The organism is Pseudomonas sp. MF6755 (genome assembly GCF_016405635.1).
Classification (GTDB): Bacteria; Pseudomonadota; Gammaproteobacteria; order Pseudomonadales; family Pseudomonadaceae; genus Aquipseudomonas; species Aquipseudomonas haemolytica.
Window position 1 is genome coordinate 57437 of the sequence record NZ_JAEKDA010000021.1, and the last position, 54868, is coordinate 112304.

The following is a 54868-nucleotide window of genomic DNA, read 5'->3' on the forward strand; positions in this document are numbered from 1 at the left end:
GGAATCACCCCGTACTGCAACTCGGCCATGCGGTTAAGGTCGCCTTTACGACGCGCGGCTTCCAGCTCCTGGCGGGACTGCTCGATCTTTTGCTGGATCTGCGCCGACCCCTGTACTTCGGCTTTTTCCGAGGTCCAGATTTCTTCGAGGTCCGAATACTCACGCTCCAGGCGCACGATTTCTTCCTGGAGTTTTTCCAGGCGTTTCTTCGCCGCCTCGTCCTCTTCTTTCTTCAACGCCTGGGATTCGACTTTCAGTTGAATCAGGCGCCGATCCAGACGGTCGAGCACTTCCGGCTTGGAGTCGATTTCCATGCGGATACGGCTGGCCGCTTCGTCGATCAGGTCGATGGCCTTGTCCGGCAACTGGCGATCAGTGATATAGCGATGGCTCAACTTGGCCGCCGCAATGATCGCGCCGTCAGTGATCGCCACCTTATGGTGGACCTCATAGCGTTCTTTCAGGCCACGCAGGATCGCGATGGTGTCTTCTTCACTCGGCTCTTCCACCAGCACTTTCTGGAAACGCCGCTCAAGGGCCGCATCCTTTTCGATGTACTGACGGTATTCGTTGAGCGTGGTCGCACCGACGCAGTGCAATTCGCCCCGCGCCAAGGCTGGCTTGAGCATGTTGCCGGCATCCATGGAGCCTTCGCCTTTACCGGCGCCGACCATGGTGTGCAGTTCGTCGATAAACAGAATGATCTGCCCTTCCTGCTTCGACAATTCGTTAAGCAAGGATTTCAGGCGCTCTTCGAACTCGCCACGGAACTTGGCACCGGCGATCAGCGAGCCCATGTCCAGGGACAACAGGCGCTTGCCTTTCAGCCCGTCCGGCACTTCACCATTAATGATGCGCTGGGCCAGGCCCTCGGCTATCGCAGTTTTACCCACGCCTGGCTCACCGATCAGCACCGGGTTGTTCTTGGTGCGACGTTGCAGGACCTGAATAGTGCGACGGATTTCATCGTCACGACCGATTACCGGGTCCAGCTTGCCTTCTTCGGCGCGTTTGGTCAGGTCGACCGTGTATTTGTCCAGGGCCTGGCGCGACTCCTCGTGGTTGGGGTCGTTCACCGCCTCGCCGCCACGCAGGTTGTTGATGGCATTCTCCAGGGCTTTCTTGCTCACGCCCTGGCCCAGCAACAATTTGCCGAGCTTGCTGTTGTCGTCCATGGCGGCGAGCAGCACCAGTTCGCTGGAGATGAACTGGTCACCTTTCTGCTGGGCCAGGCGGTCGGCCTGGTTGAGCAGGCGCGCCAGGTCCTGGGACATATTCACGTCGCCAGTAGGGTTTTGGATTTTCGGCAGTTGGTCGAGCTCTTTGCTCAACTCCTTGCGCAGGCTGTTGACGTCAAAGCCCACCTGCATCAACAAGGGCTTGATAGAACCACCTTGCTGCTCCAGGAGCGCCTGCATCAAGTGCGCAGGCTCAATCGCCGGGTGGTCGAGGCCGACCGCCAGGGATTGGGAGTCCGATAAGGCCAACTGCAATTTGCTGGTTAAACGATCAATACGCATTAGTCACCTTCCTTTTGAGCAGGCCGGAGCTAGAAACACACATCCTGAATGAAGAAACCTGCCAGATACCCCTATAGATGGGGTGGATTCTGGAAGATTCAAGCGACGGAGGGTTGATGTGGGTGAGTGTTGACCCAGGTCAGCTGAGTCTAGCGCTCAAGCCAGATAAGGGAGGCAAAACGTCCGGTGCGAGGGCTGCGCCGGTAAGAAAAGAAGCGCGGGTCGGTCACCGTGCAGAAACCGCCGCCATAAACTGCAGTAACGCCATGCGCCGCAAGGCGCAGGCGAGCGAGCTTATAGATGTCAGCCATAAACTTGCCCGGGTTGCGACTCGGTACAAAGGCTTCAGCGGTGATCGGCAGTTGCTGTACGAAAGCTTCACGCACTTCCGGGCCGACTTCAAAGGCTTGTGGGCCGATGGCAGGGCCCAGCCAGACCAACACTTCGCCAGGCTCGGACCCCAGGCTTTCGAAAGCGGCCTCGAGTACACCGGCGGCCAGACCGCGCCAGCCGGCATGGGCTGCCGCCACACGCGTGCCGACGCGGTTGCAGAACAGCGCGGGCAGGCAATCGGCAGTCATTGATGTGCAGGCGATGCCTGGCGTGCTGGTCCAACTGCCATCGGCTTCAGCGATGCGCGATGGGTCAGCCTCGACCACAGTCACCCCATGGACTTGGCGTAGCCAGGCAGGCTGAATATTGAAAGAGTCGGTAAGACGCCGCCGATTTTCAAGCACCGCCTCAAGGCTGTCCTCAATATGATCGCCCAGATTGAGGCTGTCGAACGGCGCCAGGCTGACGCCGCCCGCTCGGGTGGTGACGCAGGCTTTGACCTGAGCCGGCGCGGGCCAGTCAGGAATCAGCCAGTCACTCATCCGATAAACGCCTCGCGATCCTGCTTGAGCAACGACAACAACCAGACCAGATCGTCTGGCAGAGGCGATTCCCAGCTCATCCGCTTACCGCTCGTCGGATGATCCAGCTCCAGGAAGCGAGCATGCAGTGCCTGACGTGGGAAGGATTTCAGCGACTCAACCATGGTTTGGCTCGCCGCCGGCGGAATACGGAAGCGGCCGCCATAGGCCGGATCTCCGACCAACGGGAAGTTGATGTGCGCCATGTGCACACGAATCTGGTGGGTTCGCCCGGTTTCCAGCTTGACCCGCACATGGGTGTGGGAACGGAAACGCTCCAGAACACGGTAGTGGCTGACGGCCTGCTTGCCACCTTCCATCACCGCCATACGCTGGCGCTGCTGGCCGTGGCGGCCGATGGGGGCGTTGATCTTGCCACCCGCCACCACCACGCCGATCACGATGCATTCGTAGATGCGGCTGACGCTGCGGCTCTGCAACTGAGTAACAAGCTGTGTCTGTGCCTGGATGGTCTTGGCCACTACCATCAAGCCGGTAGTGTCCTTGTCCAGGCGGTGCACGATGCCGCAGCGCGGAACATTGATGATGTCCGGCACGTGGTGCAACAGGGCATTGAGCAAGGTGCCATCAGCGTGCCCGGCGGCCGGGTGAACCACCAGGCCCGCGGGTTTGTTGATGACCAGGATGTCGTCGTCTTCATAGACGATATCCAGCTCGATGTCCTGGGCGACCCATTCTCCCTGGGCTTCCTGCTCGGCAGTCAGCTCAAGAATCGCACCGCCATGGACTATGTCTCGCGGGCGGATAACCGCTCCATCCACAGTCAGGCGGCCGTCTTTGATCCAGGCGGAAAGGCGCGAGCGCGAGTGCTCAGCGAATAATTGTGCGGCGACTTGATCGAGGCGTTGGCCGCCCAATTCGGACGGCACCTCTGCGCTAAGTTCAATTTTATCGGACATGCTCAGACTAGGCGTGGCACAGCCTTTGGTTTCGGCTGCGCGCTTGTGGTTAAATACGGCGTCTTTTGCCCCGAGGCTTTCAACGGGGCGCTCATCATAACAGGACGGCCCCGCCCAAGACAGCGGCCGTCATAGGGACGCAAGCCGCCATGCAAGTGAAACACCTGCTGCTGATCGCCATCCTCGCCATGACTGCTGCTTGCTCGTCAACAAAGGACGTCGTCGACGAAAACCTGAGCGAAGTCGAGCTGTACCAGCAAGCTCAGACAGACCTGGACAATAATAGCTACACCAGCGCCACAGCGAAGCTGAAGGCATTGGAGTCGCGTTACCCGTTCGGGCGCTATGCCGACCAGGCCCAGCTCGAGCTGATCTACGCCAACTACAAGAACGCCGAACCGGAAGCGGCCAAGTCCGCTGCGGAGCGTTTTATCCGCCTGCACCCTCAGCACCCGAACGTGGACTACGCCTACTACATGAAGGGCCTGACCTCGTTCGACCAGGACGTTGGCCTGCTGGCGCGCTTCCTGCCGCTGGACATGACCAAGCGTGACCCGGGTGCTGCCCGCGACTCCTACAACGAGTTCGCCCAACTGACAAGCCGCTACCCGAACAGCCGCTACGCGCCGGACGCCAAGCAGCGCATGATCTACCTGCGTAACCTGCTGGCGTCCTACGAGATCCACGTGGCCCACTACTACCTGACCCGTCAGGCGTACGTGGCCGCCGCCAACCGTGGCCGCTATGTAGTGGAGAACTTCCAGGAAACCCCCTCCGTGGGTGATGGCCTGGCAGTGATGACCGAGGCTTACCAGCGCCTGCACCTGGATACCCTGGCGACCACCAGCCTGGAAACCCTGAAGCTCAACTACCCTGACCACCCGAGCCTGAAAGACGGCCAGTTCGTGCCTCAGGTTGCCGAAGCGGACAACCGTTCGTGGCTGAGCAAGTACACCCTGGGCCTGATCGAGTCCCGTCCACCGCTGCCGCCGGGCGAAACCCGCGCCAACCAGGACGTGATCAAACAGTACCAGGATGCCAAGGATGCCATTCCTTCGGACCTCAAGCCCCACGACGAGAACGGCGACGTCATCGAAGAGCAGGAGCCTCAGGCCCTTGGCAACAACGAAGACCGTTCGTGGTTCAGCTACATGACCTTCGGTGTGTTTGACTGATTGTTCGACGCAACGCAAAAGGGAGCTCTCAGGAGCTCCCTTTTTTATGAACGCGTATTTATTGCGCTGTGCGCCCGTGGCCACCTTGGCTAAACTGGCGCATTCCTTGTCGAGAAACTGCCCATCATGCTTCGTCTACTGTTCTGGATTGCCGTCATTGCTGCCGCGGTATGGTTCTGGCGCAAATTCAAAAACCCTGCCGCCCGCCAGCCACGGCCTGCTGAGCCGGATGCGACGCCGATGGTGCGTTGTGCCCACTGCGGCGTGCATCTGCCGCAGGATCGCGCGCTGAGTTCAAGTAAGGCGTGGTATTGCACCCAGGCCCACCTGGAACAAGGGCCAAAGTCTATCCAGCGTTGAGGCGACCGGCAGGTGCGTAAGGCGCGGGATCAATGATCGGAGCCTGCGCCAACAGCAGGTTCGCAAACAACTGGCAGGATGCCGGTGCGAGTACCAGGCCATTGCGGTAATGGCCACAATTGAGCCACAGCCCCTTGAAGCCGGGAACTTCGCCGATATACGGGATGCCTTCCGGCGAGCCAGGCCGTAGACCTGCCCAATGCCCGACCACCTCGGCGTCCGCCAGGGCGGGGATCAACTCCACCGCAGACGCCTTGAGGCTGTCCAATACGGTTTCGGTCGGGGTCTTGTCGAACCCTTCGTGCTCCAGCGTGCTTCCAATCAGAATGTGCCCATCACGCCGCGGGATTGCATAACGCCCCTTGGCCAAGACCATGCTCGACAAGAAATCCGAAGCGCATTTGTACAAAATCATTTGGCCCTTGACCGGCTCCACGGGCAGCGACAACCCCAATGTGCCCAGCAACTGCCCGCTCCAGGCACCGGCCGCAAGCACAACCTGATCACCAAAAACCTGGCCCGTAGCGGTATTCACACCCACCACGCTGCCGCCCTCAAGCACGAACCCTTCTACTTCACACTGCTCGTGAATCGTCACGCCAGGCAGCGCCATCAACGCCGCCTTCAAGGATTTGACCAGGCGAGGGTTGCGGACATTGGCCACGTCAGCCATGTAGATCGCCCGGGAATACCCGCCCCCGAGTACCGGCACTGCATCATGGGCCGCCGACACATCCACCTTGCTCAATGGCCGCCCCTCACGCGCAGCCCAGGCCAATGCTTCGGCTTCGTCATCCAGGTCCAGCCAATACAGGCCCGTGGTATGCACCTCGGGATCGAGGCCGGTAGCAGCAAACAAGCGCTGCGCCAGTTGCGGGTAAAAATCCTGCGACCAATGGGCCAAAGCGGTGACTGCCGGGCTGTAGCGCCAAGGGTACAACGGCGAAACAATTCCGCCACCCGCCCAGGAAGACTCCTGCCCAAGCCCCGCCCGCTCCAGCAGTATGACCGCCTGCCCTGCGCTGGCGAGGTTGTACGCCGTCAACAGCCCGATTACTCCGCCACCGACAATCACCACTTGCTGTTGCTTAGCCATCATTTGATCCAGCCGATAAACAGGGAAAGACGCGCCCGGCGCCCGCTCTTCAAGCACTCTCATCATTGCCCCCAGCAGAGCTTGCGCGACATATCAGGCATCGCACCCGGGTTACTTCGCATACCGGTACTGGCCAAGTTGAAGGCTGCGCACGCGTCACCCGCCATGACCGTGTCCTGCACAGGCGTGGCGAGCAGATTGAAATCCTGGGGGTTTAAAACCACGCTGATTCTATAGTGATCATTGCCCGTACTGACGCCGCCTGCATCAATAAAAGTGCCGTGCCTCGTATAAAAACGCTCCAACTGCTGGGCTTGCTCGCTCAACAACGCGACAATTTGCGCCCGATACACTTTTTTTACCTGGCCGATGTACCCGGGATACGCGATCCCCGCCAGCAACGCGATGAGCGCCACGGCGATCAGTAACTCCATCAGGGTAAAGCCCTGGCTATCCGTGCCCATCCACTTGCTCCTTATTGAAGTTGCCGCCATAAGACCCGTCGAAACCTGACGCCGCCTCCCTCCTCCACCCGTGCATAGACCGTCTCCAGTACCGTGCGCGACTGGCTTGCGAGCCCAACGGCGGTTACCCGAAAAAGCGCGGCCGAGGTATGGGGCGGTAAATGGGCCAACCCTGCACCAGCCCCCAATGCTTGAACGCCATAAAACCCATCCTTAAACGCAACCCAAGTGACCGCCGAAACAGGGTTCGTCCCGGCGCCAACCACCGCGAAGGATTCGTCGGGTGGCGCACAGGTGATGACCGAGTGACACACCGGAAGTGCGGCGCCGCCCCTCTCTACAACCGACTCTCCCAATCTCAGTCCGCTTTCGGCACCTTGAAACGATTGATTGCGATGCCACAGGCTGCTCGCGACTTTTTGCTGGGAGACCGCCCCCTGTATTGATGACAACCCCACCAGCGATAGCAACAGCAGGAATATCAGACTGATCACCAGCACCATCCCGGCCTGCCGCCCTTGAATACCACCCTGCATGGTCATTGCCTCTAACCCAGGCGATTGCGCAGTGCCGCCACGACACTGTAGGTCTGGTCCTTTACTCGGCCTGACGGGTCTTGCAGCGTCATGACGATACGTACGCTGCGTATCAAGGATTGGTTGATCGGATGGCTGTCGTAACGCACCACAACCGTTGATGCAGGTGTGGCCGCCACGCCAAAACTGATGTCGAATGCCCGCACGTTATCCATCAATACCGCCTTGGCCGGTGCAGCTGGGGTACTGATCTTCAACTGGCCCGCTTCGTGGGTGTAGGTGAGCTGGCGTATGCCAAAACGGATCTGGCCAGGCACAGCCGCAGGTGCTGCCCCGACATAAGCCTGAGCGGTGTGCTTGCAGTCGGACAACACCGTCCAGTCGGGCTTGCCAGCACCGTCGCCGATGTTCGCGGTGACCAGCGTCACTGACTTTGCATTTCCCGATGCTTCCCAGCTTATCGCTCGGTCAAAGGCGGCCGGGGCGTTGTCGATGACCGCCGTGGCCAAACATCCCAGCATGCCTGCCTGGCGAATATCCTGGGTCATCTTGCTCAGGGCAAACCGCGCATCATCCTGCAGCACGATGGCGGCCTGCTGACTGGCGTGCGTCAATCGCGAGCTGATCAGCACCTGGCTCACCCCAAGTACCAGCACTAGTCCGATGGCGAGCGCCAGCAGCAGCTCAACCAGGCTGAAACCTTGTGCCAGACGATTCATTACAGCGACCCCGCATTAGTGGTGACGCGGCTGCTCAGGGTGAAGGTCTCCCGCGCCCCCGGATTGCTTGCTGCCCGGGCATCCTCCCAACTGATACTGATCGTGACCTCATGCCCGCTAATCGCCACTGAACCTTTGGCATTATCGCCAGCAAAACCAATGATATTGGTCTCGAAATCGTGCAGGTCCAGGTCACGCACGCCGGCAATTGAAGTGTTGGGCGGCGCCAGGCTGGCCCTGTCCCACGTGTAATCAGCGCTGGCGTTGGCGCGAACGCGATCGAGCATGTCATAGGCGATAAAACTGGCTTGGCTGGTCATCCTTGCGCTGTCGGTGTACTTGAGCGCGTTGAGCTGCAGCTGCGCAGCTCCCATCAGGCCGATAGCCAGGATCAGCAGCGCTACCAACACCTCGATCAGCGTCATGCCGGATTGGTACCGCTGCGCAGTGCGCAAGAGAAGTCGGTTCGGGCAGGCAGGCATTACCGTCGTCATCCATGTCGAAGGTCGGAGAATAAGCAGGTAGACCCCTGCTGTGTGATCCAAGACTAGCGTCGGTTTTCGACCAGTGCCGCTCCAGGAACAAAGGGAAATACTTTGGACATAAACGCCATCATCCAGCGCCAAGGAGCAAGCGCTATACCTATGCCTGCAAGTTGAAGATCCACTCGCGTCCACGGAGGGAACGCACATGACACAACGAGGGTTCACCCTGATCGAAATGCTGCTTGGGCTGATCGTGACCAGCTTCCTTGCGCAACTGGCCGTCCCCGGCTTCAAAGGGTTGCTAGAGTCGCAACAACGACAAAGCGTGGCCCAATCACTCGCCGCTGGGCTGCGCTACGCACGCACCGAGGCCATCGCACGCAATCGGGCGGTAGTCATTCATGCAAACGGCGAGGATTGGAGCCTGGGTTGGCGCGTGATACTGGACGTCAGTGGGCGTGGTCATCTGGACGAAGATAACCCGGTGTTGCTGGAACGACAGCACAGCGGGAGCGTACCGGTCGCAGGCAATGGGCCAGTCACCAACCAGGTGCGTTTCAGCGGTTTGGGGGAGCCGGTCTTCACCGGCGGGGGGTTTCGTGCAGGCACCGTGCATGTGTGCGATACGAGCCATGCACAGAGCCTCTATCAGATCGTGCTGGCCCCTAGCGGGCGCATCAGCCTGCGCAGTGACAAGACCGAACAGGCATTATGCCAAGGCTATTCCAGCACCCTGAGTGTCAGAGCAGCGAGCGAACCCGCAGTTCCTTGGGCATGGAGAACGTGATGTTTTCTTCACGGCCCGCCAGTTCATCGGCACCCGTGGCGCCCCAGGCCTGCAATTGCTGGATCACGCCGCGCACCAGGACTTCCGGAGCGGAGGCGCCCGCCGTGATGCCGATACGCTCGACACCGTCGAACCAGCTGCGCTGCATGTCTTCGGCGCCGTCGATCAGGTATGCGGGTGTAGCCATGCGCTCGGCCAGCTCGCGCAAGCGGTTGGAGTTGGAGCTGTTAGGGCTGCCTACCACCAGCACCACATCACACTCATCCGCCAATTGCTTGACCGCATCCTGGCGGTTTTGCGTGGCGTAGCAGATGTCATCCTTACGTGGGCCGCCAATGGAAGGGAACCGCGTGCGCAATGCATCGATTACGCGGCTGGTATCGTCCATGGACAAGGTGGTCTGGGTCACGAACGCCAGGCGATCCGGGTTATGCACCTGCAGGTTGGCGACGTCTTTTTCGTCTTCCACCAAGTAGATGGCACCGCCGTTGCTAGCGTCGTACTGGCCCATGGTGCCTTCAACTTCCGGGTGGCCGGCGTGACCGATCAGGATGCATTCACGACCATCACGGCTGTAGCGCGCCACTTCGATGTGCACCTTGGTCACCAGTGGGCACGTGGCATCGAACACTTTCAGGCCACGGCCTGCCGCTTCGGTACGTACGGCCTGGGACACGCCGTGGGCACTGAAGATGACGATAACGTCATCGGGCACCTGGTCGAGCTCTTCGACAAAGATCGCGCCGCGTGCGCGCAGATCTTCGACCACGAACTTGTTATGGACGACTTCATGGCGCACATAAATCGGCGGCCCGAAGACTTCCAGGGCGCGGTTGACGATTTCGATTGCCCGGTCCACGCCGGCGCAGAAGCCACGGGGGTTGGCGAGTTTGATTTGCATGCTGTGCCTCGTGTCTTGCAGCCACATTGAGTCGAATTTAACGTTGACTCAACCGACAATGGAGATCAAAGGTGGGAGGGGGCTTGCTCCCGATAACGGTATATCAATCTGCACATACTTAACTGATAAGCCGCTATCGGGAGCAAGCCCCCTCCCACATTTTAGACCGCGTACGGTCAGTTACAGCGCTTTGACGTTGATGATCTCGACGTCAAAGTTCAGTGTCTTGCCGGCCAACGGGTGGTTGAAGTCGATGGTCACTTGCGCGTCATCGAAAGCTTTAACCACACCAGGCAGCTCGGTATTCGCCGCATCATTGAAGATCACCAGCAAGCCTTCCGACAGGTCCATGCCTTCGAACTGCGAACGCGGGATGATCTGTACGTTTTGCGGGTTGGGCTGGCCGAAGGCGTTTTCCGGCGGGATCTGCAGGTTGCGCTTGTCGCCGGCCTTGAACCCGAACAGGGCTGCTTCAAAACCCGGCAGCAGGTTACCGTCGCCGACCTTGAAGGTCGCCGGGGCTTTGTCGAAGGTACTGTCGACCGTGTCGCCATTCTCCAGGCGCAATGCGAAATGCAAAGTGACTTCCGTGTTCTGGCCGATGCGTTGCTCAGCCAATACCTGATCAGTCATTGACGGTCTCTCCGGTTTTCTTACTTTTGAACATATCCAGCGCCAGCATGATTGCACCGACGCAGATAGCGCTGTCGGCAAAGTTGAACGCCGGGAAGTAATGGCGGTTCTGCCAATGCACCAGAATGAAGTCGATCACATGGCCCAAGGCGATGCGGTCATACAGGTTGCCCAGCGCGCCGCCCAGCACCAGGGCCAGCGCGATAGCCAGCCAGGTGTCGTCGCGGCCCAGGCGCTTGAGCCAGACCACCAGCACCGTACTGACCACCACGGCAATCAAGGCAAACAGCCAGCGCTGCCAGCCACCGCCATCAGCGAGGAAGCTGAAGGCGGCGCCGGTGTTGTAGGCCAGGGTCCAGCTGAAGTAATCCGGGATCACTACGATTTGCTGGAACATTTCCAGGCTGCCCTCGAAGTGAGCCTTGCTGACCTGGTCAATGACCAGGACCAACAGGCTCAGTACGAGCCAGCCCAGACGCCCGAAACGACTGGCGTTAGGCATGCTTGCATTAGGCATAGTGACGCACCTCGCCAGCACCGCTGATGTTGTCGACGCAACGACCACAGATTTCCGGATGCTCAGGGTTCACCCCGACATCTTCACGGCAGTGCCAGCAACGGGCGCACTTAGGGAAGGCCGACCTGACCACTTTGAGCTTGAGGCCCGGCACTTCGGTAGCCACAGCGTCCGCCGGGGCCTGGGCGAAAGGTGCCAGGCTCGCAGTGGAGGTGATCAGCACAAAGCGCAGTTCGTTGCTCAGCTTGGCCAGGTCGGCGGTCAGGCCTTCCTCGGCAAACAGGGTGACTTCGGCTTGCAGGTTGCCACCCACGGCCTTGGCCGCACGCTGGACTTCCAGCTCCTTGTTTACCGCAACCTTGACGGCCATGACGCCTTCCCAGTACTCGCGGCCCAGTTCGAAGTCGGCCGGCAGTTCGGTCAGGCCTTCGTACCAGGTATTGAGCATGACGGACTCGTTACGCTCGCCCGGCAGGTATTCCCACAGTTCGTCGGCGGTGAACGCCAGGATCGGCGCGATCCAGCGCACCAGCGCTTCACTGATGTGGTACAGCGCAGTCTGCGCCGAACGGCGCGCCTTGCTGTTGGCGCCGGTGGTGTACTGGCGGTCCTTGATGATGTCGAGGTAGAAACCGCCCAGCTCCTGCACGCAGAAGTTGTGGATCTTCGAATAGACGTTCCAGAAGCGGTATTCGCCGTAGTGTTCTTGCAACTCACGCTGCAGCAACAGGGTACGGTCCACGGCCCAACGGTCCAGGGCGAGCATGTCCTCGGCTGGCAGGATGTCGGTGGCCGGGTTGAACCCGGTCAGGTTCGACAGCATGAAGCGTGCGGTATTGCGGATACGACGGTAGGCATCGGCGCTGCGCTGCAGGATCTGCTCCGATACGGCCATCTCGCCCGAATAATCGGTAGAGGCTACCCACAGGCGCATGATGTCGGCACCCAGGGTGTCATTGACCTTTTGTGGCGCGATCACGTTGCCCAGGGACTTGGACATTTTGCGACCGTTTTCATCAACGGTGAAACCGTGGGTCAGCAGCTCGCGATACGGTGCGTGGTTATCAATGGCGCAACCGGTCAGCAGCGAGGAGTGGAACCAGCCACGGTGTTGATCAGAACCTTCCAGGTACAGGTCGGCGCGCGGGCCGGTTTCGTGGCCCATCGGGTGCGAGCCGCGCAACACGTGCCAGTGGGTAGTACCCGAATCGAACCACACGTCGAGGGTGTCGCTGATCTTGTCATACAGCGGCGCTTCATCGCCCAGCAGCTCGGCGGCATCCAGCTTGAACCAGGCTTCGATGCCTTCCTGCTCGACACGCTGGGCCACTTCTTCCATCAGCTCGACGGTACGGGGGTGCAGCTCACCACTTTCCTTGTTCAGGAAGAACGGGATCGGCACGCCCCAGTTGCGCTGGCGGGAGATGCACCAGTCCGGGCGATTGGCGATCATCGAGTGCAGGCGCGCCTGGCCCCAGGCCGGGACGAACTGGGTGTCTTCGATGGCTTTGAGCGAGCGTACACGCAGGGTGTCGCCGCTGGTTGGCTCTTTGTCCATGCCGATGAACCACTGCGCGGTGGCGCGGTAGATCAGCGGGGTCTTGTGGCGCCAGCAGTGCATATAGCTGTGCTTGATGGTTTCGGTGTGCAGCAGCGCACCGACTTCCGACAACTTGTCGATGATCGGCTGGTTGGCCTTGAAGATGAACTGGCCGCCGAAGAACTCGAGCGAAGGCACGTAAACGCCGTTGCTTTGCACCGGGTTCAAGATGTCGTCGTTGACCATGCCATAGGCTTTGCAGGTCACGAAGTCGTCCACGCCGTAGGCTGGCGCGGAGTGAACGATACCGGTGCCGGCACCCAGCTCCACGTAGTCAGCCAGGTACACCGGCGACAGACGGTCATAGAACGGATGACGGAAGTTGATCAGTTCCAGCGCGGAACCGGTGGTGGTGGCAATCACCGAGCCTTGCAGCTCGTAACGCGCCAGGCACGACTCGACCATTTCCTCGGCCAGCACCAGCAGGCGATCACCAACGTCCACCAGGGCGTAGGTGAATTCCGGGTGCACGTTCAGCGCCTGGTTGGCCGGGATGGTCCACGGGGTAGTGGTCCAGATCACGATGGCCGCTGGCTTGCTCAGGCTTGCCAGGCCAAAGGCCTCGGCCAGCTTGGCGTCGTCGGCGATCGGGAAGGCCACGTCGATGGTCGACGACTTCTTGTCTTCGTACTCGACTTCCGCCTCGGCCAGGGCCGAACCGCAGTCGAAGCACCAGTTCACAGGCTTGAGGCCCTTGAACACGAAACCGCCCTTGACGATTTCGGCCAAGGCGCGGATTTCACCGGCCTCGTTCTTGAAGTTCATCGTCTTGTACGGGTTGTCCCAGTCGCCCAATACACCCAGGCGGATGAATTCGGACTTCTGCCCTTCGATCTGCTCGGTGGCGTAGGCACGGCACAATTCGCGGGTTTTATCCGCGCCCAGGTTCTTGCCGTAGGTCACTTCGACTTTGTGTTCGATTGGCAGGCCGTGGCAGTCCCAGCCCGGGACATAAGGCGCATCGAAGCCCGAAAGGGTTTTCGAGCGGATGATCATGTCCTTGAGAATCTTGTTCAGTGCATGACCGATGTGAATCGTGCCGTTGGCATAAGGAGGGCCGTCGTGCAGGACGAACTTCGGACGATCCTTGCCAATTTCGCGCAACTTTCCGTACAGGCCAATACTGTCCCAGCGCTGCAGGATCTGCGGTTCGCGCTGTGGCAGGCCGGCCTTCATTGGGAAGGCGGTGTCCGGAAGGTTTAGCGTGGCTTTATAGTCGGTCATTTAAGGCTCTTCGGTTAGCGATGGGCGCTAGGTGCGGCTAGTGCACGGGCGGCGGCGACATCCGCATTGATCGCCGTTTTCAACGCCTCCAGGGAGGCGAAACGCTGCTCTTCACGCAGCTTCTGGTGGAAAACCACCGTCAAACGCCGGTCGTATAAATCACCGGCAAAATCCAAAAGGTGAACTTCCAGGTGGGCCTTGCCATCACCTGCAACCGTTGGCCTGACACCTATATTGGCGACTCCCGGCCACGATTGGCCGTCTATATCGACGCTCACCAGGTAAACCCCGGTCAACGGTACACGACGGCGCTTGAGTTGCACGTTGGCAGTTGGCGTGCCCAATTGGCGCGCCAGCTTCTGGCCGTGCAGTACCCGCCCGGCAATGCGGAACGGGCGACCGAGCAAACGCTCGGCCAAGTCGAAGTCGGCGCAGGCCAGGGCGTTACGCACCTGGGTGCTGCTCACGCGCAGGCCGTCAAGTTCGACGGTTTGCGCGGCTTCGACGGTAAAACCCTGGTTGACGCCAGCATGCTGCAGGAAATCGAAATCCCCGACCCGGTCACAACCGAAATGGAAGTCGTCACCGACTTCCAGGTGCTGTACACCCAGGCCATCGACCAGGATGCGGTCGACGAACTCGGTGGCACTGAGGCTGCGCAAACGCTGGTTGAACGCCAGGCAGAGGACACGGTCCACGCCTTCTTCAGCCAGCAGTTGCAGCTTATCCCGCAACCGCGCCAGACGGGCCGGCGCCGTTTCCGGGGTAAAGAACTCCCGCGGCTGTGGCTCGAAAATCACCACGCAGCTGGGCACGCCCAACTCGACCGCACGCTCGCGTAGCCGGGCCAGGATAGCCTGGTGGCCACGGTGAACACCGTCAAAGTTGCCAATAGTGGCGACGCAGCCCCGATGCTCGGGGCGCAGGTTGTGGAGACCTCGAACCAGCTGCATAACGCGCTTCTTGCTCATAAAGTGGTCGATTATAACCACACCCAGCCCCGGACGACAGGCAACAGCGCAGGCCAAATGGATCGAATCGATAAAACAACCGTTTTATCGCGGCAAAGTCTCTAACCTAACGACTTGCGATTGAAATCCCGCAGGCGAAAGCCCTGCAACAGCAACATACCGAAGTACACCCCTGCCCCTGCGACCACCAGCACACCCAGACGCATGAAACGCTCGAGCATATTGCCTTCGTCCCAGGCGGGCATAACCTGCATAAGGCCCAACAACACAGCCGACATCACCGCCACCGCCACCAGCAGCTTGAGGGCAAACATCCCCCAGCCAGGCTGTGGCTGGAACATCTGCTGCTTGCGCAATTGATAAAACAGCAGGCCAGCGTTGATACAAGCGCCGACGCTGATCGCCAAGGCCAGGCCGGCGTGGGCCAGCGGGCCGATAAAGACCAGGTTGAGCAATTGCGTGACGATCAACGTGAAAATCGCGATTTTCACCGGGGTACGGATGTTTTGCTGGGCATAGAAGCCAGGCGCCAACACCTTGATCACGATGATGCCCAGTAGGCCGACCGAATAGGCGATCAGCGCGCGCTGCGTCATCAAGGCGTCATGCGCATCAAATTGGCCGTACTGGAACAACGACACCGTCAAGGGCTCGGCAAGGATCCCCAGCGCCAGGGAACACGGCAGCACCAGCACAAAGCACAGGCGCAGGCCCCAGTCGAGGATGCGCGAGTATTCCTGGCGGTCCTTGCTGGCGTAGGTGCGCGCCAGGGTCGGCAGCAGAATCGTGCCCAATGCCACGCCAAGCACGCCGGACGGTAACTCCATGAGGCGGTCGGCGTAGTACATCCACGACACTGAGCCCGATACCAGCAGCGAGGCAAACGCCGTGTTGATGATCAGGGAAATCTGGCTGACCGACACGCCGAGGATCGCCGGCAGCATATTGCGCATCACACGCCAGACGCCGGCGTCCTTGAGGTTAAGGCGCGGTAGCACGAGCATGCCGATTTTCTTCAGGTGCGGCAGCTGGTAGAGCAACTGCGCCAGGCCACCGGCCAGTACCGCCCAACCCAGGGCCATGACCGGCGGATCGAAATACGGCGTGAGGAACAGCGCGAAAATAATCATGCTGACGTTAAGCAGTGTCGGCACGAAGGCCGGCACCGAGAAACGGTTCCACGTATTCAGGATCGCCCCGGCCAGGGACGACAGGGAAATCAGCAATATATAAGGAAAGGTCACTCGCAACAGGTCAGTGGTCAGTGCGAATTTTTCCGGGGTATTGGCAAATCCCGGGGCGGTGGCCCAGATTACCCAGGGCGCGGCGAGCATGCCGATTAGCGTTACCAACATCAACACCAGGGTCAGCAGACCGGAAACATAGGCAATAAAGGTGCGGGTCGCCTCCTCGCCCTGCTGGGTCTTGTACTCGGCCAGGATCGGCACGAACGCCTGGGAAAACGCGCCCTCGGCGAAGATCCGCCGCAGCAGGTTGGGGAGCTTGAAGGCAATAAAGAAGGCATCCGTGGCCATGCTGGCGCCAAAGATGCGTGCCAGCAGGGTGTCACGCACAAACCCCAAAACCCGGGAGATCATCGTGATAGAGCTGACGGCAGCCAACGATTTGAGCAGATTCATTGAAAGAGTTTGCGCCTATAGATAAAGAGCAGGCGAACAAAGCGCCCACTTATGCGATACTGCGCGCCTGCAACAGCACAGAGCCAAAGCTCGCGAGTTTACAGGTCAAGCGCCGGAAATAAATCACCCGCCTCTCAGATCGACCACTCAGCAGTTCGCATCAGCCGCTCTTGACAACCCATCAAGTCATCGGCATGATTCGCGGCCTATTTTGTTTGCTATTTCCTAAAAAGTCTTTCGAGGAGCTCGACGGTGGCCAACACACCTTCCGCCAAAAAACGTGCAAAACAGGCTGAGAAGCGTCGCAGCCACAACGCCAGCCTGCGTTCCATGGTTCGTACCTACATCAAGAATGTAGTTAAAGCCATCGACACCAAAGACGCTGAAAAAGCCCAAGCTGCTTACGTTCTGGCCGTGCCAGTTATCGACCGTATGGCCGATAAAGGCATCATCCACAAGAACAAGGCCGCTCGTCATAAGAGCCGCCTGAATGGCCACATCAAGGCTCTGAGCGTTCCTGCTGCAGCCTAAGTGGTAACAACTGCCACGCAACCCAGGTTGCGTAACAGTTAAGAAATGCCCCGTACCGAAAGGTCCGGGGCATTTTTGTTTGTGCCCTGAAAAACACCACTGCTCCATTGTGGGAGGGAGCTTGTTCCCTCCCACATTTTTCAGGCCCAAAAAAACGCCCCGAACCAGTCGGGGCGTTTTTGCTACCACTTGATCAAAACATCAATCAATGGTGATGACCGCCTTCACCGTGAACGTGGCCGTGGGCCACTTCTTCCTGGGAAGCGTCGCGGATGGCAACGATCTTCACTTGGAAGTTCAGGCGCTGGCCAGCCAGAGGGTGGTTACCGTCGACAGTCACATCATCGCCGTCCAGGTCGCGGATGGTGACGATCTGCATTTGGCCGTCCGGCGCGGAAGCGTGGAACTGCATACCCACTTCCAGCTCGTCAACGCCTTCGAACATGCTGCGGCTCAGGGTGCTGACCAGCTCGGCGGAGTATTCACCGTAGGCATCTTCAGGTTCTACGGCGACAGTCAGTTCGTCACCGACGCTCTTGCCTTCCAGAGCCTTTTCCAGGCCCGGGATGATGTTACCTGCGCCTTGCAGGTAGACCAGCGGCGCGCCGCCGGCTGAGCTGTCGATGACCTCACCAGCGTCGTTGGTCAGGGTATAGTCGATGGAGACAGCCTTGTTAGCGGCGATCGTCATGGGGCGAGACCTTTTGCATAAGAATGAAGAACGGACAAGTCTAAACAAGGATTTGCCCGAAAGCGAACAGAACCCGGACGGACGGGGCCGATCAACGGCATCCTTCATCACCGGGTTCCACCAGGATGACGACCAGCATTGGGTGGCCGAACTGTCCTGCGGCCACACCCAGCACCTGCGCCACCAGCCGCCATGGCAGTCGCGCGCCTGGGTACTCGACCCCGCGCAACGCCTTGAAAAAATAGGCCAACCCTTTGCGTGCGGCTGGTGTGCGCACGAGCGCGAATAACGATAACCTTGGCACCTGATTCGCGGTAGACGCTCAAACATAGAGCGCCACCCAAGCCATGCACCTCCAGAGAATTCGCATGCAGACTTTTTTCATCGCGCCCACCGATTTTGGTGTGGGTCTGACCTCCATCAGCCTTGGGCTGGTGCGCACCCTGGAACGGGCCGGCCTTAAAGTCGGCTTCTTCAAACCGATTGCCCAGCCCCACCCCGGCGACACTGGCCCGGAACGCTCCACTGAGCTGGTGGCCCGCACTCACGGCCTGAAACCGCCACAGCCCTTAGGCCTGGCCCACGTAGAGCGCATGCTCGGTGACGGCCAGCTCGATGAGCTGCTCGAAGAAATCATCACCCTCTACCAGCAGGCCGCCGTGGGGAAGGACGTGCTGATTGTCGAAGGCATGGTACCGACCCGCAGCGCCAGCTACGCAGCACGGGTCAACCTGCACCTGGCCAAGAGCCTGGATGCGGAAGTGATCCTGGTCTCGGCCCCGGAAAACGAGGTGCTCACCGAACTCTCCGGCCGCGTGGAATTGCAGGCGCAATTGTTCGGTGGCCCGAAAGACCCGAAAGTGCTGGGCGTGATCCTCAACAAGGTGCGCACCGACGAAAGTATGGAAGCCTTCTCGGCCCGCCTTAAAGAGCACTCGCCTTTGTTGCGCAGCGGTGATTTCCGCCTGCTCGGCTGCATCCCCTATCAACCCGAACTCAATGCCCCGCGCACCCGCGACGTGGCCGACCTGATGGGCGCGCAGATCCTCAACGCCGGCGACTACGAAAGCCGGCGCATGACCAAGATCATCATCTGCGCGCGCACCATGCGTAACACCGTAGAGCTGCTCAAGCCCGGGGTATTGGTGGTAACACCCGGGGATCGCGACGACATCATCCTCGCCGTGAGCCTGGCCGCGATCAATGGCGTGCCACTGGCCGGCCTGTTGCTGACCAGCGATACCCTGCCGGACCCGCGCATCATGGATCTATGCCGCGGCGCCTTCCAGGCCGGGCTGCCGGTGCTGTCGGTGAGCACCGGCTCCTATGACACCGCCAACCAACTCAATAGCCTCAACAAGGAAATCCCCATCGATGACCGCGAGCGCGCGGAGATCATCACTGACTTCGTCGCCAGCCACCTCGATGCGCGCTGGCTGCACCAGCGTTGTGGCACGCCACGGGAAATGCGCCTGTCGCCAGCCGTTTTCCGCTATCAGTTGATCCAGCGCGCCCAGGCCGCCAACAAGCGCATCGTGTTGCCCGAAGGCAGCGAGCCGCTGACCGTACAAGCCGCCGCCATCTGCCAGGCCCGGGGCATTGCCCGTTGCGTGCTGCTGGCCAAGCCGGAGGATGTGGAGGCAGTCGCCCGCGCCCAAGGCATCGAGCTGCCCGAGGGCCTGGAGATTCTCGACCCGGACCTGATTCGCCAACGCTACGTCGAGCCGATGGTCGCCTTGCGCAAGAGCAAGAGCCTGAATGCGCCAATGGCCGAGCAGCAGCTGGAAGACACCGTGGTGATCGCTACCATGATGCTCGCCCTGGACGAAGTGGACGGCCTGGTCTCCGGCGTTATTCATTCCACCGCGAACACCATCCGCCCTGCCCTGCAATTGATCAAGACCGCGCCGGGCTGCACCTTGGTGTCGTCGGTATTCTTCATGCTGTTCCCCGAGCAGGTGCTGGTGTACGGCGACTGTGTGATGAACCCGCACCCAAGCGCTGCGGAACTGGCGGAAATCGCCCTGCAAAGCGCCGATTCGGCGGCCGCGTTCGGCATCACGCCGCGGGTGGCGATGATCAGCTATTCCAGCGGTGATTCGGCCAGCGGCGAGGAAGTGGAAAAAGTCCGCGAGGCCACCCTGCTCGCCCACGAGCAGCAAAGTTCGCTGCTGATCGACGGCCCGCTGCAATACGACGCCGCCGCCAACGAGAACGTCGCCCGGCAATTGGCACCCAACAGCCAGGTTGCCGGCAAGGCCACGGTGTTCGTGTTCCCGGACCTGAACACTGGCAATACCACCCACAAAGCCGTACAACGCAGTGCCGATTGCGTGAGCCTGGGACCGATGCTCCAGGGCCTGCGCAAACCGGTCAACGACCTGCCGCGCGGCGCCCAGGTAGATGACATCGTGTACACCATCGCCCTGACTGCGATCCAAGCCGCCAACCGACCTATGGATATCTAAATGCTGGATTTTCTACCTGCCGCCGTGCGCGGGGTGATCGCTTCGCTGTTGCTGGCACTGAACACGATCCTGCTGTGTTCGTTCCTGTTTATCGTCGCGCTGTTCAAGGCGCTGCCGTTCGCCAAGCGCTTCAGCGAATGGCTGATGAACCACACCCACGAAGCCTGGGTCACCAACAACAAGGGCTGGATGAACCTGGTGCGCCGCACGCGCTGGCACCTGACCGGCCTTGAGGGCCTGGACTACCAGCACTCCTATCTGGTGACCAGCAACCACCAGAGCTGGGTCGACATCATGGTGCTGCAATACGTGCTCAATCGACGCATTCGCCCGCTGAAGTTCTTCCTCAAGCAGGAACTGATCTGGGTGCCGGTGATTGGCCTGGCGTGGTGGGCCCTGGGTTTTCCCTTTATGAAGCGCTACAGCAAGGCTTATCTGGAGAAACACCCGGAGAAGAAAGGCAAAGACCTGGAAACCACGCGCAAGACCTGTGCGAAGTTTCGCGACAACCCGGTGGGGATTTTCAACTTTGCCGAGGGCACACGGTTTACGCCAGGCAAACATGCACAGCAGCAATCGCCGTTTCGCTATTTGCTCAAGCCCAAGGCGGGTGGCATTGCGTTTGTGCTGGATGCCATGGGGGAGCAGTTGAAGTCATTGGTGAATGTGACCATTCACTACCCAGCCGGGCGTCCGGGTTATTGGGATCTACTCTGCGGAAAGGTGCAGGAGGTGGTGGTGCACTTTGAAGAGGTGCAGATTCCGGCTGAGTTTATTGGCAAGAATTATGAGCAGGACGGGGAGTATCGGTTGGCGTTCCAGGGCTGGATCAATCGGTTGTGGGAAGACAAGGATAAGTTGCTGGAGCAGCTTCACACCGAATTCCCAAGCAAGCGATGATCAACCTGTGGGAGGGGGCTTCCCCCCGATGAGGCTCTAGCTGACCCACCGCTATCGGGGGCAAGCCCCCTCCCACATTTGACCGCGCTCAATCTTGAAAATGTAAAAAAGCCCGCCACAGAGTGATCGGTGGCGGGCTTTTTTTGTAGCGGCGAGGTTTAGATCGCGCCGCGCTGACGCAACAACTCCAGCACCTGCTTGACGCTGTCTTCCAGCGACAAAGCCTGGGTGTCGAGTACCAGGTCGGCATTCAACGGCACGTCGTACGGGAAGGACTCACCCGGGATGTTATCCCCGCCCGCCGCGTACAAACCTTGCGGGTCACGCTCGGCGCACACCAGCGGCGACGCCTGCACATAGACGGTCAGCAGGCGATCAGCGCCAATCAACGCCTTGGCCTGTTCACGGCCTTCGGCATCCGGCGCCACGAACGCAGCCAGGGTCAGCAGGCCGGCTTCGTTGAACTGACGCGCTACGTGGGCCGCACGGCGCCAGTTCTCGGTACGCCCGGCACGGTCCTGGGGCAAGCCTTTGTTCAGGTCGTGACGCAGGTTCTGGCCATCCAGTACGAACACCGCACGGCCCATGTCGAACAGCTTGCGCTCAACCGCATAGGCCAGCGTGCTCTTGCCTGCACCCGACAAGCCGCTGAACAACACGGTGGCCGGTTGCTGGCCGAAGCGCAGGGCGCGCTCTTCAGTGGCAACATGAGCGAGGCTGCCGTGCTGCGCAGAACCGCCATGATTGACCGGCGGCGCGATAATCATGCCCGCAGCCACGGTGCCGTTAGTCAAACGGTCGATAACGATAAAGGCACCGGTGGTGCGGTTGCTGGCGTAGCCATCCAACGCGATAGCGGCATCGAGGCTGACCTTGACCCGGCCGATTTCGTTGAGCTGCAGCGAACTCGCCGGGCCTTCGGCCAGGGTGTTCACATCCACGCGGTGCACAATGCTGGTGATGGAACCCGGCACGTAACTGGTGGCGCGCTTGATGTCGTACTTCTTGCCCGGCAGCATCGGCTCTTCGGCCATCCACACCAGCATGGCGTCGAAGGCGTCGGTCACTTGCGGCACGTTATCGGCATGCACCAGCAGGTCGCCACGGGAGATATCGATCTCGTCTTCCATGGTCAAGGTCACGGCCTGGCCTGGGCCAGCGTGTTCCAGCTCACCCTCGAAGGTGACGATGGATTTGACCCGGCTGCTCTTGCCCGACGGCAGCACCACGACTTCGTCGCCCTTGTGCACGATGCCACTGGCCAGGGTGCCGGCGAAACCACGGAAGTTCAGGTTCGGACGGTTGACGTACTGCACCGGGAAACGCAGGTCGGTGTAGTTGCGGTCGTTGGCGATCTCGACGGTCTCGAGGATCTCCATCAGCGACTGGCCGGTGTACCAGGGCGAACGCTCGCTCTTGTTCACCACGTTGTCGCCCTTGAGCGCCGACATCGGCACGAAGGCCAAGGTGCTCGGCTTGAACGCGATACCGTCAGCGAACTTCAGGTAATCGGCCTTGATCGACTCGAATACGCTTTGGTCGAAACCGTTGATGTCCATCTTGTTGACGGCCACCACGATGTGTTTGATGCCCAGCAAGGAGGCGATGAAGCTGTGGCGACGGGTCTGGGTCTGCACCCCGTAGCGGGCGTCGATCAGGATGATCGCCAGGTCACAGGTTGACGCACCGGTCGCCATGTTGCGGGTGTACTGCTCATGGCCGGGGGTGTCGGCAATGATGAATTTGCGCTTGGCGGTGGAGAAGTAACGGTAGGCAACATCGATGGTGATGCCTTGCTCACGCTCGGCCTGCAGGCCGTCGACCAGCAGCGCCAGGTCGATGTCATCGCCGGTAGTGCCGGACTTCTTCGAATCACGGGTGATGGCTTCCAGGTGATCTTCGTAGATCATCTTGGAGTCGTGCAGCAGGCGCCCGATCAGGGTGCTCTTGCCGTCATCGACGTTGCCGCAGGTCAGGAAGCGCAACATTTCCTTGCGCTCGTGCTGGCCCAGGTAAGCGAGGATGTCCTCGCTGATCAAATCAGATTGATGCGACATGACAGCCCCTTAGAAATAGCCTTGACGTTTTTTATCTTCCATGGAGCCGGCACCATCGTGGTCGATGACCCGGCCCTGGCGCTCGGAAGTTCGCGTCAGGAGCATTTCCTGAATGATGTCCGTCAGCGTCTCGGCTTCGGACTCCACCGCGCCCGTCAACGGGTAGCAGCCAAGGGTGCGGAAACGTACTTTCTTTTTGACGATGCGGGCTTTGTCTTCGTCGGACAGGTGTTCAAGGATGCGGTCGTCGTCAATCATGATCAACGTGCCGTTCTTCTCGATCACGTCGCGCTCGGCGGCGAAGTACAGCGGCACAATCGGGATGCCTTCCAGGTAGATGTACTGCCAGATGTCCAGCTCGGTCCAGTTGGACAGCGGGAACACGCGGATCGACTCACCCTTGTTGACGTTGCCGTTGTAGACGTTCCAGAGCTCGGGGCGCTGGTTCTTCGGGTCCCAACGGTGCTTGCTGTCGCGGAACGAGTACACGCGCTCTTTGGCACGGGATTTCTCTTCATCGCGACGGGCACCGCCGAACGCTGCGTCGAAACCATGCTTGTCCAAGGCCTGCTTGAGGCCCTCGGTCTTCATGATATCGGTGTGCTTGGCGCTGCCGTGGGTGAACGGGTTGATGCCCTGCGCCACGCCATCCGGGTTGACGTGGGTGATCAACTCCAGACCAAGCTCTTCGACCATCTTGTCGCGAAACTTGTACATCTCCTGGAATTTCCAGCGGGTGTCGACGTGCATCACCGGGAAAGGCAGCTTGCCTGGGAAGAAGGCCTTGCGTGCCAGGTGCAGCATCACGGCGGAGTCTTTACCGATCGAGTAGAGCATCACCGGGTTGTCGAACTCGGCGGCGACCTCGCGGATGATGTGGATGCTTTCCGCCTCCAGCTGTTTCAGATGCGTCAGTTTGTCGACCATGGTTACTCACGGAAAAACGATCTTATGGACGGCCTGCGGGCCGTGTTCGAGCGAGGCATGCTAGCACAGCACCTTCTTCTATTCAGGGCGCCAGCTAGATCGAAACGGTATATGAATATGCCGCCGAGTTTGGCCCGAAACCCTCCCACATTCCTGTGGTGGTGACCGCTAGATCGGGTTCGGGCAATCGATGAACAAATGCTCAAGGGCAAAGCGCCGCGCCAGGTAATCGCCCAACGCCTGCACGCCATAGCGCTCAGTTGCGTGATGGCCGGCGGCGATGAAGCTGATGTCGTTTTCCCGGGCACTGTGGAAGGTCTGTTCGGACGCTTCACCGCTCAGGTACAGGTCGACGCCAGCGGCAATCGCCTGGTCGATATAACCCTGGCCGCCCCCCGTGCACCAGCCGACACGACGGATCATCTCGCTGCCTTCGATCAGCAACGGCTCGCGGCCCATCACATCCTGCACGCGGCGGGCGAAATCACGGGGCGACAGGGGTTCGGCCAGGGAACCGACCAGGCCGACGATCTTGGGGTTGCTCGGGTCCAGCGGGCCTTCGACGGTGATATCCAACTGCCGAGCAAGCTGTACGTTGTTGCCCACGTCGGCGTGCAGGTCCAACGGCAAGTGGTAGGCCAGCAGGCTGATGTCATGCTTGAGCAGGGTTTTCAAGCGGCGCTGCTTCATGCCGGTAATGCACGGGTTTTCGCCCTTCCAGAAATAGCCATGGTGCACCAGCACCAGATCGGCCTTGGCTTCGACGGCGGCATCCAGCAGCGCCTGGCTGGCGGTCACGCCGCTGACGATGCGCATCACCTGCGGACGCCCCTCGACCTGCAGGCCATTGGGGCAATAATCGGCAATTTTTGCGCTGCCAAGGTAGCGGTCTGCTTCCTCGACGAGGGTAGTAAGGGGGACGGCCATAAAAGACTCCTAAATATCCCGTTCGCAGGCGTCACAGCCTCGTATAATGCGCCACATTATGGGCGCTCTCCCGCCCCCTGCAACCTGTCAGGACTTACTTGATGCTCAAGGCACTGCGTTTTTTTGGATGGCCATTGTTGGCTGGCGTGCTGATCGCGATGCTGATTATCCAGCGTTATCCCCAATGGGTAGGCCTGCCCACCCTGGATGTGAACCTGCAACAGGCCCCGCAAACCAGCGCGGTGGTCCAAGGCCCGGTGACCTATGCCGACGCTGTCACCATTGCAGCACCTGCCGTGGTCAACCTGTACACCACCAAGGTCATCAACAAACCTGCGCATCCGTTGTTCGAGGACCCGCAGTTCCGCCGCTACTTCGGTGACAACGGCCCCAAGCAACGCCGCATGGAATCCAGCCTGGGTTCCGGGGTGATCATGAGCCCCGAAGGCTACATCCTTACCAATAACCATGTGACCTCCGGCGCCGACCAGATCGTGGTGGCCCTGCGTGACGGCCGCGAGACCCTGGCACGGGTGGTCGGTAGCGATCCGGAAACCGACCTCGCGGTACTGAAGATAGACTTGAAGAACCTGCCGTCCATCACCCTCGGCCGTTCCGAAGGCTTGCGCGTGGGCGACGTGGCACTGGCCATCGGCAACCCGTTCGGGGTGGGCCAGACGGTCACCATGGGCATCATCAGCGCCACTGGGCGTAACCAGTTGGGCCTTAACAGCTACGAAGACTTTATCCAGACCGATGCGGCGATCAACCCAGGCAACTCCGGCGGTGCGCTGGTGGATGCCAATGGCAACCTGACCGGCATCAACACCGCGATTTTCTCCAAGTCCGGCGGCTCACAGGGCATCGGCTTTGCGATCCCGGTGAAGCTGGCGATGGAAGTGATGAAGTCGATCATCGAGCATGGCCAGGTGATTCGTGGCTGGCTGGGCATTGAAGTGCAGCCATTGACCAAGGAACTGGCCGAGTCGTTCGGCCTGACCGGGCGCCCGGGTATCGTGGTCGCCGGGATCTTCCGCGATGGCCCGGCGCAGAAAGCCGGCCTGCAATTGGGCGATGTGATCCTCAGCATCGACGGTGCCCCGGCCGGTGATGGCCGCAAGTCGATGAACCAGGTGGCGCGTATCAAGCCGACCGACAAGGTGGCGATCCTGGTGATGCGCAACGGCAAGGAGATCAAGCTGTCGGCGGAAATCGGCCTGCGCCCACCGCCGGCAACGGCGCCGCCGAAAGAAGAGCAGTAGCATGCGCGACCTACAAGTGCCCGTTCACGGGTGCTTGTAAGGGCATATTTCGAAGCGATTCATTCTCATTAGGCATGTTATATTGTTTCAATATGGTTATTGGAACGCTCTATCATGCCGTCTCGAAAGTTTGTGCCCTTGGCTGGCCTGGCCTTGGGTTTGCTGCTCGACCCTGCCTACGCCGAAGAAAACACCCTGGAACTCGACCCCATCAGCGTGACCTCCGACGCCTATGAGTCCGCTACCGGGCCGGTCAAGGGCTACCGTGCTACCCGCTCTGCCAGTGCCACCAAGACCGACACCGCCCTGCGCGACATCCCGCAATCCATCAGCGTAATTCCCGCCACGGTGCTCAAGGACCTGGGCAGTAACAGTGTGGAGCGCGCCTTGGACTTTGCCGGCGGCGTGTCCAAGCAAAACAACTTCGGTGGCCTGACCCTCTACGAATACAGCGTGCGCGGCTTCACCACCTCCGAGTTCTACCAGGATGGTTTCAGCGCCAACCGCGGTTACCCGAGTACGCCGGACACTGCGAATATCGAACGCATTGAAGTGCTCAAAGGCCCCGCTGCCAGCCTGTATGGGCGTGGCGACCCTGGCGGCACGGTGAATATCGTCACCAAGAAACCCCAGCCCGAAGCCTTCACCACCCTACAATCCAACGCCGGCAGTTGGGACCGCTACCGCACCGCATTGGATGTGAATACGCCGCTGGACAGCGAAGGGCGCGTATTGTCACGCGTGAACCTGGCGGTCGAAGACAACCACAGCTTCCGCGATCACGTAGACGCCAAGCGCGTATTCGTCGCGCCCTCCTTCAGTTGGCAGTTGGCCCCGGACACCCACCTTCTGGTCGAAAGCGAATTCGTGCGCCACAGCTCCACTTTCGACCGGGGTGTCATCGCCAATACCGGCATGTCCCACTCCACCTTCCTCGGCGAGCCCAACGACGGCAATATCCGCAACCACAACAACCGTATTCAGGCCGCGCTGGAACACCACCTCAACGACGCCTGGAAACTGCGCCTGGCCAGCCACTACAAGCAAGGCAGCCTGTGGGGCGACGCCTCGGAAAACCGCGCACTGAATGCCAACGGTCATACCATCGACCGCCGCTATCGCGAGCGCTCCACGGGTTGGCACGACAGCATCACCCAGCTGGAACTGCGCGGCCTATTCGATATTGGCAGTTGGCAGCACGAGTTGCTGGTTGGCGCTGAATACGAGGACTACCGCAAGAAAGAGCGCGTCACCACCGTCGGCGGCAGCCGTTACACCATCGATATCCATAACCCGATCTACGGCAAGCCCAAACCCAACGGCGAGCGCACCGGCACCGACTTCTTCGAGCAGGTGAAAAGCCAGGCGCTGAACCTGCAAGACCAGATCATTTTTACCGACCGCCTGCGCGGCATGGTCGGGGCGCGCTTTGAGCATTTTGAGCAAAGCATCAACGACTTCAACGGCAAGGCCCCTCAGGGACGGCAAACACACGACGCCCTGACCCAGCGCGCTGGCCTGCTCTACCAGCTCACGCCTGAAATCGGGGTGTTTGCCAACGCGTCCACCTCGTTCAAGCCCAACAACGGCCTGGGTGCCAGCGGCAAATCGTTCAAGCCCGAAGAAGGCGTGGGCTATGAGGTAGGAATCAAGAGCGAGCTGTTTGACGACCGCCTCAGCACCACCCTCGCTGCATTCCATATCGAAAAGGAAAACGTGCTCACCCTAGACCCGGCCACCAATCTCAACCGCGCCATGGGCAAGGCCCGCAGTCAGGGGTTTGACCTGCAAGTGACCGGGCAAGTGACCGACGCCATACGCGTGATCGGGGCCTTGGCTTATATAGACGCCGAAGTGACCCAAGGTGACAAAGCCATCCCCACGGGCAGCCGCATTCTCGGCGTGGCCAAGCACAGTGGCAGCCTGTTGGGCGTGTATGAATTCCAGGATGGCGCGTGGCGCGGTTCAGACTTGGGCGCGGCATTTACTTACGTAGGTGATCGCTCCGGTGAAGCGGGTACAGGCTTTCAGCTGCCGGCCTACCACACCGTGGATTTGCTGGCCCACTACAAGGCTACGGAGAATGTCACCGTGGGGCTGAACCTGAATAACCTGTTCGATGAAAAGTATTACGAGCGGTCCTATAGCCGCTACTGGGCCAACCCCGGGGAACCGCGCAATTTCACCGTCAGCTTGACCCTCAATCTGTAACACAGTCAAAAATGTGGGAGCGGGCTTGCTCGCGAATGCGCTCCGTCAGTTGATAGAGGTGCTGACTGATACACCGCATTCGCGAGCAAGCCCGCTCCCACATTTTGATCTTCACTCGGCTCGGGTTATAGCGTCGTCGGTGCCCGTTCGCACAGCGTATTAAGCGCCACCGCCCACTGCGGATCATCATTCAAGCACGGCACCAACACCAACTCCTCGCCCCCCGCCTCGCGGAACTGCTCCCGCCCGCGGTCGCCAATCTCTTCCAGGGTCTCGATGCAATCGGCGACAAACGCCGGGCACATCACCAGCAGCTTTTTCACGCCCTGTTGTGCCAACGCCTCCAGGCGTGCCTCGGTGTAGGGTTCGATCCACTTCGCCCGGCCCAGGCGCGATTGAAACGCGACCGACCACTTACCCTCCGGTAAACCGGAACGTTCGGCAAAATCCCGAGCGACGCTGAAGCATTGTGCGCGATAGCAGGTGGCAAGTACTTCAGGCGACGCGTTCTTGCAGCAGTCGGCATCCTTGAAGCAATGCGCACCGGTAGGGTCGAGCTTTTTCAGATGACGCTCGGGCAGGCCATGGAAACTGAGCAACAAGTGATCGAAATCCTGCTCCAGATAAGCGCGGGCGCTAGCCACCAGGGCATCGAGATATTCCGGCTGATCGTAGAAAGGTTGCAGGATCGAAAACTGTACGTTGAGGCGCTTGTCTCGCACTACTCGCTTGGCTTCCTCTATCACCGTGGTCACGGTGCTGTCGGCAAACTGCGGGTACAGCGGCGCCAATGTCACTTTCTGGATACCCTGGGCAGCGAGGCGCGTCAGGGTCGTTTCCAGCGATGGCTCGCCATAACGCATCGCCAGTTCCACCGGCCCCTGGGTCCACTGCGCGGTCATCTGCTGTTGCAGGCGACGGCTGAGCACCACCAGAGGCGAACCCTCGTCCCACCAGATTGACGCATACGCATGGGCCGACTGCTCGGGGCGCTTGATCAGGATCAGCGACACCAGCAAACGCCGCACAGGCCAAGGCAGGTCGATCACATAAGGATCCATCAGGAACTGATTAAGGTAACTGCGCACATCGGCCACCGAAGTGGACGCCGGTGAACCCAGGTTGACCAGTAACAACGCGTGATCGGTCATGCAACATCCTATCTCTAAAGGCGGCTGGACAAGTCGTCCAGAGCCGCACGCAATTCAGTGAACTGGAAAGTGAAACCCGCAACCAGCAGCCGTTCAGGAAGCGCCTTTTGCCCGCCGAGCAACAAGCCGGACAACTCACCCAGGCCAACCTTCAACGCAAAGGCCGGCATCGGCATGAACGCCGGGCGGTGCAGCACCTGGCCCAGGGTCTTGGCAAACTCGCGGTTGCGTACGGGGTGTGGCGCGCAGGCATTATAAGGACCGCTGGCATCTTCCTTGTGCAGAAGAAAATCAATCAGGGCGATTTGATCCTTGATATGCACCCACGGCATCCACTGCCGACCATTGCCGATCGGCCCGCCCAGCGCCAGTTTGAACGGCAGCAACAGGCGCGACAAAAAGCCGCCCTCGGCCGCCAGCACCAGGCCGGTACGCACCAGCACCACGCGAACGCCCATGGCTTCGGCACGCTGGGCGGTTTCTTCCCAGGCAATACACAACTGGCTTGGGAAATCGTCCTGCACCGGGCCGCTGGCTTCCGTCAGTTCGCGCTCGCCGCCATCGCCATACCAACCCACGGCAGAGCCGGAGATCAGCACCGCTGGTTTTTGCTCCAGGCTTTCCATCCACGCCAGCAAGGTTTCAGTGAGGTTGATGCGGCTGCTCCACAGCAACGCCTTGCGTTTGTGGGTCCAGGGCCGATCGGTGATGGGCGCGCCCGCCAGGTTGACCACCGCGTCCACAGCGCCAATCACCTCTTGCAGACGGCCAACCCCGAGCACCTGGGCACCGCAAACCTGGGCGACCGTTTCCGGTTGCCGGCTCCATACCGTCACGCGATGGCCCTGGGCAAGCCAATGCCGGCAAAGTTGGCGGCCAATCAGGCCAGTACCGCCGGTCAGCAAAATATGCATGGGACTCTCCTCATGTAACGTTCGCCGCCGCTCACTGGTCTATTTTATAAGCAGGGATCAATTAGATAATCGAGCGTAACGGACGTTTAAGCCTTAGCTTAACCATAGGTCACGCCAAACGATCAGGCACGCCAAAACTTATACCAAAAAACAATATTGTACAGCTATTGGTGTCGGCGTAGTCTGTACCCAACGGTAAAACGAGGCCCCCCATGACTGTTCCCATCGCGATCATCGGTACCGGCATCGCCGGTCTCTCTGCCGCCCGAGCGTTACAAGACGCGGGGCACGCCGTACAACTCTTCGATAAAAGCCGCGGCAGTGGTGGCCGCATGTCCAGCAAGCGCAGCGATGCCGGCGCGCTGGACATGGGCGCGCAATACTTCACCGCCCGCGACCGGCGCTTCGTCAACGAAGTGCAGCGCTGGCAAAGCAACGGCTGGGCCGAACAGTGGAAACCCCAGCTGTACAACTTCAAATCCGGCCAGCTGACACCCTCTCCCGACGAACAGATCCGCTGGGTCGGCACGCCGCGCATGAGCGCCATCACCCGCGCATTGCTCGATGACTTGCCGGTGGAGTTCGGTTGCCGCATCACCGAAGTGTTCCAGGGCACACAGCACTGGAACCTGCTCGACGCCGACGGCGGCAATCACGGCCCCTTCAGTCATGTTGTCATCGCCACCCCAGCCCCCCAGGCTACCGCCCTGCTGGCCGCCGCGCCCAAGCTGGCGAGTGCCGCCGCCGGCGTGAAAATGGACCCGACCTGGGCCATCGCCCTGGCCTTCGACAAGCCGCTGGATACGCCGATGGAAGGCTGCTTCGTGCAAGACAGCCCACTCGATTGGTTGGCGCGCAACCGCAGCAAACCCGGGCGCGACACCACCCTCGACACCTGGGTGCTGCACGCCACCAGCGCCTGGAGCAAGGCGCACCTGGACCTGCCCAAGGAAGCGGTGATCGAACACCTGCACGGTGCTTTCGCTGAGTTGCTGCACAGCGCCATGCCCGCACCGTCATTCAGCCTGGCGCACCGCTGGCTCTACGCGCGCCCGTCCAGCAGCCATGAATTCGGGGTGCTGGCCGATGCCGACCTGGGCTTGTTCGTCTGCGGTGACTGGTGCCTCTCCGGCCGGGTGGAGGGTGCTTGGCTCAGCGGGCAGGAAGCGGCGCGGCGCTTGATCGAGCACCTGCAATGAACCGTATCAACCCCGCCAAACTGCTACTGTCGAAATGGACGGCAGCACATCCGCGCCACAAGGAAAAACACTTCATGGTCACCGAAGTGTTTCGTGACGAAGAAGGCACGGTGCTGGACATCGAGCTGCAAGCCATCCTCACTGGACGCGCTGAGCGCTTGCCGTGGCAGACCTTGAAAAACCCCGTGGACTGGCAAATCGGTTGGAAGTAACGCCGCCGAAAAAACCTGTACAAATTATTTGACTTGTACAACATCGAATCTATGATGAGGCTTAGTTGTACAACTTCTACAGCTTGTACAGGAATCTCGCAGAGGTTTGGTCATGTCCAGCAGTGTAAAACCGAAGATCGCCATCAGCGCCTGTCTATTGGGCGAGAACGTGCGCTTCAACGGCGGGCATAAACAATCCCTGCTGTGCAGCCAGACCCTCGGCGAGTACTTCGACTTTGTGCCGCTATGCCCGGAAGTCGCCATCGGCCTGGGCATCCCTCGGGAACCGATTCGCCTGGTCGGCGACCCTGCCGCGCCGCATGCCGTCGGCAGCGTAAACCGTGAACTCAACGTTACGCAGCCGTTGGATGACTACGGCCAGCAAATGGCCCGTGAACATACCGACCTGTGCGGCTACATCTTCATGCAGAAGTCGCCGTCCTGTGGCTTGGAGCGCGTCAAGGTGTACCGCGACAACGGCACGCCCGTCGAGGGCGGCGGGCGCGGTATCTACGCCCAGGCATTTTGCTCACGCCATCCCAACCTGCCAGTGGAAGAAGACGGCCGCCTGAATGACCCGGTGCTGCGCGAGAACTTCCTGACCCGCGTATTCGTGTACGCCAGCTGGCAACAACTGCTGGCCGACGGCCTTACCCGGCACCGCCTGTTGACGTTCCACTCGCGCTACAAGTACTTGCTGATGGCCCACAGCCCGGCGCACTACAAAAGCCTGGGACACTTGCTCGGTAGCATGGGCAAGGGAGTCGATCTCCAGGCACTGGCCGACGGCTACTTCAGCGAGCTGATGACGGGCCTGAAAAAGTGCGCCACCCGCGGCACTCACACCAATGTGTTGCAACACATCAGCGGCTACCTCAAGCAAGCCATCAGCGCCGATGACAAAGAGGAAATGCAAACCGTGATCGGCCAATACCGTCACGGCATTGTACCGCTGGTGGTGCCGCTGACCCTGCTCAAGCACCACTTTCGCCAACACCCGGACCGCTACATCGCGCAGCAGGCCTACCTGCAACCGCACCCGGAAAATCTCAGCCTGCGTAATGCGATCTAATCCATGAAACCTGCCCTGCTCGACGAACCCGGCGAAGACATCGCCCTGGCCCTGCAAAACGGCTGGTTGCCGATCCGCGAAGTGGCGCGCCAGACCGGCGTCAACGCGGTAACCCTGCGCGCCTGGGAACGCCGCTATGGCCTGATCGTGCCCCAGCGTACGCCCAAGGGGCATCGGCTGTTCAGTGCCGAGCACGTGCAACGCATTCAGGCCATCCTTACCTGGCTCAATCGCGGCGTGCCGGTCAGCCAGGTCAAGGGCCTGATCGACTCCGCCCAAGCCAGCCCCGAGCCGATGGAAAATGAATGGCAGAGCCTGCGCCAGCATTTGCTCAACGCGATCAGCGAATTGGCCGAGCGCCGGGTCGACGATGCCTTTAATCAAGCCATGGCGCTCTACCCCCCACGCACTTTGTGCGAGCAACTGATGCTGCCGCTGCTCAAGGAGCTTGAACATAGGTGGCAGGGCCAATTCGGCGCGCAGATGGAGCGGGTGTTTTTTCTGTCGTGGTTGCGCAGCAAGTTCGGCGCGCGGATTTATCACGACAACCGCCAACTCCACGGCGCGCCGCTGTTGCTGGTCAACCATTCCGACTTGCCCCTGGAACCTCACTTGTGGCTCAGCGCCTGGCTGGCCAGCAGTGCCGACTGCCCGGTGGAAGTGTTCGACTGGCCGCTGCCGCCCGGCGAACTGGCGCTGGCAGTGGAACACCTGCAACCACGCGCCGTGTTGCTGTACTCGAGCAAAGCCCTCCATTTCTCGGCACTCACAAAACTATTGGGTGGCGTCAGCTGCCCAACATTGATTGCAGGCCCAACAGTAAGCATCCACCACGCCGAGTTGGCTGACTTAACCCGTGACATGCCTGAATTGTTCGTGGCCGAAGACCTCTTGGCGGCCCACCAATTATTGATCCAGCGTGGAATCGTCTAAATGCATCTGATCTGGCTGCGCACCGACTTGCGCCTGCATGACAACACAGCCCTGGCTGCCGCGAGCCAGCGCGGCCAGGTCGCGGCCATTTACCTGATCACGCCCGAGCAGTGGCTGGCCCATGATGACGCGCCGTGCAAAGTCGATTTCTGGCTGCGCAACCTGCAGCACTTGAGCCAGGCCCTGGGCAAACTGAATATCCCGCTGTTGATCCGCCATGCCGCGACCTGGGACCAGGCGCCTGCCGTGCTGAGCGAACTGTGCCGGGAACTGTCGGTGAAATCGGTGCACGTCAACGAGGAATACGGCATTCACGAGAGCCAGCGTGATGCTGCCGTGGCCCAGGCCTTGGAAGCAGACGGCGTGACCTTCCACAGTTACCTGGACCAACTGTTCTTCCAACCCGGCAGCGTACTGACCAAGACCGGCACCTACTTCCAGGTGTTCAGCCAGTTCCGCAAGGTCTGCTACAACCGTCTGCACAGTGCCCTGCCGCGCCTGGTGGCGACGCCCAAGGCGCAGGCCAAGCTTGAGTTGAAAAGCGATTCTGTACCGACAATGGTCCAAGGTTTCGAGCCGCCCAGCGAAGCCTTGCGCGCCCTCTGGCCCGCCGGTGAAGACGAAGCGCGCCGGCGCCTCGACGCCTTCGCCGACCAGCAGATCAGCTACTACAAGGACGAGCGCGACTTCCCAGCCAAACCCGGCACCAGCCAACTGTCCGCCTACCTCGCCGCCGGTGTGGTTTCGCCGCGCCAGTGCTTGCACGCCGCGCTGCAAACCAACCAAGGCGAGTTCGAAAGCGGCGACATCGGCGCCATCACCTGGATCAACGAGTTGCTGTGGCGCGAGTTCTACAAACACATTCTGGTTGGCTACCCACGGGTCTCTCGCCACCGCGCCTTTCGCCCGGAAACCGAAGCACTGGCCTGGCGCGATGCACCCGCGGACCTGGCTGCCTGGCAACAAGCGCGCACCGGCTTGCCAATCATCGACGCGGCCATGCGCCAACTGCTGGAAACGGGTTGGATGCACAACCGCCTGCGCATGGTGGTGGCGATGTTCCTGACCAAGAACCTGCTGATCGACTGGCGCGAAGGCGAGCGCTTCTTTATGCGGCACCTGATCGACGGCGACCTGGCGGCCAACAACGGCGGCTGGCAGTGGAGCTCATCCACCGGCACCGACTCGGCACCGTATTTCCGGATTTTCAGCCCGCTGAGCCAATCGGAAAAATTCGACAGCGACGGCGTTTTCATCAAGCGCTGGCTGCCGGAGCTGGCCGCGCTGAATAAAAAAGAGGTGCATAACCCCGCAGCAGCCGGCGGTCTGTTCGGCGTGGCGGATTACCCGCGCGCCATGGTTGACCTGAAACAGTCCCGGGAACGCGCCTTGGCGGCTTTTCGCAGCCTGCCTTCACGACTGGAGATGGCCGGCCATGAGTGATTTCCTGCGCCGCTTCGCCCACAGCTTCGCCACGCTGGACAAGCACAACCTGCAGCTGCTCAACAGTCTGTACAGCGAGGACATCGCCTTTACCGACCCACTGCATGAAGTCCACGGGCTGCCTGCGCTGCGGCGCTACTTCGCCGAGCTGTACAGCAACGTCAGCCATTTGCAGTTTGACTTCCACAGCTTCGATGCCGTTGCCGAAGGCGAAGGTTACCTGCGCTGGACCATGAGTTTTCATCACCCGCGCCTGGCCAGTGGCAAGGTGATCCGAGTGCCAGGCTGCTCCCATTTGATGTGGCACGACAAGGTCTACCGTCATCGTGACTATTTCGATGCCGGTGCCCTGCTCTATGAACACGTACCGGTACTCGGTCGTGTCGTCAGTTGGCTGAAAAGGAGAATGGGATGAGCCTTGCACCCCGACGTTATTGGCTGACCGGCGCCAGCAGTGGCATCGGGGCCGCGCTGGCCGTGGAGTTGCTCAACAGCGGCGCCCACGTGGCGATCAGCTCCCGTACAAAAGGCCCGCTGGAAGCGCTCGCCCATCGTTACCCGGGGCAAGTGCTGGTGGTGGCCGGCGACCTGACCAACAGCCAGGCCGTGCGCGAGATCGGTGAACATATTGCCGAGGTCTGGGGCGCTCTGGACACCGTGATCCTTAACGCCGGCACCTGTGAATACGTCGATGCCCGGCAGTTTGACTCGTCGATCATCGAGCATGTGGTGCGCACCAACCTGCTGGCCAGCAGTTATTGCATTGAGGCGGCGCTGCCGCTGTTGCGCGCCGGGCGCACGCCGCACCTGGTAGGCGTGGCCAGCGCCGTGACTTACCTGCCGATGCCGCGCGCCGAAGCATACGGCGCATCCAAGGCCGGCCTGCGTTACCTGTTCGAGTCCCTGCGCATCAGCCTGTCGCCGGAAAACATCGACGTCACGGTAATCAGCCCTGGCTTTGTGGACACGCCGCTGACCGAGCGCAATGATTTTCCGATGCCTCTGAGCTGGTCTGCCGACAAGGCGGCACGGCACATCTTTGCAAAACTGGAAAAACGCCCACTGGAAATCGCCTTTCCGGCGCTGTTCATCGCCACCCTGTGGCCGTTGTCCAAGCTGCCCAACCGGGCGCAATTAATCATCGGCAAGCGCATGTTGCGCAGCCCTCCGCCGCAGAAGGACGATCTGTGAAGATCGCCATTATCGGCAGCGGCATCGCCGGGCTGACCAGTGCCTACCTGCTCAGCCGCCGCCACGACATCACGCTGTTCGAAGCCAGTGACTGCATCGGCGGGCATACCCATACGGCCAGCGTGACGGTCGAAGGCAAAGGCTATGCCGTGGACACAGGCTTCATCGTATTCAATGACTGGACTTACCCTAATTTCATCCGCCTGCTGGGGCAGATTGGCGTCAAGTTCAAACCCACCGAGATGAGTTTTTCGGTGTGCGACCAGAGCACAGGCTTCGAGTACAACGGCAACACCCTCAACAGCCTGTTTGCCCAGCGCCGCAATATTTTGTCCCCGGGGTTCTGGGGAATGTTGCGCGATATTCTGCGCTTTAACCGCCAAGCGCCCCTGGACCTGCAAGAGCAGCGCATCAGCGCCGGGATGACCCTCGGTGACTACCTCGCAGCCGGTGGCTACGGCCCACGGTTTATCCGGCACTACATCGTGCCGATGGGCGCGGCGATCTGGTCGATGTCTCTGGCGGACATGCTCGGTTTCCCGTTGCAATTTTTCGTGCGCTTCTTCAAGAACCACGGCTTGCTCTCGGTCAATAACCGACCGCAATGGTGCGTGATCGAAGGCGGTTCAAGCAGCTACATCGAACCGCTGACCCGTAGCTTTCACGACCGGATACGCCTCGATTGCCCTGTGCATAACGTCGAGCGCAGCGATGCGGGTGTCATTGTCCACAGCGCCGCCGGCAGCGAAGCGTTCGACCGTGTGATCTTCGCCTGCCACAGCGACCAGGCCCTGGCCTTGCTCAGCGACCCCAGCCCAGCCGAACGCGAGATCCTCGGTGCCCTGCCCTACGCCGACAACGACGTGGTGCTGCACACCGACACGCGCCTGCTGCCTGACCGCAAGCTGGCCTGGGCCAGTTGGAATTACCGGCTGAGCGGCAACTCGCAATCCCATGCGGCCGTTACCTACGACATGAATATCCTGCAAGGCATCGACAGCGCCACCACGTTTTGCGTCAGCCTCAATCAAACGCAAATGATCAACCCGTTGAAGATCCTCGCGCGTTACACCTATGCCCACCCGCAATACAGCTTGGCTGCCGTGGCCGCTCAAGCGCGCTGGGAAGAATTGCACGGTGTTCGCAATACCTTTTACTGCGGAGCCTACTGGGCCAACGGTTTTCACGAAGACGGGGTAGTCAGCGCCCTGCGCGTCGCCCAGGCTTTTGGGGAAACCCTGTGAACAGCGCCCTGTACAGCGGCTGGATCGCCCATCGCCGTTTTGCGCCCAAGGCCCACGCCTTTCGCTACCGCATCGGCCTGCTGTACCTGGACCTCAGCGAACAGGATGAGGTGCTTGGGCTGTCGCCCTTGGCCGGCACCAGTCGCCTGGCGCCCTTCGGCTTTCGCCAGCAGGACTACCTGCGTGAGTTCACACGCCACGGCATGAGCTTGAGCGATGCCGTGCGCCACGAAGTCGGCAAGGCGCTGGGGCATACGCCCCAGGGCGTTATCTGCCTACTGACCCAGGCCCGCAGTTGGGGCCTGGCTTTTAACCCCGTGAGTTTCTTCTACTGTTTCGAGGCCGATGGACAACTGGCCGCGATCCTGTGTGAAGTGACCAATACCCCATGGCGCGAGCGCTATCACTATGTGCTGCCGGCCCAGCCCCTCGGCACCGACGAGCACCAGCACTTCGCGGTAGCCAAGGCTTTCCATGTGTCGCCATTTTTACCGCGCGAGCTGGAATACCGCATGAGCTTCAGCCCGCCCGCCGCCAGGCTCGGCGTGCATATGGCCGACTGGCAAGGCGCGCAAAAAATCTTCGACGCCACCCTGAGCCTGGAAAGACAACCCCTCAGCCGCGCCAGCCTGCATGGCTATTTATGGCGTTTTCCCTGGATGACCGCCAAGACTTGCCTGGCGATCTACTGGCAAGCCTTGCGCCTGCTGCTTAAACGCACACCGATTTTCCCCCACCGAGCCGCCGATGGCGCCTCTCGCACCGCCGTCGGGTACACCAAGGATCGTCGCCATGAAATCCCCTAGTTTGTCGGTCAAGACTCACCGCATGAACGTAAACGGCCTGACCGCTGCGCTGCTGCGCAAGGGTGTACTGCGCCAGCTCAGCCAATTGCGCCATGGCCAATTGGTGATCATCGAGGACGGCGAGCGGCAAGTCTTCGGCGCACGGGAAGCACACCTGCTGGGCGAGATCCAGATTCTCGACTCGGCGGTATGGGGCCTGGTGGCGGCCAATGGTTCGATCGGCGCCGGCGAAGCGTTTATCCACGGGTATTGGACCAGCCCGGACCTCACTGCCGTGGTGCGCGTGATGGTCAGCAACCTGGACGTACTCGACGCCATGGAGGGTGGCCTGGCGCGCCTGGCCCGGCCGTTCACCCAGGGGTTGCACTGGCTCAACCGCAACACGCGCAAGGGCTCGCAGAAAAATATCGCCGCCCATTACGACCTGGGCAACGACCTGTTCGAAGAATTCCTCGACCCGACCATGATGTACTCGGCGGCGCAATTCCTGACGCCCGATGACACCCTGGAACAGGCGCAATTGAACAAGTTGGCGCGTATCTGCCAGAAACTGGCGCTCAAGCCCAGCGACCACCTGCTGGAAATCGGTACCGGCTGGGGCAGCATGGCGCTTTATGCGGCGCAGCACTATGGTTGCAAGGTCACCACCACGACCTTGTCCAAGGAACAGTTTGCCTACACCGCAGAGCGCATCCAGACCTTGGGCCTGCAGGATCAAGTGACCTTGCTGCTACGCGATTATCGCGACCTCACCGGCGAATACGACAAGCTGGTATCCATCGAGATGATCGAAGCGGTGGGCCATCGCTTCCTGCCTACCTATTTCAAGCAATGTGCACATTTGCTCAAGCCCGACGGCCTGATGCTGCTGCAAGCCATCACCATCCGCGAACAACGCTTTGAGCAGGCCAAGCGGAGCGTCGACTTTATCCAGCGCTACATTTTTCCCGGCGGCGCTCTGCCCTGCGTACAGAACATGCTGCAGATTGTCAGCCGCGACACCGACATGAACCTGCTGCACATGGAGGACTTTGGCCTCCACTACGCACGTACCCTGCGCCTGTGGCATGAAAACTTTCGCCGTGCCCATGGCCGCCTCACGGAACTGGGCTACGACGAATACTTCCTGCGCTTGTGGGAGTTCTACCTGTGCTACTGCGAAGGCGGCTTCATGGAACGCACGATTGGTACCGCGCAATTGCTGCTGGCTAAACCTGCGGCGATCACTGCGCCGTTGCTCGGGCGCTTCAGTGCTTAAAACCGTGGCCAATGCCGTGCTGTTCCAGTGCGGCTGGTTTGCCTGCGTGCTCGGCGGCGATAGCCCGTGGTTGTTGGTGGGGTTGGCAGTACTGAGCGTCCACGTGCTGTGGGTAAGTTCACTGGCTGATGACGGCATGCTCATCGTCAGCGTGACAATCGCAGGCACGCTGCTGGATACGCTGTTGCGCACGCTGGGGGTTTTCCACTTCAGCGAGCCCGGGCCGTTGATTCCATTCTGGTTGATGCTGCTGTGGGCATTGCTGGCCACGACCTTGCGCTATTGCCTGGCCTGGAGCGCACGGCCCGGGTGGCTTGCCAGCCTGTTGGGTGCAGTGGGTGGGCCGTTGTCTTATTACGCAGGCAGTCAACTGGCGGGGGTGAGTTTTGGCTATGGCACGGCAGCCACCCTGATCGGCCTGGCGCTGTTATGGGCCATGTTGTTTCCCTTGTTGCACGGGGTCGCAGGGAGATTGGAACGATGACGCCCGTCCGAGCTTTCATACGTGGTTAACGCACTTGCCTTACACTGCGCGCCTATGACCAACATCCCCCATATTCAAATCACCGAACCCGCCGTCACTTGCTCGACGTGCGCGGCCTGTTGCTGCCAGTTGGAAGTCATGCTGATCACCGACACTGGCGTGCCGCAGCGCTTTATCGATACCGACGATTGGGGCGGGGAAGTGATGCTGCGCCTGGACGACGGCTGGTGCGCCGCGCTGGATCGAGACACGATGATGTGCACGATTTACGCACTTCGGCCATTGATTTGTCGGGAGTTTGAGATGGGGGCGCCGGAGTGCCTGGAAGAGCGTGAAGGCCTCGCGACGGTGTACCGCTGATCCTGCGATGAGCAGAGATCTAAATGTGGGAGCGGGCCCGCTCCCACAAGGGACTTCAGTGTTGTTGAATTACAGCGGCATGGTGTAGTGCAGCGCGTAGCTCTCTACCCCATCGTTATTGCTGCTGATCCCGGCGTTGGAATAGTGCGTGGCACGAATGCCCACTTCATGCCCGCCGTTGAACCGCAGGCCGAAACCCAGACGGTCCTCGAACTGAAAAGATTGGCCGATGTTGTTGTCTTCCAGGCGGGTGCGGGAAAACAGCGCCACGCCGATACCGGCCTCGATGTAAGGCTTGACCGACTCGCCGGCAAACTCATACACAAACACCGGCGAGAACGACAGGCTGCTGGCGCCTGCACGGTCGTCACCTTCCCAATACGTGTAAGCGCCACTCCAGTAGCCGGTCAGGCGGCCAACGTTGCTTTGCATCCAGCTTTTATCCCAATCCGAAGTCAGACCCAATCGATAGGTCAACGTCGAATCACTGGTGCTCCCCAACCCGAACTCCAGGCCAGCGGCCTGGGCTGAAACAGAGTGTCCCAACACAGCGGCCGCAATCGCAGCCAAACAGAACAAGCGCTTCATAAGAAACGATCCTATGCGAACAAAGTTATATGGTTGTAAACAGGCTAACGGGCTATAGAAGCTGACGCATAGACAGAAGTTCAGCTTTTATCAGCGCTATTTCACGAAATTTTCACGAGGCGAAGCTTCGCACAACTCCGGGATGTTTCCAAAGTGTCGGTAGGATATTTCTTAGGTGGTACGGATCGCCGCTGGTCCAGAACTGTGCAGTTTCGGGCTCGCCAAGGGCAAGCAGGTCGCGCTCACCCAATAAACGCTTGAGTTGGCGCGCAACGGCGGCACCGGTGTCGATGAGGATGATACTGGGGGGCAGCATCTGCGCCAGGAGAGGCTTGAGGAAGGGATAGTGAGTGCAACCCAGGATGATGGTGTCGCACCCGGCGCTGAGCAGCGGCTCGATATAGCCCTGCAACAGCTTATGCAAAGCGGGGCCGTTCAAGTCACCGGTTTCAATCAACTCCACCAGGCCCGGACACGGTTGGGTAATCACCCGCACATCGGTGGCGAAGCGGTCGAGCAGAGCGGCGAACTTGGCGCTTTGCAAGGTGCCGGTGGTGGCGAGCACACCGACGACGCCACTATGAGTGGCAGCAGCGGCAGGCTTGACCGCAGGCTCCATGCCAACCAATGGCCAATCGGGGTAGTCCTGGCGCAAATCGGCAACGGCGGCGACGGTCGCCGTATTACAGGCAATCACGAAGGCCTTGGCGCCCCGCTCGCGAAAAAACTCAGCCACGGACCGGGAGCGCTCAAGAATGAACGCCGGGGTTTTCTCGCCATAGGGGATGTGCCCGCAATCCGCCACGTACAACAGTGACTCATGGGGCAATAACTGCTGGATTTCCTCCAGCACCGTCAGACCGCCGATGCCGGAGTCGAACACACCGATGGGCGCGCCCTTAACCATGCTGGGTTCCGCAGACGCTGCAGCCAGGGTCGCGTTTGACGCGCAACTCGCGAAAACGCGTGGCCAGAGCATCGATCAGCAACAGGCGGCCCACCAATGGTTCACCAAAACCGGCCAGCAGCTTCAACGCTTCCAACGCTTGCAAGCTGCCGACCACTCCTACCAGCGGCCCGACCACGCCGGCTTCGCTGCAGGTCAGCTCGGTTTCGCTGCCGTGCCCGTATAAACAGTGGTAGCACGGGCTGTCGGCTCGACGCGGATCGAACACCGACAATTGCCCCTCAAGGCGAATCGCCGCGCCACTGATCAACGGCTTCCCAACGGCGACACAGGCCGCATTGACCGCTTCGCGGGTGGAGAAGTTGTCGCTGCAATCAAGCACCACGTCCACCGCGGCGACAGCGGCGGCGAGCGAGTCGGCATCCAGCGCGGTGCGATGGGCAACCAAGGTGATTTCAGGGTTGATCGCGCTCAGGCGACGCAGGGCCGAATCGACCTTGGTCAGCCCCACGCTGTCGGTGTCATGGATGATCTGGCGCTGCAGGTTGGTCAGGTCGACAGTGTCGAAGTCCGCCAAGTGCAACTCACCCACGCCGGCAGCGGCGAGATACAGCGCAACCGGTGCGCCCAGGCCACCCAGGCCGACGATCAGCGCGCGGCTCTGTTTCAGGCGCAACTGGCCATCGATGTCGACATGCTGCAACAGAATCTGTCGGCTATAGCGCAACAGCTCCTGGTCGGTCAGCACGGGCGGCGCCCCAGGCTGATGCGTTCGTGACCGCCGAGGTCGATGCGGCTGTGTACGCCTTCAAAACCCTCGCTGAGCAATAAGTCACGCACGGCCTGGGCCTGATCGTAGCCGTGCTCAAGCAACAACCAGCCACTTGCATTCAGATAAGCCGGGGACTCTTTGATGATCAAGCGTAAATCGTCCAGGCCATCGTGCCCCGCCACCAGAGCACTGGCCGGCTCGAAACGCACATCGCCGGCCACCAGGTGCGGGTCATTGTCGGCAATGTAGGGCGGGTTGCTGATGATCAGGTCGAAAGTATGACCTTGCAACGCGCTGAACCAATGACTGTTCAACACCGTGGCGTTATTGAGGTGCAGGCGCTGGCGATTGCGCTCGGCCAAGGCCACGGCTTCCAGCACGCGGTCAACGGCCGTGACCTGCCAGGCCGGGCGTTCGCTGGCCAAAGCCAAGGCGATGGCGCCGCTGCCGGTGCCCAGGTCGAGAACCTTGGCGGGTGTGGCAGGCAGCAATTCCAGGGCGGCTTCCACCAGCAGCTCGGTTTCCGGACGCGGGATCAGCGTGTGCGGCGCGACCTCCAGGTCGAGCTTCCAGAAGCCTTGCTGGCCGAGGATATACGCCACTGGCTCACCGCTTCGGCGACGTTGCAGATAGTTGGCAAAGGTCAGAGCGTCTTCACTGCTGACGATTTTTTCCGGCCAGGTGTGCAAGTAGCTGCGGGACTTGCCCAGGGCAGCGGCCAGTAACAGCTCCACGTCCAGGCGCGCAGTCGGCGAATCGGGCAAGTCGGCGGCGCGCAACAGGCTGGCAATGATGGTCATTTATTCACCTATCGCCGCCAGTTGATCGGCCTGGTACTCGGCGAGCAACGGCTCGATCACCGCATCCACACCACCGGCAAGAATCTCGTCCAGGGAGTAAAGGGTGAGGTTGACCCGGTGGTCGGTGACCCGGCCCTGGGCAAAGTTGTAGGTACGGATACGTTCAGAGCGGTCGCCAGAGCCCACCAGCAGCTTGCGCTCGCTGGCAATCGCGTTGGCGGCGGCGCTGGTCTGCTGGTCGTTCAGCTTGGCCGACAGCCAGGACATGGCCCGCGCACGGTTCTTGTGCTGGGAACGTTCTTCCTGGCACTCCACCACGATGCCCGACGGCAAGTGGGTGATACGGATCGCCGAGTCGGTCTTGTTGACGTGTTGGCCACCCGCGCCCGACGAGCGGTAGGTGTCGACGCGCAAATCTGCCGGGTTGATCTCAATGGCTTCTTGCTCGTCCGGCTCAGGCAACACGGCCACGGTGCACGCCGAGGTGTGGATACGGCCCTGGGACTCTGTCGCAGGAACACGCTGCACACGGTGCGCACCGGATTCGAACTTCAGCTTGCCATAGACGTTGTCACCTTCGACCCGGGCGATGACCTCTTTATAGCCGCCGTGCTCACCTTCGTTTTCGGACAGGATCTCGACCCGCCAGCCCCGCCGCTCGGCATAACGCGAATACATGCGGAACAGGTCGCCGGAAAAAATCGCCGCCTCGTCGCCACCGGTGCCGGCGCGGATTTCGAGGAATACGTTACGGCCATCGTTAGGGTCCTTGGGCAGCAACATGCGTTGCAGGTCGCCTTCGAGCTCGGCGAGCTTTTCCTTGGCTTCGCGGACTTCTTCCACGGCCATTTCGCGCATGTCCGGGTCGCTGTCCTTGAGCAGCGCCTGGGCGCCCTCGAGGTCAGCCTGCACTTTCGTGAGGTGTTTGTAGGTGGCTACAATCGGTTCAACTTCGGCGTATTCCTTGGAATAAGCACGGAACTTGGCCTGATCGGAAATGACCTCACCATCGCCGAGCAAGGCGGTCAGTTCTTCGAAACGGTCCTGGAGTACGTCCAGTTTATTGAGCAGTGACGCTTTCATTGCGGTTTTTTATCCGAAGAGCTGTCTGACGCGCCCTCACCGAGGGCAAAGAGTTCCTGTGCCATGGCCAGCGCATCGAGGCGGCCTTCGGCGGTAAGCTTTTTCAACTGAACGCTGGGTGCGTGGAGCAGCTTGTTGGTCAGGCCGCGGGCCAGTTGCATCAGCACCTCTTCGGCGCCGCTGCCGTTAGCCAGCATCCGCTGGGCCTTGATCAACTCTTCATCACGCAGGCGTTCGCCCTGCTGACGATACGCCTTGAGCACATCCACCGCCGCCAGTTCACGCAGGCGCACCATGAAATCTTCGGCGCCGATGCTGACCATTTCCTCGGCGGCCTGGGCGGCGCCCTGGCGGCTCTTGAGGTTTTCAGCAACCACTTCATGCAAGTCGTCGACGCTATAGAGGTAAACGTCGTCCAACTCGCCGACTTCGGGTTCGATATCCCGCGGAACGGCGATATCCACCATGAAGATCGGCTTGTGCTTGCGCAGCTTCAACGCGCTCTCGACCGCGCCTTTACCCAGAATCGGCAACTGGCTGGCGGTGGAGCTGATGACGATATCACTGCGCACCAGTTCAGCCGGGATATCCGATAACAACACGGCGTGGGCACCGAACTGCTCGGCGAGGATGCTGGCGCGCTCCAGCGTGCGGTTGGCGACCACAATACGCTTCACACCCAGTTCATGCAGGTGACGGGCGACCAAGGTGATGGTTTCACCGGCGCCGATCAGCAGGGCCTGGCTGCGCTGCAAGTCACTGAAAATCTGCTTGGCCAGGCTGACAGCGGCGAAAGCCACGGACACCGGGTTTTCACCGATAGCCGTGTCGGTTCGCACCTGCTTGGCGGAATTGAAGGTAGCCTGGAACAGCCGGCCCAGCAGCGGGCCGACGGTGCCAGCCTCACGCGCGACGGCGTAGGCGGACTTCATCTGACCAAGAATTTGCGGTTCGCCCAACACCAGCGAATCGAGACCGGCCGCCACGCGCATCATGTGACGAACTGCCGCATCCTCTTCATGCACATAGGCACTGGCGCGCAGGTCATCAAGGCTCAAATGGTGATAATCGGCCAGCCAGCGCAGTACCACATCCGCTGACAGATGCTCCTGCTCTATATAGAGCTCGCTGCGATTGCAGGTCGAAAGGATCGCAGCTTCGCGGCTGTCGGTGAGACGGCAGAGCTGCTGCAAGGCCTCAACCAACTGCTCAGGCGTAAACGCCACGCGCTCGCGCACGTCTACGGAAGCAGTCTTGTGGTTAATACCGAGTGCAAGGAAGGCCATTCAATATCGCTGATGATGTCGGGAAGCCGACAATTGTCCTACTTCGAAAGATCCAGAACAACCACCGTCGTCTATTGTCCTAATACGTTATGCCTATAAAGGCCTCCATTGAGACTCGGTTATGTTTGGCCGAAGGCTTGTGTCATGATGATCCGACCGCAGGTTAGTCGTCCTCTTCCTATATGAATAGATCTTCCGCGTTGCTCCTTGCTTTTGTCTTCCTCAGCGGCTGCCAGGCCATGGCACCCGTGTCGCCGGACAGTACGCCGCCGGCGGAAGACAGCACCCCCGCCCCTGAAAAGCCCAAGGTTTATTCCTCGTTCAGTGAAGAAACGGTCTACAGCCTGCTGACCGCTGAACTGGCTGGCCAGCGTAATCGTTTCGATATTGCGCTGGATAATTACGTGACCCAGGCCATCAATACCCAGGACCCGGGCATCTCCGAGCGAGCGTTTCGCATCGCCGAATACCTGGGCGCCGACCAGGCTGCGCTGGACGCGTCCTTGATCTGGGCAAAAAACGCCCCGGATGACCTGGAAGCCCAACGTGCGGCTGCCGTGCAACTAGCGCGTGCGGGGCGCTATGACGACTCCATGGTCTATATGGAGAAAGTCCTGCAGGGCAAGGGCGACACGCATTTTGACTTCCTCGCGCTGTCGGCCGCCGACACCGACCAGGACACGCGCAGTGGCCTGATGAAGAGCTTCGACCGCCTGCTGCAAAAACACCCCAAGAACAGCCAGTTGATTTTCGGCAAGGCCCTGTTGCTGCAACAGGATGATGAAGCCGACGCCGCGCTCAAATTGCTGGAGCAGAACCCACCGGAAGATGGCGAGATCGCGCCGATCCTGCTGCGCGCACGTCTGTTGCAGAACCTCAACCGTGGCAAGGAAGCCATTCCGCTACTGGAAAAAAGCATCAAGAAATACCCGGACGACAAGCGCCTGCGCCTGACTTATGCACGGATGCTGGTAGAGCAGGACCGCATGGAAGACGCCAAAGTGCAGTTCGCCAATCTGGTCCAGCAATACCCGGATGACGATGAATTACGTTACTCCCTGGCGCTGGTGTGCCTGGAAGCCAAGGCCTGGGACGAGGCCAAGGGCTACCTGGAAGAGCTGATCGAACGTGATAGCCATGTGGACTCGGCGCACCTGAACCTCGGCCGTATCGCCGAAGAGCGCAACGATCCGCAGGCCGCCCTGCTGGAATACGCCCAAGTCGGCCCCGGCAATGACTACCTGCCCGCCCAATTGCGCCAGGCTGACATCCTGATGAGCAACGGTCGCACCGACGAGGCGGAAAAACGCCTGGCCGCGGCCCGCGATGCTGAGCCGGACTACGCTATCCAGCTTTATCTGATCCAGGCCGAGACCTTATCGGCCAACAAGCAGGGCGAGCGCGCCTGGAAGCTGCTGCAACAGGCGTTGCTGCAATACCCTGACGATCTGAACCTGCTCTACACCCGCGCCATGCAAGCGGAAAAACGCAATGACCTGGCGCAGCTGGAAAAAGACCTGCGCCTAATCATCAAGCGCGACCCGGACAACGCCATGGCACTCAACGCCTTGGGTTACACCTTGTCCGACCGCACCACGCGCTACGCCGAAGCCAAGGTGCTGATTGAGCAGGCCCACCAGCTCAACCCGGAAGACCCGGCCGTTCTCGACAGTCTTGGCTGGGTGAATTACCGCCTGGGCAACCTCGACGAGGCCGAGCGCTTGCTGCGCCAGGCACTGGAACGCTTCCCTGATCAAGAAGTTGCCGCCCACCTGGGCGAAGTGCTCTGGGCCAATGGCAAGCAACGCGAAGCACGACAAATCTGGGAAAAGTTCCTCAAGGAACAACCCGAAAGCCCCATCCTGCGCGGCACCATCAAGCGCCTGACCGGATCCGAGACCCTTTAAGCTTATGTTCTTGCGCCACATTATTGTTTTCAGCTTCATCGCCCTGCTCGCCGGTTGCGCGGGCTTTGGCGCCCGTGAATCCGTAGAAGGCCAGGGCAACCCGGCGCAATGGAAACAACACAAGGACCAGCTCAGCAGCATCGATGGCTGGCAGATCGAGGGCAAGGTCGGGGTTCGGGCGCCGAAAGACTCCGGCAGCGGCACGCTGTTCTGGCTGCAGCGCCAGGACTATTTCGATATTCGCCTCTCGGGCCCGCTGGGCCGTGGCGCAGCTCGCCTGACTGGCCGGCCGGGGCAAGTGAGCCTGGAAGTGGCCAACCAGGGCCGTTACGAAGCGACTTCCCCGGAAGAACTGCTGGAACAGCAGATCGGCTGGAAGCTGCCCGTCTCGCACCTGGTCTGGTGGGTGCGCGGCTTACCGGCGCCTGACAGCAAGAGTCGCCTGGGCCTCAACGGTGACAGCCGCCTGGCCACCCTGGAGCAGGACGGTTGGCAGGTGGAGTATTTGAGCTACGTTGAACAACATGGCTATTGGCTGCCCGAACGCATCAAGCTGCACGGCACCGACCTTGACGTCACGCTGGTGATCAAGGATTGGCAACCGCGCAAGCTGGGGCAATGACGTGACCACTGCTCTTTTAGAAAAACAGGGCCTGACCCTGCCCTCCCCGGCCAAACTCAACTTGATGCTGCACATCCTCGGGCGCCGTGAAGACGGCTACCACGAGTTGCAGACGCTGTTTCAGTTTCTCGACTACGGCGATGAGCTGACCTTCGCCGTGCGTAACGATGGCGTGATCCAGTTGCACACCGAATTTGAAGGCGTGCCCCACGACAGCAACCTGATTGTGAAGGCCGCGAAAAAACTTCAGGAACAATCCAACTCCTCGCTCGGCATCGATATCTGGATCGACAAGGTCCTGCCCATGGGCGGTGGTATCGGCGGCGGCAGCTCGAATGCCGCGACCACTCTGTTGGGCCTGAACCATTTGTGGCAACTGGGCTGGGACCACGACCGCCTTGCCGCATTGGGCCTCACACTGGGCGCCGACGTCCCGGTTTTCGTGCGTGGGCACGCCGCGTTTGCTGAAGGCGTGGGGGAGAAACTCACCCCTGTAGAGCCCGAAGAACCTTGGTATGTCGTGCTTGTGCCGCAAGTATCTGTAAGTACAGCAGAAATTTTTTCAGATCCGTTGTTGACACGTAACTCTTCTCCCATTAAAGTGCGCCCCGTTCCCAAGGGAAACAGTCGAAATGACTGCTTACCGGTTGTAGCAAGGCGTTATCCAGAGGTACGTAACGCTTTGAATTTGTTAGGTAAATTTACCGAAGCAAAATTAACCGGAACTGGAAGTTGTGTGTTTGGGGGCTTCCCAAGCAAAGCTGAAGCTGATAAAGTCTCGGCCCTTCTTACAGAGACCCTTACAGGGTTTGTAGCAAAGGGAAGCAACGTTTCGATGTTGCATCGCAAGCTGCAAAGTCTGCTCTAAAAGGAACCGAGTGTTAGGCACTCGTTGCAACAGATACAGGGGCGTCGCCAAGCGGTAAGGCAGCAGGTTTTGATCCTGCCATGCGTTGGTTCGAATCCAGCCGCCCCTGCCATTTTCTAATACTCATCCAGGTTACCCTCAGCCTCTAGGTACTGCGCGTGTCCAAGATGATGGTCTTTACGGGGAACGCCAACCCCGATCTGGCTCGGCGTGTCGTACGTCAGCTGCATATCCCTCTCGGTGACATCTCTGTCGGTAAATTTTCCGACGGCGAAATTACAGCCGAGATCAATGAAAATGTCCGCGGTAAAGACGTCTTCATTATTCAGCCGACCTGCGCTCCGACCAACGATAACCTGATGGAACTCGTCGTGATGGCTGATGCCTTCCGCCGCTCCTCAGCGACTCGAATTACAGCTGTAATCCCTTACTTTGGTTATGCTCGTCAGGATCGCCGTCCGCGTTCCGCACGTGTAGCGATCAGCGCGAAAGTCGTTGCTGACATGCTGACCGTGGTAGGTATCGATCGTGTTCTCACGGTTGACCTGCACGCTGACCAAATTCAGGGGTTCTTCGATATTCCGGTAGATAACATCTACGGCTCCCCCGTTCTGGTGGATGACATCGAAGACCAGCGCTTTGAAAACCTGATGATCGTGTCCCCGGACATTGGTGGCGTCGTGCGTGCACGGGCTGTTGCCAAATCCCTGGGCGTGGACCTCGGGATCATCGACAAACGCCGTGAAAAAGCCAATCACTCTGAAGTGATGCATATCATCGGTGATGTCGAAGGGCGTACCTGTATTCTGGTTGATGACATGGTCGACACCGCTGGCACCCTGTGCCACGCGGCAAAAGCCTTGAAAGAGCACGGTGCAGCAAAAGTCTTCGCCTACTGCACACACCCTGTGCTGTCGGGCCGAGCGATCGAGAACATCGAGAACTCCATGCTGGACGAACTGGTGGTGACCAACACCATCCCGTTGTCCGCAGCTGCTCAAGCCTGTTCGCGTATCCGTCAACTGGATATCGCACCGGTAGTTGCCGAGGCGGTTCGCCGCATCAGCAATGAAGAATCGATCAGTGCGATGTTCCGCTAAGGGTCAAACCTTCGGAGCACCTCACTGACGAAAAGCGCCCCGCCCCAACATTCTGTTGGGGCGGGGCTTTTTTGCCCATATCGCCTTTAGCGCTGGTCGCAAACGCTGGGGCGAATGTGGTTATTTTGGAGATACAACATGAACGATTTTACTCTGAATGCTGAAGTGCGTTCCGACCTGGGGAAAGGTGCGAGCCGCCGCCTGCGTCGTCTCGCAAGCCTGGTTCCAGCTGTAGTCTACGGTGGCGACAAAGCCCCTGAGTCCATCAGCATGCTGGCTAAAGAAGTTGCCAAACTGCTCGAAAACGACGCGGCCTACAGCCACGTTATCGAACTGAACGTTGGCGGCAAAAAGCAAAACGTTATCATCAAGGCCCTGCAGCGCCACCCTTCCAAGGGCCACGTACTGCACGCTGACTTCGTACGCGTTGTAGCCGGTCAGAAACTGACCGCTATCGTGCCTGTACACTTTGTTGGTGAAGAAGCTCCGGTCAAGAAAGGTGGCGTTGTTTCCCACACCACTACCGAGCTGGAAGTAAGCTGCCTGCCGAAAGACCTGCCTGAGTTCATCGAAGTCGACCTGTCGGCTGCTGAAATCGGCACCATCATCCACCTGTCCGACCTCAAGGCCCCTAAAGGCGTTGAGTTCGTTGCACTGGCTCACAACGACGACAAGGCTGTTGCCAACGTCCACGCGCCACGTGTTGTAGCAGAAGATGAAGCAGGCGAAACCGCTGCAGAGTAATACTCTCTGCAACGAAAGGAGCTTGAGGGAACATCGCGGACCGAAACGTAGCGAGAAAGCGGGCGACAACGCGAAGTTTATCTCTGGATAAGTGAGCTCCTGTCGTCCACTTTCGCCGCACTCAGGTCAGGCGATGTTATCCACAACTCCAAAGGAAGGGCCCCTGTCGTGACTGCCATTAAACTGATCGTTGGCCTGGGAAACCCAGGCGCCGAATACGAACAGACCCGGCATAACGCGGGGGCCCTTTTTGTTGAGCGCATCGCCCACGCCCAAGGCGTCAACCTTGTGGCCGATCGCAAATATTTCGGCCTGACCGGGCGCTTCTCGCACCAGGGTCAGGATGTTCGTCTGTTGATTCCCACCACCTACATGAACCGCAGCGGCCAGGCCGTCGCGGCACTTGCGGGATTCTTCCGGATCAAACCCGAAGAAATCCTGGTGGCCCATGACGAACTGGACCTGCCACCCGGCGTTGCCAAGCTCAAGCTGGGCGGCGGGCACGGTGGGCACAACGGCCTGCGTGACATCATCGCGCAGTTGGGTAATCAGAATAATTTCTACCGTCTGCGGCTCGGCATTGGCCACCCAGGCGTTGCCAGTATGGTTTCAAACTTCGTCCTGGGTCGTGCGCCACGCGCCGAACAGGAAAAACTCGATGCCAGCATCGATTTTGCCCTCGGCGTGCTGCCGGATATCTTCGCCGGTGAATGGAACCGCGCGATGAAAAACCTGCACAGCCAGAAGGCCTGACTCTTACCCGAGGGGAAACACCATGGGATTCAATTGCGGCATCGTCGGCCTGCCCAACGTCGGCAAGTCCACCCTGTTCAACGCCCTGACCAAGTCCGGTATTGCGGCGGAGAACTTCCCCTTCTGCACCATCGAACCCAACAGCGGTATCGTACCGATGCCGGACCCACGCCTGGAGGCACTGGCGGCGATCGTCAACCCCAAGCGCATCCTGCCGACCACCATGGAGTTCGTCGATATCGCCGGCCTGGTTGCAGGCGCATCGAAAGGTGAAGGCCTGGGCAACAAGTTCCTCGCCAACATCCGTGAAACCGACGCCATCGCCCATGTGGTCCGCTGCTTTGAAGACGAGAACGTCATCCACGTCTCCAACAGCGTCGACCCGAAACGCGACATCGAGATCATCGACCTGGAACTGATCTTCGCCGACCTCGACAGTTGCGAAAAGCAACTGCAGAAAGTCGCGCGTAACGCCAAGGGTGGTGACAAGGAAGCCGTGGTCCAGAAGGGCCTGCTGGAGCAATTGATCGCTCACTTCACCGAAGGCAAGCCAGCACGCAGCCTGATGAAGAGCATGAGCACCGACGAGAAGGCCGTGATCAAGGGCTTCCACCTGCTGACCACCAAGCCGGTGATGTACATTGCCAACGTCGCCGAAGACGGCTTCGAGAACAACCCGCTGCTCGACGTGGTCAAGGCCATTGCCGAGGAAGAAGGCGCCATCGTTGTTCCGGTGTGCAACAAGATCGAAGCAGAAATCGCCGAACTCGATGACGGCGAAGAGAAAGACATGTTCCTCGAGGCCCTGGGCCTGGAAGAGCCAGGCCTGAACCGTGTGATCCGCGCCGGCTACGAGATGCTCAACCTGCAGACCTACTTCACTGCCGGTGTCGAAGAGGTCCGCGCCTGGACCGTGAAGGTCGGCGCTACCGCGCCACAGGCTGCTGGTGTGATCCACACCGACTTCGAAAAAGGCTTCATCCGCGCCGAAGTGATCGCCTACAACGACTTCATCCAGTACAAGGGTGAGGCGGGAACCAAGGAAGCCGGTAAATGGCGCCTGGAAGGCAAGGACTACATTGTCAAGGATGGCGATGTCATGCACTTCCGTTTCAACGTGTAAGCGCCACCTGTAGTTTCTGCTCCAGACTAAAAAGCCGATGCATTGCATCGGCTTTTTTGTGGCCGTCTGTTTCTATCGACAGGAAAAATCGAAAAGCATATGTATGAAAAAATTACTCAATTACAACTTTAACTAACTTAATCGATCATTCTTCTAGTCTTTAAGTTTTCTCCTACGCCAAATACCGTACATCCATATGAAAAGCACTTGAACAATATACCGCCTTGACATAGTTAAGCCTGCGCACGCTCTTCAACAGACTTCTACCGATAACAGGCACGATGACTTTTTTGATTATTTGCGCTCTACTGGCTGCACGCCAACAGCGTTCTATCAACAGTGAAGTGATAGCGATAGTGGAGCACCTGGACTATGTCAGCGTCTTATCAAATAACAAATGAGACATACCTCCCCTCCGTTGAAGCCTTGGATATCGAGCGTACGCTTAATAGTACTGCCGCGCTCAACATTGATATTTTGTTACTGGGAGAAACCGGCACAGGCAAGGATACCCTGGCACAACGTGTCCATCGGTTGTCGGGGCGACGAGGTCATTTTGTTGCCGTGAACTGCGCTGCTATCCCGGAAAGCCTGGCAGAAAGCCAGCTATTCGGCGTCAACAGCGGCGCCTATACCGGAGCAGTACAGTCACGCGCGGGTTTTATCGAAGCCGCACATCTGGGTACCTTGTATCTGGATGAAATCGACAGCATGCCACTGTCGATGCAAGCCAAACTGCTGAGAGTGCTGGAGTCACGAGGCATCGAGCGCCTGGGCTCAACCCGGTTTATTCCGGTAGACATGCGAGTCATCGCTTCGGCGCAGCAATCCCTGCATGAGATGGTCGAACAAGGAAGGTTCAGGCGCGACCTGTATTTTCGCCTGAATGTCGTCAACATCAGCCTCCCTCCGCTGCGCGATCGGCGTGACCGCATCATCCCGTTGTTCCTCAATATGGTTCAAGAAGAGGCCGACTACTATAAGTGCCCTGCTCCACTCCCTTGCGGCGCGCTGGTACAGCAACTGCTGTGCCACCCCTGGTCAGGAAATGTGCGTGAGTTGCGCTCTACCGCCAAACGCTTCGTCCTGGGGCTGGCGCCCTTGTCAGCCCTGCCATCGGACACTGCAGACAAGCCAACCAACCTGAAAGAACGTATGCAGCAGATCGAGAAAGCAATGATCGAGGAATCTTTGCGGCGTCATGCCTACTGCGTGGACGAGGTGGCGGCAGAATTGGGCATGGCGAAAAGAACGCTTTACTATCGAATGAAACAATTAGATATACAGTAATCAACTGCCCAGCCCTATCCATCGAAGTAATTTCCAGACACATCCCTTAAGTAAAAATCGGAACCATATTCGACACTGAACCACATACATACGAGCCTGACATTTTTAGCGCCTATTGGACACGCTGCCATATTGCAACTAAAAAAATCAGGCTCACACGTCATTTTCTAGATAGCGGAGTATTAATATGAACGTTAAGGAAACTCTGAAAAAGACTTTCTGATTTGGCAAAATACCGCGACCCCACCCACCGAGTTTCCCGATGAAGCAGATGACCTTCGCCGACGCCGAGTACGCTGGCAAGCGCAAGCAAACCCGCAAG

Annotated in this window: 55 protein-coding genes and 1 tRNA gene (1 of these 56 only partly in view); 30 read left to right on the plus strand and 26 right to left on the minus strand. The window is 59.9% G+C overall.

Annotated features, from left to right (window positions below; genetic code table 11):
- The 3 genes from clpB to rluD all read right to left on the minus strand — a co-directional run.
- Window positions 1-1520, minus strand: the 5' portion of a protein-coding gene (gene clpB / locus JFT66_RS24945) for an ATP-dependent chaperone ClpB (RefSeq protein ID WP_034118041.1). Its footprint begins 1045 nt before the window's first position; 1520 of the gene's 2565 nt are visible here — the first part of the coding sequence; the start codon lies at window positions 1518-1520; its stop codon lies beyond the left edge, outside the window.
- A gap of 149 nt (window positions 1521-1669) precedes the next feature.
- Window positions 1670-2395, minus strand: a complete 726-nt coding sequence (gene pgeF, locus JFT66_RS24950) for a peptidoglycan editing factor PgeF (RefSeq protein WP_198860364.1) — start codon at window positions 2393-2395, stop codon at window positions 1670-1672.
- On the minus strand, window positions 2392-3354 hold the full coding sequence (gene rluD, locus JFT66_RS24955; protein ID WP_034118039.1) for a 23S rRNA pseudouridine(1911/1915/1917) synthase RluD: 963 nt from the start codon (window positions 3352-3354) through the stop codon (window positions 2392-2394). The genes pgeF and rluD overlap by 4 nt, the downstream gene beginning before the upstream one ends.
- 149 nt (window positions 3355-3503) lie before the next feature.
- Between rluD and JFT66_RS24960 the strand changes: the two genes are divergently transcribed.
- Both JFT66_RS24960 and JFT66_RS24965 read left to right on the plus strand, forming a co-directional pair.
- Complete coding sequence (locus JFT66_RS24960; protein ID WP_034118038.1) at window positions 3504-4529, plus strand: outer membrane protein assembly factor BamD; 1026 nt, start codon at window positions 3504-3506, stop codon at window positions 4527-4529.
- A 126-nt stretch (window positions 4530-4655) separates the two neighbouring features.
- Window positions 4656-4889: a PP0621 family protein gene (locus JFT66_RS24965; RefSeq protein ID WP_198860365.1), complete on the plus strand. Its 234-nt coding sequence runs from the start codon at window positions 4656-4658 to the stop codon at window positions 4887-4889.
- Here the strand turns inward: JFT66_RS24965 and thiO are convergent.
- From thiO to pilV, 5 genes are all read right to left on the minus strand, one after another.
- Window positions 4876-5985 (minus strand): glycine oxidase ThiO, encoded by a 1110-nt coding sequence (gene thiO / locus JFT66_RS24970; protein ID WP_198860366.1) that lies wholly within the window; start codon window positions 5983-5985, stop codon window positions 4876-4878. The two genes, JFT66_RS24965 and thiO, sit on opposite strands and share 14 nt — an antisense overlap.
- Window positions 5986-6047: 62 nt before the next feature.
- Window positions 6048-6449: a type IV pilin protein gene (locus JFT66_RS24975; protein WP_034118035.1), complete on the minus strand. Its 402-nt coding sequence runs from the start codon at window positions 6447-6449 to the stop codon at window positions 6048-6050.
- An 11-nt stretch (window positions 6450-6460) separates the two neighbouring features.
- Window positions 6461-6991 carry a pilus assembly PilX family protein gene (locus tag JFT66_RS24980; protein WP_153838945.1) on the minus strand — a complete coding sequence of 177 codons (531 nt, stop codon included), beginning with the start codon at window positions 6989-6991 and terminating at the stop codon, window positions 6461-6463.
- A gap of 5 nt (window positions 6992-6996) precedes the next feature.
- Window positions 6997-7704 carry a PilW family protein gene (locus tag JFT66_RS24985; protein WP_153838946.1) on the minus strand — a complete coding sequence of 236 codons (708 nt, stop codon included), beginning with the start codon at window positions 7702-7704 and terminating at the stop codon, window positions 6997-6999.
- On the minus strand, window positions 7704-8186 hold the full coding sequence (gene pilV, locus JFT66_RS24990; protein WP_034118032.1) for a type IV pilus modification protein PilV: 483 nt from the start codon (window positions 8184-8186) through the stop codon (window positions 7704-7706). The genes JFT66_RS24985 and pilV overlap by 1 nt, the downstream gene beginning before the upstream one ends.
- Window positions 8187-8394: 208 nt before the next feature.
- On the opposite strand from pilV, the gene JFT66_RS24995 reads away from it, so the two are divergent.
- Window positions 8395-8976 carry a GspH/FimT family pseudopilin gene (locus JFT66_RS24995; RefSeq protein ID WP_034118031.1) on the plus strand — a complete coding sequence of 194 codons (582 nt, stop codon included), beginning with the start codon at window positions 8395-8397 and terminating at the stop codon, window positions 8974-8976.
- Here the strand turns inward: JFT66_RS24995 and ispH are convergent.
- The 6 genes from ispH to murJ form a co-directional block, all read right to left on the minus strand.
- Entirely contained in the window at window positions 8930-9877 is a 948-nt protein-coding gene (gene ispH, locus JFT66_RS25000; protein WP_034118029.1) for a 4-hydroxy-3-methylbut-2-enyl diphosphate reductase, read from the minus strand. The two genes, JFT66_RS24995 and ispH, sit on opposite strands and share 47 nt — an antisense overlap.
- 180 nt (window positions 9878-10057) lie before the next feature.
- A complete protein-coding gene (locus JFT66_RS25005) occupies window positions 10058-10495 on the minus strand; it encodes an FKBP-type peptidyl-prolyl cis-trans isomerase (RefSeq protein WP_198809597.1) in 438 nt (145 codons plus the stop codon).
- Between the two features lie 7 nt (window positions 10496-10502).
- Complete coding sequence (lspA, locus tag JFT66_RS25010; RefSeq protein ID WP_198860376.1) at window positions 10503-11012, minus strand: signal peptidase II; 510 nt, start codon at window positions 11010-11012, stop codon at window positions 10503-10505.
- A gap of 7 nt (window positions 11013-11019) precedes the next feature.
- Window positions 11020-13851, minus strand: coding sequence for an isoleucine--tRNA ligase (gene ileS, locus JFT66_RS25015; RefSeq protein WP_153838947.1), 2832 nt, complete (start codon window positions 13849-13851; stop codon window positions 11020-11022).
- Between the two features lie 14 nt (window positions 13852-13865).
- Window positions 13866-14804, minus strand: coding sequence for a bifunctional riboflavin kinase/FAD synthetase (ribF, locus tag JFT66_RS25020; protein ID WP_034118026.1), 939 nt, complete (start codon window positions 14802-14804; stop codon window positions 13866-13868).
- Window positions 14805-14923: 119 nt separating this feature from the next.
- On the minus strand, window positions 14924-16462 hold the full coding sequence (gene murJ / locus JFT66_RS25025; protein WP_198860367.1) for a murein biosynthesis integral membrane protein MurJ: 1539 nt from the start codon (window positions 16460-16462) through the stop codon (window positions 14924-14926).
- Between the two features lie 252 nt (window positions 16463-16714).
- Here murJ and rpsT point away from each other — a divergent pair, with 252 nt between their 5' ends.
- Window positions 16715-16993: a 30S ribosomal protein S20 gene (gene rpsT, locus JFT66_RS25030; protein WP_003188401.1), complete on the plus strand. Its 279-nt coding sequence runs from the start codon at window positions 16715-16717 to the stop codon at window positions 16991-16993.
- Window positions 16994-17198: 205 nt separating this feature from the next.
- Here the strand turns inward: rpsT and JFT66_RS25035 are convergent, their stop codons facing one another.
- Window positions 17199-17684 (minus strand): FKBP-type peptidyl-prolyl cis-trans isomerase, encoded by a 486-nt coding sequence (locus JFT66_RS25035; protein WP_027606858.1) that lies wholly within the window; start codon window positions 17682-17684, stop codon window positions 17199-17201.
- Here JFT66_RS25035 and JFT66_RS25040 point away from each other — a divergent pair.
- The 3 genes from JFT66_RS25040 to JFT66_RS25050 all read left to right on the plus strand — a co-directional run bounded on the left by JFT66_RS25040 (window position 17683) and on the right by JFT66_RS25050 (window position 21052).
- Window positions 17683-17973 carry a DUF3565 domain-containing protein gene (locus tag JFT66_RS25040; protein WP_152612332.1) on the plus strand — a complete coding sequence of 97 codons (291 nt, stop codon included), beginning with the start codon at window positions 17683-17685 and terminating at the stop codon, window positions 17971-17973. The genes JFT66_RS25035 and JFT66_RS25040 overlap by 2 nt on opposite strands.
- 79 nt (window positions 17974-18052) lie before the next feature.
- Complete coding sequence (gene pta, locus JFT66_RS25045) at window positions 18053-20152, plus strand: phosphate acetyltransferase (RefSeq protein WP_034118023.1); 2100 nt, start codon at window positions 18053-18055, stop codon at window positions 20150-20152.
- Window positions 20153-21052 (plus strand): acyltransferase, encoded by a 900-nt coding sequence (locus JFT66_RS25050; protein ID WP_198860368.1) that lies wholly within the window; start codon window positions 20153-20155, stop codon window positions 21050-21052.
- A gap of 158 nt (window positions 21053-21210) precedes the next feature.
- Here JFT66_RS25050 and cysN read toward each other — a convergent pair whose 3' ends face one another.
- From cysN to JFT66_RS25065, 3 genes are all read right to left on the minus strand, one after another.
- Window positions 21211-23109 carry a sulfate adenylyltransferase subunit CysN gene (gene cysN, locus JFT66_RS25055; protein ID WP_153870142.1) on the minus strand — a complete coding sequence of 633 codons (1899 nt, stop codon included), beginning with the start codon at window positions 23107-23109 and terminating at the stop codon, window positions 21211-21213.
- Between the two features lie 9 nt (window positions 23110-23118).
- Entirely contained in the window at window positions 23119-24036 is a 918-nt protein-coding gene (gene cysD / locus JFT66_RS25060) for a sulfate adenylyltransferase subunit CysD (protein WP_034118020.1), read from the minus strand.
- 168 nt (window positions 24037-24204) lie between these two features.
- Window positions 24205-24963, minus strand: a complete 759-nt coding sequence (locus JFT66_RS25065; protein WP_034118019.1) for a Nif3-like dinuclear metal center hexameric protein — start codon at window positions 24961-24963, stop codon at window positions 24205-24207.
- Between the two features lie 101 nt (window positions 24964-25064).
- Between JFT66_RS25065 and algW the strand changes: the two genes are divergently transcribed.
- Entirely contained in the window at window positions 25065-26225 is a 1161-nt protein-coding gene (algW, locus tag JFT66_RS25070) for a Do family serine endopeptidase AlgW (RefSeq protein WP_034118018.1), read from the plus strand.
- Window positions 26226-26339: 114 nt separating this feature from the next.
- Window positions 26340-28436, plus strand: coding sequence for a TonB-dependent siderophore receptor (locus JFT66_RS25075; RefSeq protein ID WP_198860369.1), 2097 nt, complete (start codon window positions 26340-26342; stop codon window positions 28434-28436).
- Between the two features lie 125 nt (window positions 28437-28561).
- On the opposite strand, the gene hemH is transcribed toward JFT66_RS25075, so the two are convergent.
- On the minus strand, window positions 28562-29587 hold the full coding sequence (gene hemH, locus JFT66_RS25080; RefSeq protein WP_034118016.1) for a ferrochelatase: 1026 nt from the start codon (window positions 29585-29587) through the stop codon (window positions 28562-28564).
- 14 nt (window positions 29588-29601) lie between these two features.
- Window positions 29602-30501, minus strand: a complete 900-nt coding sequence (locus JFT66_RS25085; protein ID WP_198860370.1) for a TIGR01777 family oxidoreductase — start codon at window positions 30499-30501, stop codon at window positions 29602-29604.
- Window positions 30502-30713: 212 nt separating this feature from the next.
- On the opposite strand from JFT66_RS25085, the gene JFT66_RS25090 reads away from it, so the two are divergent.
- From JFT66_RS25090 to JFT66_RS25145, 12 genes are all read left to right on the plus strand, one after another.
- Window positions 30714-31700 carry an NAD(P)/FAD-dependent oxidoreductase gene (locus JFT66_RS25090; protein WP_153838952.1) on the plus strand — a complete coding sequence of 329 codons (987 nt, stop codon included), beginning with the start codon at window positions 30714-30716 and terminating at the stop codon, window positions 31698-31700.
- Window positions 31697-31912, plus strand: coding sequence for a TIGR02450 family Trp-rich protein (locus JFT66_RS25095; protein WP_034118013.1), 216 nt, complete (start codon window positions 31697-31699; stop codon window positions 31910-31912). Before JFT66_RS25090 ends, JFT66_RS25095 begins: the two co-directional genes overlap by 4 nt.
- A 112-nt stretch (window positions 31913-32024) precedes the next feature.
- On the plus strand, window positions 32025-32984 hold the full coding sequence (locus JFT66_RS25100) for a YbgA family protein (RefSeq protein WP_034118012.1): 960 nt from the start codon (window positions 32025-32027) through the stop codon (window positions 32982-32984).
- Window positions 32985-32987: 3 nt separating this feature from the next.
- Window positions 32988-33917: a MerR family transcriptional regulator gene (locus JFT66_RS25105; RefSeq protein ID WP_198860371.1), complete on the plus strand. Its 930-nt coding sequence runs from the start codon at window positions 32988-32990 to the stop codon at window positions 33915-33917.
- Window positions 33918-35360 carry a deoxyribodipyrimidine photo-lyase gene (gene phrB, locus JFT66_RS25110; protein WP_198860372.1) on the plus strand — a complete coding sequence of 481 codons (1443 nt, stop codon included), beginning with the start codon at window positions 33918-33920 and terminating at the stop codon, window positions 35358-35360. It begins immediately after the preceding gene.
- The gene (locus JFT66_RS25115; protein ID WP_153838956.1) at window positions 35353-35775 is read left to right on the plus strand and encodes a nuclear transport factor 2 family protein; all 423 of its coding nucleotides are present in this window, start codon (window positions 35353-35355) and stop codon (window positions 35773-35775) included. Before phrB ends, JFT66_RS25115 begins: the two co-directional genes overlap by 8 nt.
- Window positions 35772-36551 carry an SDR family NAD(P)-dependent oxidoreductase gene (locus JFT66_RS25120; protein WP_034118008.1) on the plus strand — a complete coding sequence of 260 codons (780 nt, stop codon included), beginning with the start codon at window positions 35772-35774 and terminating at the stop codon, window positions 36549-36551. The genes JFT66_RS25115 and JFT66_RS25120 overlap by 4 nt, the downstream gene beginning before the upstream one ends.
- The gene (locus tag JFT66_RS25125) at window positions 36548-37795 is read left to right on the plus strand and encodes an FAD-dependent oxidoreductase (RefSeq protein WP_034118007.1); all 1248 of its coding nucleotides are present in this window, start codon (window positions 36548-36550) and stop codon (window positions 37793-37795) included. The genes JFT66_RS25120 and JFT66_RS25125 overlap by 4 nt, the downstream gene beginning before the upstream one ends.
- Entirely contained in the window at window positions 37792-38601 is an 810-nt protein-coding gene (locus JFT66_RS25130) for a DUF1365 domain-containing protein (protein WP_034118006.1), read from the plus strand. The genes JFT66_RS25125 and JFT66_RS25130 overlap by 4 nt, the downstream gene beginning before the upstream one ends.
- Complete coding sequence (locus JFT66_RS25135) at window positions 38588-39859, plus strand: SAM-dependent methyltransferase (RefSeq protein ID WP_034118005.1); 1272 nt, start codon at window positions 38588-38590, stop codon at window positions 39857-39859. Before JFT66_RS25130 ends, JFT66_RS25135 begins: the two co-directional genes overlap by 14 nt.
- On the plus strand, window positions 39852-40343 hold the full coding sequence (locus tag JFT66_RS25140) for a DUF2878 domain-containing protein (RefSeq protein ID WP_034118004.1): 492 nt from the start codon (window positions 39852-39854) through the stop codon (window positions 40341-40343). Before JFT66_RS25135 ends, JFT66_RS25140 begins: the two co-directional genes overlap by 8 nt.
- 54 nt (window positions 40344-40397) lie before the next feature.
- The gene (locus JFT66_RS25145) at window positions 40398-40703 is read left to right on the plus strand and encodes a YkgJ family cysteine cluster protein (protein WP_034118003.1); all 306 of its coding nucleotides are present in this window, start codon (window positions 40398-40400) and stop codon (window positions 40701-40703) included.
- A gap of 69 nt (window positions 40704-40772) precedes the next feature.
- Here the strand turns inward: JFT66_RS25145 and JFT66_RS25150 are convergent, their stop codons facing one another.
- The 6 genes from JFT66_RS25150 to hemA form a co-directional block, all read right to left on the minus strand.
- Window positions 40773-41291, minus strand: a complete 519-nt coding sequence (locus tag JFT66_RS25150; RefSeq protein ID WP_034118002.1) for an acyloxyacyl hydrolase — start codon at window positions 41289-41291, stop codon at window positions 40773-40775.
- Between the two features lie 112 nt (window positions 41292-41403).
- Window positions 41404-42198, minus strand: a complete 795-nt coding sequence (gene murI / locus JFT66_RS25155) for a glutamate racemase (protein ID WP_034118001.1) — start codon at window positions 42196-42198, stop codon at window positions 41404-41406.
- A complete protein-coding gene (moeB, locus tag JFT66_RS25160; RefSeq protein WP_034118000.1) occupies window positions 42191-42946 on the minus strand; it encodes a molybdopterin-synthase adenylyltransferase MoeB in 756 nt (251 codons plus the stop codon). The genes murI and moeB overlap by 8 nt, the downstream gene beginning before the upstream one ends.
- Window positions 42940-43770 (minus strand): peptide chain release factor N(5)-glutamine methyltransferase, encoded by an 831-nt coding sequence (gene prmC / locus JFT66_RS25165; RefSeq protein ID WP_034117999.1) that lies wholly within the window; start codon window positions 43768-43770, stop codon window positions 42940-42942. The genes moeB and prmC overlap by 7 nt, the downstream gene beginning before the upstream one ends.
- Window positions 43771-44853, minus strand: coding sequence for a peptide chain release factor 1 (gene prfA, locus JFT66_RS25170; protein WP_012722110.1), 1083 nt, complete (start codon window positions 44851-44853; stop codon window positions 43771-43773). It abuts the gene before it with no gap.
- Window positions 44850-46139: a glutamyl-tRNA reductase gene (hemA, locus tag JFT66_RS25175; protein WP_034117998.1), complete on the minus strand. Its 1290-nt coding sequence runs from the start codon at window positions 46137-46139 to the stop codon at window positions 44850-44852. The genes prfA and hemA overlap by 4 nt, the downstream gene beginning before the upstream one ends.
- A gap of 182 nt (window positions 46140-46321) precedes the next feature.
- On the opposite strand from hemA, the gene JFT66_RS25180 reads away from it, so the two are divergent.
- From JFT66_RS25180 to JFT66_RS25220, 9 genes are all read left to right on the plus strand, one after another.
- Window positions 46322-48046 (plus strand): tetratricopeptide repeat protein, encoded by a 1725-nt coding sequence (locus JFT66_RS25180; protein ID WP_034117997.1) that lies wholly within the window; start codon window positions 46322-46324, stop codon window positions 48044-48046.
- Between the two features lie 4 nt (window positions 48047-48050).
- Window positions 48051-48668 (plus strand): lipoprotein insertase outer membrane protein LolB, encoded by a 618-nt coding sequence (lolB, locus tag JFT66_RS25185; RefSeq protein ID WP_034117995.1) that lies wholly within the window; start codon window positions 48051-48053, stop codon window positions 48666-48668.
- Between the two features lie 64 nt (window positions 48669-48732).
- Window positions 48733-49536 carry a 4-(cytidine 5'-diphospho)-2-C-methyl-D-erythritol kinase gene (ispE, locus tag JFT66_RS25190; RefSeq protein WP_198860377.1) on the plus strand — a complete coding sequence of 268 codons (804 nt, stop codon included), beginning with the start codon at window positions 48733-48735 and terminating at the stop codon, window positions 49534-49536.
- Window positions 49537-49573: 37 nt separating this feature from the next.
- Window positions 49574-49648 (plus strand) — tRNA-Gln (locus JFT66_RS25195).
- Window positions 49649-49694: 46 nt separating this feature from the next.
- On the plus strand, window positions 49695-50636 hold the full coding sequence (locus JFT66_RS25200; RefSeq protein WP_003208392.1) for a ribose-phosphate pyrophosphokinase: 942 nt from the start codon (window positions 49695-49697) through the stop codon (window positions 50634-50636).
- A 138-nt stretch (window positions 50637-50774) separates the two neighbouring features.
- The gene (locus JFT66_RS25205) at window positions 50775-51380 is read left to right on the plus strand and encodes a 50S ribosomal protein L25/general stress protein Ctc (protein WP_005784612.1); all 606 of its coding nucleotides are present in this window, start codon (window positions 50775-50777) and stop codon (window positions 51378-51380) included.
- 168 nt (window positions 51381-51548) lie between these two features.
- Complete coding sequence (gene pth, locus JFT66_RS25210) at window positions 51549-52133, plus strand: aminoacyl-tRNA hydrolase (RefSeq protein WP_010213318.1); 585 nt, start codon at window positions 51549-51551, stop codon at window positions 52131-52133.
- Window positions 52134-52155: 22 nt separating this feature from the next.
- The gene (ychF, locus tag JFT66_RS25215) at window positions 52156-53256 is read left to right on the plus strand and encodes a redox-regulated ATPase YchF (protein ID WP_034117992.1); all 1101 of its coding nucleotides are present in this window, start codon (window positions 52156-52158) and stop codon (window positions 53254-53256) included.
- A 372-nt stretch (window positions 53257-53628) separates the two neighbouring features.
- The gene (locus JFT66_RS25220; RefSeq protein ID WP_034117991.1) at window positions 53629-54546 is read left to right on the plus strand and encodes a sigma 54-interacting transcriptional regulator; all 918 of its coding nucleotides are present in this window, start codon (window positions 53629-53631) and stop codon (window positions 54544-54546) included.
- Window positions 54547-54868 lie beyond the last annotated feature (322 nt).

What these genes read in the sequence shown, in the direction of transcription:
- pgeF (WP_198860364.1), bottom strand. Translation starts at nt 2,395, where the DNA reads ATGAGTGACTGGCTGATTCCTGACTGGCCCGCGCCGGCTCAGGTCAAA.
- rluD (WP_034118039.1), bottom strand. Translation starts at nt 3,354, where the DNA reads ATGTCCGATAAAATTGAACTTAGCGCAGAGGTGCCGTCCGAATTGGGC.
- JFT66_RS24960 (WP_034118038.1), top strand. Translation starts at nt 3,504, where the DNA reads ATGCAAGTGAAACACCTGCTGCTGATCGCCATCCTCGCCATGACTGCT.
- JFT66_RS24965 (WP_198860365.1), top strand. Translation starts at nt 4,656, where the DNA reads ATGCTTCGTCTACTGTTCTGGATTGCCGTCATTGCTGCCGCGGTATGG.
- thiO (WP_198860366.1), bottom strand. Translation starts at nt 5,985, where the DNA reads ATGGCTAAGCAACAGCAAGTGGTGATTGTCGGTGGCGGAGTAATCGGG.
- JFT66_RS24975 (WP_034118035.1), bottom strand. Translation starts at nt 6,449, where the DNA reads ATGGGCACGGATAGCCAGGGCTTTACCCTGATGGAGTTACTGATCGCC.
- JFT66_RS24980 (WP_153838945.1), bottom strand. Translation starts at nt 6,991, where the DNA reads ATGACCATGCAGGGTGGTATTCAAGGGCGGCAGGCCGGGATGGTGCTG.
- JFT66_RS24985 (WP_153838946.1), bottom strand. Translation starts at nt 7,704, where the DNA reads ATGAATCGTCTGGCACAAGGTTTCAGCCTGGTTGAGCTGCTGCTGGCG.
- pilV (WP_034118032.1), bottom strand. Translation starts at nt 8,186, where the DNA reads ATGCCTGCCTGCCCGAACCGACTTCTCTTGCGCACTGCGCAGCGGTAC.
- JFT66_RS24995 (WP_034118031.1), top strand. Translation starts at nt 8,395, where the DNA reads ATGACACAACGAGGGTTCACCCTGATCGAAATGCTGCTTGGGCTGATC.
- ispH (WP_034118029.1), bottom strand. Translation starts at nt 9,877, where the DNA reads ATGCAAATCAAACTCGCCAACCCCCGTGGCTTCTGCGCCGGCGTGGAC.
- lspA (WP_198860376.1), bottom strand. Translation starts at nt 11,012, where the DNA reads ATGCCTAACGCCAGTCGTTTCGGGCGTCTGGGCTGGCTCGTACTGAGC.
- ileS (WP_153838947.1), bottom strand. Translation starts at nt 13,851, where the DNA reads ATGACCGACTATAAAGCCACGCTAAACCTTCCGGACACCGCCTTCCCA.
- ribF (WP_034118026.1), bottom strand. Translation starts at nt 14,804, where the DNA reads ATGCAGCTGGTTCGAGGTCTCCACAACCTGCGCCCCGAGCATCGGGGC.
- murJ (WP_198860367.1), bottom strand. Translation starts at nt 16,462, where the DNA reads ATGAATCTGCTCAAATCGTTGGCTGCCGTCAGCTCTATCACGATGATC.
- JFT66_RS25040 (WP_152612332.1), top strand. Translation starts at nt 17,683, where the DNA reads ATGGGGCGAGACCTTTTGCATAAGAATGAAGAACGGACAAGTCTAAAC.
- JFT66_RS25035 (WP_027606858.1), bottom strand. Translation starts at nt 17,684, where the DNA reads ATGACGATCGCCGCTAACAAGGCTGTCTCCATCGACTATACCCTGACC.
- pta (WP_034118023.1), top strand. Translation starts at nt 18,053, where the DNA reads ATGCAGACTTTTTTCATCGCGCCCACCGATTTTGGTGTGGGTCTGACC.
- JFT66_RS25050 (WP_198860368.1), top strand. Translation starts at nt 20,153, where the DNA reads ATGCTGGATTTTCTACCTGCCGCCGTGCGCGGGGTGATCGCTTCGCTG.
- cysN (WP_153870142.1), bottom strand. Translation starts at nt 23,109, where the DNA reads ATGTCGCATCAATCTGATTTGATCAGCGAGGACATCCTCGCTTACCTG.
- cysD (WP_034118020.1), bottom strand. Translation starts at nt 24,036, where the DNA reads ATGGTCGACAAACTGACGCATCTGAAACAGCTGGAGGCGGAAAGCATC.
- JFT66_RS25065 (WP_034118019.1), bottom strand. Translation starts at nt 24,963, where the DNA reads ATGGCCGTCCCCCTTACTACCCTCGTCGAGGAAGCAGACCGCTACCTT.
- algW (WP_034118018.1), top strand. Translation starts at nt 25,065, where the DNA reads ATGCTCAAGGCACTGCGTTTTTTTGGATGGCCATTGTTGGCTGGCGTG.
- JFT66_RS25075 (WP_198860369.1), top strand. Translation starts at nt 26,340, where the DNA reads ATGCCGTCTCGAAAGTTTGTGCCCTTGGCTGGCCTGGCCTTGGGTTTG.
- hemH (WP_034118016.1), bottom strand. Translation starts at nt 29,587, where the DNA reads ATGACCGATCACGCGTTGTTACTGGTCAACCTGGGTTCACCGGCGTCC.
- JFT66_RS25085 (WP_198860370.1), bottom strand. Translation starts at nt 30,501, where the DNA reads ATGCATATTTTGCTGACCGGCGGTACTGGCCTGATTGGCCGCCAACTT.
- JFT66_RS25090 (WP_153838952.1), top strand. Translation starts at nt 30,714, where the DNA reads ATGACTGTTCCCATCGCGATCATCGGTACCGGCATCGCCGGTCTCTCT.
- JFT66_RS25095 (WP_034118013.1), top strand. Translation starts at nt 31,697, where the DNA reads ATGAACCGTATCAACCCCGCCAAACTGCTACTGTCGAAATGGACGGCA.
- JFT66_RS25100 (WP_034118012.1), top strand. Translation starts at nt 32,025, where the DNA reads ATGTCCAGCAGTGTAAAACCGAAGATCGCCATCAGCGCCTGTCTATTG.
- JFT66_RS25105 (WP_198860371.1), top strand. Translation starts at nt 32,988, where the DNA reads ATGAAACCTGCCCTGCTCGACGAACCCGGCGAAGACATCGCCCTGGCC.
- phrB (WP_198860372.1), top strand. Translation starts at nt 33,918, where the DNA reads ATGCATCTGATCTGGCTGCGCACCGACTTGCGCCTGCATGACAACACA.
- JFT66_RS25115 (WP_153838956.1), top strand. Translation starts at nt 35,353, where the DNA reads ATGAGTGATTTCCTGCGCCGCTTCGCCCACAGCTTCGCCACGCTGGAC.
- JFT66_RS25120 (WP_034118008.1), top strand. Translation starts at nt 35,772, where the DNA reads ATGAGCCTTGCACCCCGACGTTATTGGCTGACCGGCGCCAGCAGTGGC.
- JFT66_RS25135 (WP_034118005.1), top strand. Translation starts at nt 38,588, where the DNA reads ATGAAATCCCCTAGTTTGTCGGTCAAGACTCACCGCATGAACGTAAAC.
- JFT66_RS25145 (WP_034118003.1), top strand. Translation starts at nt 40,398, where the DNA reads ATGACCAACATCCCCCATATTCAAATCACCGAACCCGCCGTCACTTGC.
- JFT66_RS25150 (WP_034118002.1), bottom strand. Translation starts at nt 41,291, where the DNA reads ATGAAGCGCTTGTTCTGTTTGGCTGCGATTGCGGCCGCTGTGTTGGGA.
- murI (WP_034118001.1), bottom strand. Translation starts at nt 42,198, where the DNA reads ATGGTTAAGGGCGCGCCCATCGGTGTGTTCGACTCCGGCATCGGCGGT.
- prmC (WP_034117999.1), bottom strand. Translation starts at nt 43,770, where the DNA reads ATGACCATCATTGCCAGCCTGTTGCGCGCCGCCGACTTGCCCGATTCG.
- prfA (WP_012722110.1), bottom strand. Translation starts at nt 44,853, where the DNA reads ATGAAAGCGTCACTGCTCAATAAACTGGACGTACTCCAGGACCGTTTC.
- hemA (WP_034117998.1), bottom strand. Translation starts at nt 46,139, where the DNA reads ATGGCCTTCCTTGCACTCGGTATTAACCACAAGACTGCTTCCGTAGAC.
- JFT66_RS25180 (WP_034117997.1), top strand. Translation starts at nt 46,322, where the DNA reads ATGAATAGATCTTCCGCGTTGCTCCTTGCTTTTGTCTTCCTCAGCGGC.
- lolB (WP_034117995.1), top strand. Translation starts at nt 48,051, where the DNA reads ATGTTCTTGCGCCACATTATTGTTTTCAGCTTCATCGCCCTGCTCGCC.
- ispE (WP_198860377.1), top strand. Translation starts at nt 48,733, where the DNA reads ATGCTGCACATCCTCGGGCGCCGTGAAGACGGCTACCACGAGTTGCAG.
- JFT66_RS25205 (WP_005784612.1), top strand. Translation starts at nt 50,775, where the DNA reads ATGAACGATTTTACTCTGAATGCTGAAGTGCGTTCCGACCTGGGGAAA.
- ychF (WP_034117992.1), top strand. Translation starts at nt 52,156, where the DNA reads ATGGGATTCAATTGCGGCATCGTCGGCCTGCCCAACGTCGGCAAGTCC.
- JFT66_RS25220 (WP_034117991.1), top strand. Translation starts at nt 53,629, where the DNA reads ATGTCAGCGTCTTATCAAATAACAAATGAGACATACCTCCCCTCCGTT.